The organism is Rhizobium sp. UFLA01-1127 (assembly GCF_059803845.1).
In genome coordinates this window covers 1-57,095 of the sequence record NZ_JAUQTZ010000018.1, presented here as the reverse complement: position 1 = coordinate 57,095, position 57,095 = coordinate 1, and the positions used below count along the sequence as shown (strand labels likewise).

General features: G+C 59.7%; 51 protein-coding genes and 1 pseudogene (1 of these 52 running past the window's edge). 12 read left to right on the top strand and 40 right to left on the bottom strand.

Annotation, left to right across the window (positions count from 1 at the left end):
- The 8 genes from Q4Q11_RS06895 to Q4Q11_RS06860 form a co-directional block, all read right to left on the bottom strand.
- A protein-coding gene (locus Q4Q11_RS06895; RefSeq protein WP_498569033.1) for a D-tagatose-bisphosphate aldolase, class II, non-catalytic subunit crosses the window boundary here: on the bottom strand, positions 1-223 show its 5' portion. 1,076 nt of this gene lie to the left of the window's left edge; 223 of the gene's 1,299 nt are visible here — the first part of the coding sequence; it begins with the start codon at positions 221-223; the stop codon falls past the left edge of the window.
- Positions 220-1,173 (bottom strand): SIS domain-containing protein, encoded by a 954-nt coding sequence (locus Q4Q11_RS06890; protein WP_498569032.1) that lies wholly within the window; start codon positions 1,171-1,173, stop codon positions 220-222. Before Q4Q11_RS06890 ends, Q4Q11_RS06895 begins: the two co-directional genes overlap by 4 nt.
- 12 nt (positions 1,174-1,185) lie before the next feature.
- The gene (locus Q4Q11_RS06885; protein ID WP_498569031.1) at positions 1,186-2,043 is read right to left on the bottom strand and encodes a carbohydrate ABC transporter permease; all 858 of its coding nucleotides are present in this window, start codon (positions 2,041-2,043) and stop codon (positions 1,186-1,188) included.
- A complete protein-coding gene (locus tag Q4Q11_RS06880) occupies positions 2,043-2,960 on the bottom strand; it encodes a carbohydrate ABC transporter permease (RefSeq protein WP_498569030.1) in 918 nt (305 codons plus the stop codon). The genes Q4Q11_RS06885 and Q4Q11_RS06880 overlap by 1 nt, the downstream gene beginning before the upstream one ends.
- Entirely contained in the window at positions 2,957-4,213 is a 1,257-nt protein-coding gene (locus tag Q4Q11_RS06875; RefSeq protein ID WP_498569029.1) for an ABC transporter substrate-binding protein, read from the bottom strand. The genes Q4Q11_RS06880 and Q4Q11_RS06875 overlap by 4 nt, the downstream gene beginning before the upstream one ends.
- On the bottom strand, positions 4,206-5,204 hold the full coding sequence (locus Q4Q11_RS06870; RefSeq protein ID WP_498569028.1) for an N-acetylglucosamine kinase: 999 nt from the start codon (positions 5,202-5,204) through the stop codon (positions 4,206-4,208). Before Q4Q11_RS06870 ends, Q4Q11_RS06875 begins: the two co-directional genes overlap by 8 nt.
- Positions 5,201-5,995 (bottom strand): DeoR/GlpR family DNA-binding transcription regulator, encoded by a 795-nt coding sequence (locus tag Q4Q11_RS06865; RefSeq protein ID WP_498569027.1) that lies wholly within the window; start codon positions 5,993-5,995, stop codon positions 5,201-5,203. The genes Q4Q11_RS06870 and Q4Q11_RS06865 overlap by 4 nt, the downstream gene beginning before the upstream one ends.
- Before the next feature lie 185 nt (positions 5,996-6,180).
- The gene (locus Q4Q11_RS06860) at positions 6,181-7,497 is read right to left on the bottom strand and encodes an alpha-glucosidase/alpha-galactosidase (protein ID WP_113215620.1); all 1,317 of its coding nucleotides are present in this window, start codon (positions 7,495-7,497) and stop codon (positions 6,181-6,183) included.
- A 171-nt stretch (positions 7,498-7,668) separates the two neighbouring features.
- Here Q4Q11_RS06860 and Q4Q11_RS06855 point away from each other — a divergent pair, with 171 nt between their 5' ends.
- Positions 7,669-8,484 carry a helix-turn-helix domain-containing protein gene (locus Q4Q11_RS06855; RefSeq protein WP_498569038.1) on the top strand — a complete coding sequence of 272 codons (816 nt, stop codon included), beginning with the start codon at positions 7,669-7,671 and terminating at the stop codon, positions 8,482-8,484.
- Positions 8,485-9,072: 588 nt separating this feature from the next.
- On the opposite strand, the gene Q4Q11_RS06850 is transcribed toward Q4Q11_RS06855, so the two are convergent.
- Together Q4Q11_RS06850 and Q4Q11_RS06845 are read right to left on the bottom strand one after the other, a co-directional pair.
- On the bottom strand, positions 9,073-10,074 hold the full coding sequence (locus Q4Q11_RS06850; RefSeq protein WP_498569026.1) for a glycosyltransferase family 2 protein: 1,002 nt from the start codon (positions 10,072-10,074) through the stop codon (positions 9,073-9,075).
- A 542-nt stretch (positions 10,075-10,616) separates the two neighbouring features.
- Entirely contained in the window at positions 10,617-11,498 is an 882-nt protein-coding gene (locus Q4Q11_RS06845) for an AraC family transcriptional regulator (protein WP_498569025.1), read from the bottom strand.
- 105 nt (positions 11,499-11,603) lie between these two features.
- On the opposite strand from Q4Q11_RS06845, the pseudogene Q4Q11_RS06840 reads away from it, so the two are divergent.
- Positions 11,604-11,779 (top strand): annotated as a pseudogene (locus Q4Q11_RS06840) (transposase); the annotation flags it as partial.
- A gap of 80 nt (positions 11,780-11,859) precedes the next feature.
- Here Q4Q11_RS06840 and Q4Q11_RS06835 read toward each other — a convergent pair.
- Positions 11,860-13,419 (bottom strand): hypothetical protein, encoded by a 1,560-nt coding sequence (locus Q4Q11_RS06835; RefSeq protein WP_498569024.1) that lies wholly within the window; start codon positions 13,417-13,419, stop codon positions 11,860-11,862.
- Between the two features lie 707 nt (positions 13,420-14,126).
- On the opposite strand from Q4Q11_RS06835, the gene Q4Q11_RS06830 reads away from it, so the two are divergent.
- The 3 genes from Q4Q11_RS06830 to Q4Q11_RS06820 are packed head-to-tail and all read left to right on the top strand — an operon-like array spanning position 14,127 to position 16,656.
- Positions 14,127-14,636 carry a PepSY domain-containing protein gene (locus tag Q4Q11_RS06830; RefSeq protein WP_112511660.1) on the top strand — a complete coding sequence of 170 codons (510 nt, stop codon included), beginning with the start codon at positions 14,127-14,129 and terminating at the stop codon, positions 14,634-14,636.
- A gap of 2 nt (positions 14,637-14,638) precedes the next feature.
- Positions 14,639-15,304 carry a response regulator transcription factor gene (locus Q4Q11_RS06825; protein WP_112511663.1) on the top strand — a complete coding sequence of 222 codons (666 nt, stop codon included), beginning with the start codon at positions 14,639-14,641 and terminating at the stop codon, positions 15,302-15,304.
- Positions 15,305-15,333: 29 nt separating this feature from the next.
- Complete coding sequence (locus Q4Q11_RS06820) at positions 15,334-16,656, top strand: sensor histidine kinase (protein ID WP_498569023.1); 1,323 nt, start codon at positions 15,334-15,336, stop codon at positions 16,654-16,656.
- A gap of 412 nt (positions 16,657-17,068) precedes the next feature.
- Here Q4Q11_RS06820 and atzF read toward each other — a convergent pair whose 3' ends face one another.
- From atzF to Q4Q11_RS06780, 8 genes are read right to left on the bottom strand one after another with little or no spacing between them, the layout of a single operon-like run.
- The gene (gene atzF, locus Q4Q11_RS06815) at positions 17,069-18,886 is read right to left on the bottom strand and encodes an allophanate hydrolase (protein ID WP_498569022.1); all 1,818 of its coding nucleotides are present in this window, start codon (positions 18,884-18,886) and stop codon (positions 17,069-17,071) included.
- The gene (locus Q4Q11_RS06810) at positions 18,883-19,236 is read right to left on the bottom strand and encodes a cupin domain-containing protein (protein WP_112511672.1); all 354 of its coding nucleotides are present in this window, start codon (positions 19,234-19,236) and stop codon (positions 18,883-18,885) included. Before Q4Q11_RS06810 ends, atzF begins: the two co-directional genes overlap by 4 nt.
- Positions 19,229-19,894: a cysteine hydrolase family protein gene (locus Q4Q11_RS06805; protein ID WP_498569021.1), complete on the bottom strand. Its 666-nt coding sequence runs from the start codon at positions 19,892-19,894 to the stop codon at positions 19,229-19,231. The genes Q4Q11_RS06810 and Q4Q11_RS06805 overlap by 8 nt, the downstream gene beginning before the upstream one ends.
- A complete protein-coding gene (locus Q4Q11_RS06800) occupies positions 19,894-21,444 on the bottom strand; it encodes an ABC transporter ATP-binding protein (RefSeq protein ID WP_498569020.1) in 1,551 nt (516 codons plus the stop codon). The genes Q4Q11_RS06805 and Q4Q11_RS06800 overlap by 1 nt, the downstream gene beginning before the upstream one ends.
- Entirely contained in the window at positions 21,441-22,157 is a 717-nt protein-coding gene (gene biuH / locus Q4Q11_RS06795) for a biuret amidohydrolase (RefSeq protein WP_498569019.1), read from the bottom strand. The genes Q4Q11_RS06800 and biuH overlap by 4 nt, the downstream gene beginning before the upstream one ends.
- Positions 22,158-22,167: 10 nt before the next feature.
- Positions 22,168-23,094: an ABC transporter permease gene (locus Q4Q11_RS06790; RefSeq protein WP_498569018.1), complete on the bottom strand. Its 927-nt coding sequence runs from the start codon at positions 23,092-23,094 to the stop codon at positions 22,168-22,170.
- Positions 23,094-24,245, bottom strand: a complete 1,152-nt coding sequence (locus Q4Q11_RS06785) for an ABC transporter permease (RefSeq protein ID WP_498569017.1) — start codon at positions 24,243-24,245, stop codon at positions 23,094-23,096. Before Q4Q11_RS06785 ends, Q4Q11_RS06790 begins: the two co-directional genes overlap by 1 nt.
- Positions 24,246-24,266: 21 nt before the next feature.
- Positions 24,267-25,394, bottom strand: a complete 1,128-nt coding sequence (locus tag Q4Q11_RS06780; RefSeq protein WP_498569016.1) for a BMP family ABC transporter substrate-binding protein — start codon at positions 25,392-25,394, stop codon at positions 24,267-24,269.
- A 390-nt stretch (positions 25,395-25,784) separates the two neighbouring features.
- Between Q4Q11_RS06780 and Q4Q11_RS06775 the strand changes: the two genes are divergently transcribed.
- A complete protein-coding gene (locus Q4Q11_RS06775) occupies positions 25,785-26,408 on the top strand; it encodes a GntR family transcriptional regulator (RefSeq protein ID WP_498569037.1) in 624 nt (207 codons plus the stop codon).
- Positions 26,409-26,580: 172 nt separating this feature from the next.
- Here the strand turns inward: Q4Q11_RS06775 and Q4Q11_RS06770 are convergent, their stop codons facing one another.
- The 7 genes from Q4Q11_RS06770 to Q4Q11_RS06740 form a co-directional block, all read right to left on the bottom strand.
- Positions 26,581-27,705: a M24 family metallopeptidase gene (locus Q4Q11_RS06770; protein ID WP_498569015.1), complete on the bottom strand. Its 1,125-nt coding sequence runs from the start codon at positions 27,703-27,705 to the stop codon at positions 26,581-26,583.
- A 6-nt stretch (positions 27,706-27,711) separates the two neighbouring features.
- Entirely contained in the window at positions 27,712-28,932 is a 1,221-nt protein-coding gene (locus Q4Q11_RS06765; protein ID WP_498569014.1) for a M20 family metallopeptidase, read from the bottom strand.
- A gap of 1 nt (position 28,933) precedes the next feature.
- Complete coding sequence (locus Q4Q11_RS06760) at positions 28,934-30,595, bottom strand: dipeptide ABC transporter ATP-binding protein (RefSeq protein WP_498569013.1); 1,662 nt, start codon at positions 30,593-30,595, stop codon at positions 28,934-28,936.
- Between the two features lies 1 nt (position 30,596).
- Entirely contained in the window at positions 30,597-31,427 is an 831-nt protein-coding gene (locus Q4Q11_RS06755; protein ID WP_498569012.1) for an ABC transporter permease, read from the bottom strand.
- Complete coding sequence (locus Q4Q11_RS06750) at positions 31,420-32,367, bottom strand: ABC transporter permease (protein WP_498569011.1); 948 nt, start codon at positions 32,365-32,367, stop codon at positions 31,420-31,422. Before Q4Q11_RS06750 ends, Q4Q11_RS06755 begins: the two co-directional genes overlap by 8 nt.
- Positions 32,368-32,479: 112 nt before the next feature.
- Positions 32,480-34,030, bottom strand: a complete 1,551-nt coding sequence (locus Q4Q11_RS06745) for an ABC transporter substrate-binding protein (RefSeq protein ID WP_498569010.1) — start codon at positions 34,028-34,030, stop codon at positions 32,480-32,482.
- 12 nt (positions 34,031-34,042) lie between these two features.
- The gene (locus Q4Q11_RS06740) at positions 34,043-35,365 is read right to left on the bottom strand and encodes a M20 family metallopeptidase (protein ID WP_498569009.1); all 1,323 of its coding nucleotides are present in this window, start codon (positions 35,363-35,365) and stop codon (positions 34,043-34,045) included.
- Between the two features lie 133 nt (positions 35,366-35,498).
- Between Q4Q11_RS06740 and Q4Q11_RS06735 the strand changes: the two genes are divergently transcribed.
- On the top strand, positions 35,499-36,254 hold the full coding sequence (locus Q4Q11_RS06735; protein ID WP_498569008.1) for a GntR family transcriptional regulator: 756 nt from the start codon (positions 35,499-35,501) through the stop codon (positions 36,252-36,254).
- 320 nt (positions 36,255-36,574) lie between these two features.
- On the opposite strand, the gene Q4Q11_RS06730 is transcribed toward Q4Q11_RS06735, so the two are convergent.
- From Q4Q11_RS06730 to Q4Q11_RS06695, 8 genes are all read right to left on the bottom strand, one after another.
- Entirely contained in the window at positions 36,575-38,020 is a 1,446-nt protein-coding gene (locus tag Q4Q11_RS06730; protein WP_498569007.1) for an aldehyde dehydrogenase, read from the bottom strand.
- A gap of 27 nt (positions 38,021-38,047) precedes the next feature.
- Positions 38,048-38,833 (bottom strand): coniferyl-alcohol dehydrogenase, encoded by a 786-nt coding sequence (locus Q4Q11_RS06725; RefSeq protein WP_498569006.1) that lies wholly within the window; start codon positions 38,831-38,833, stop codon positions 38,048-38,050.
- Between the two features lie 40 nt (positions 38,834-38,873).
- Positions 38,874-39,893 carry a branched-chain amino acid ABC transporter permease gene (locus Q4Q11_RS06720; protein ID WP_498569005.1) on the bottom strand — a complete coding sequence of 340 codons (1,020 nt, stop codon included), beginning with the start codon at positions 39,891-39,893 and terminating at the stop codon, positions 38,874-38,876.
- Complete coding sequence (locus Q4Q11_RS06715) at positions 39,890-40,786, bottom strand: branched-chain amino acid ABC transporter permease (RefSeq protein ID WP_498569004.1); 897 nt, start codon at positions 40,784-40,786, stop codon at positions 39,890-39,892. The genes Q4Q11_RS06720 and Q4Q11_RS06715 overlap by 4 nt, the downstream gene beginning before the upstream one ends.
- Positions 40,783-41,511, bottom strand: a complete 729-nt coding sequence (locus Q4Q11_RS06710) for a branched-chain amino acid ABC transporter ATP-binding protein (RefSeq protein ID WP_112511719.1) — start codon at positions 41,509-41,511, stop codon at positions 40,783-40,785. The genes Q4Q11_RS06715 and Q4Q11_RS06710 overlap by 4 nt, the downstream gene beginning before the upstream one ends.
- A complete protein-coding gene (locus Q4Q11_RS06705; RefSeq protein WP_498569003.1) occupies positions 41,508-42,260 on the bottom strand; it encodes an ABC transporter ATP-binding protein in 753 nt (250 codons plus the stop codon). The genes Q4Q11_RS06710 and Q4Q11_RS06705 overlap by 4 nt, the downstream gene beginning before the upstream one ends.
- 7 nt (positions 42,261-42,267) lie before the next feature.
- A complete protein-coding gene (locus Q4Q11_RS06700) occupies positions 42,268-43,584 on the bottom strand; it encodes an ABC transporter substrate-binding protein (RefSeq protein ID WP_498569002.1) in 1,317 nt (438 codons plus the stop codon).
- Between the two features lie 82 nt (positions 43,585-43,666).
- A complete protein-coding gene (locus Q4Q11_RS06695) occupies positions 43,667-45,118 on the bottom strand; it encodes an aldehyde dehydrogenase (protein ID WP_498569001.1) in 1,452 nt (483 codons plus the stop codon).
- A gap of 244 nt (positions 45,119-45,362) precedes the next feature.
- On the opposite strand from Q4Q11_RS06695, the gene Q4Q11_RS06690 reads away from it, so the two are divergent.
- Entirely contained in the window at positions 45,363-46,262 is a 900-nt protein-coding gene (locus tag Q4Q11_RS06690) for a helix-turn-helix transcriptional regulator (RefSeq protein ID WP_498569000.1), read from the top strand.
- Between the two features lie 29 nt (positions 46,263-46,291).
- Here Q4Q11_RS06690 and Q4Q11_RS06685 read toward each other — a convergent pair whose 3' ends face one another.
- Positions 46,292-48,448: an acetate--CoA ligase family protein gene (locus Q4Q11_RS06685; protein WP_498568999.1), complete on the bottom strand. Its 2,157-nt coding sequence runs from the start codon at positions 48,446-48,448 to the stop codon at positions 46,292-46,294.
- 12 nt (positions 48,449-48,460) lie between these two features.
- Positions 48,461-49,300, bottom strand: a complete 840-nt coding sequence (locus Q4Q11_RS06680; protein ID WP_112511737.1) for a p-hydroxycinnamoyl CoA hydratase/lyase — start codon at positions 49,298-49,300, stop codon at positions 48,461-48,463.
- 308 nt (positions 49,301-49,608) lie between these two features.
- Between Q4Q11_RS06680 and Q4Q11_RS06675 the strand changes: the two genes are divergently transcribed.
- Positions 49,609-50,097: a MarR family winged helix-turn-helix transcriptional regulator gene (locus Q4Q11_RS06675; protein ID WP_498568998.1), complete on the top strand. Its 489-nt coding sequence runs from the start codon at positions 49,609-49,611 to the stop codon at positions 50,095-50,097.
- 281 nt (positions 50,098-50,378) lie between these two features.
- Here the strand turns inward: Q4Q11_RS06675 and Q4Q11_RS06670 are convergent, their stop codons facing one another.
- Positions 50,379-50,969 (bottom strand): TetR/AcrR family transcriptional regulator, encoded by a 591-nt coding sequence (locus Q4Q11_RS06670; RefSeq protein WP_498568997.1) that lies wholly within the window; start codon positions 50,967-50,969, stop codon positions 50,379-50,381.
- 322 nt (positions 50,970-51,291) lie between these two features.
- Between Q4Q11_RS06670 and Q4Q11_RS06665 the strand changes: the two genes are divergently transcribed.
- Together Q4Q11_RS06665 and Q4Q11_RS06660 are read left to right on the top strand one after the other, a co-directional pair.
- Positions 51,292-52,089 (top strand): alpha/beta fold hydrolase, encoded by a 798-nt coding sequence (locus tag Q4Q11_RS06665; RefSeq protein WP_498568996.1) that lies wholly within the window; start codon positions 51,292-51,294, stop codon positions 52,087-52,089.
- 946 nt (positions 52,090-53,035) lie between these two features.
- Entirely contained in the window at positions 53,036-53,359 is a 324-nt protein-coding gene (locus Q4Q11_RS06660; RefSeq protein ID WP_498568995.1) for a DUF736 domain-containing protein, read from the top strand.
- Positions 53,360-54,040: 681 nt separating this feature from the next.
- On the opposite strand, the gene Q4Q11_RS06655 is transcribed toward Q4Q11_RS06660, so the two are convergent.
- Positions 54,041-55,237, bottom strand: coding sequence for a DUF1173 domain-containing protein (locus tag Q4Q11_RS06655; protein ID WP_498568994.1), 1,197 nt, complete (start codon positions 55,235-55,237; stop codon positions 54,041-54,043).
- 273 nt (positions 55,238-55,510) lie between these two features.
- Here Q4Q11_RS06655 and Q4Q11_RS06650 point away from each other — a divergent pair, with 273 nt between their 5' ends.
- Complete coding sequence (locus tag Q4Q11_RS06650; protein WP_498568993.1) at positions 55,511-55,786, top strand: hypothetical protein; 276 nt, start codon at positions 55,511-55,513, stop codon at positions 55,784-55,786.
- Here the strand turns inward: Q4Q11_RS06650 and Q4Q11_RS06645 are convergent.
- Together Q4Q11_RS06645 and Q4Q11_RS06640 are read right to left on the bottom strand one after the other, a co-directional pair.
- Positions 55,740-56,153 (bottom strand): hypothetical protein, encoded by a 414-nt coding sequence (locus Q4Q11_RS06645; protein WP_498568992.1) that lies wholly within the window; start codon positions 56,151-56,153, stop codon positions 55,740-55,742. The two genes, Q4Q11_RS06650 and Q4Q11_RS06645, sit on opposite strands and share 47 nt — an antisense overlap.
- Positions 56,150-56,863, bottom strand: coding sequence for a ParA family protein (locus Q4Q11_RS06640; RefSeq protein ID WP_498568991.1), 714 nt, complete (start codon positions 56,861-56,863; stop codon positions 56,150-56,152). The genes Q4Q11_RS06645 and Q4Q11_RS06640 overlap by 4 nt, the downstream gene beginning before the upstream one ends.
- Between the last annotated feature and the right edge of the window lie 232 nt (positions 56,864-57,095).

The following is a 57,095-nucleotide window of genomic DNA, read 5'->3' as shown; positions in this document are numbered from 1 at the left end:
CACGGGGCGTCATCCCGGTGTAACCGCCGTCCTGATTGACCTGATTGCAGGTCGCCTCGATCAGCGCGACCGTGTCATCGCAGGCTGCACGCCTGAGCGCCGCCTCGATGACCAGCGGATGCGCCGAGCAGACCGACGTGATTCCGCGCGGCAATGTCTTGACGCGATTACCGAGAAGCTTCTTCAGCGCAACGCTACGATTGTGTTCGACTGAGGCATTCATCCGAGCATCACGACCTTGGTCAGATGACGGGGCGATACCGTATCGACACCCTTCGACTGCGCTGCCCGTTCGCCAAGAACTTGTAGGGCCGGTAGCACGCAGAGACCGGCAAGTGCCGGATCGCAATCAACGGCCAGTTCCAGGTCACCCGGGCCACCAAGGCCGATAACGGTCGCTCCCTTTTTTCGCAGTTCCTCGACCAGCAGCGCTTCAGCCGCCTTCTGATCGGCGCTGTAGAGCATGACGACTGTGGTGTGTTCATCGACCAGGCTGATCGGTCCATGCCGGTATTCCAGCGGATGGAAGCCCTGGGTGATAATCTGGCTCATTTCCATCAGCTTTAAGGCACCTTCGAGGGCAATGCCGTAGAGCGATCCGCTGCCAAGGAAAACGAAATGCGTGCGACCTTCGATGATCTTCGGAAGAGCAGCATCGATCTGGTCCGCTAAACTGCGTGCGGACTGGACGACCGATGGTGGGATTTTTACGCCGACCATCTGCATGCCCAGAAGCAGCATCAGGCTCGCCGAGACCGTCATGACGATGCCCTCATCGCCATGGGTCGCCGCGTCGATCAGCCGGTCGCAGTTCTTGGCAAGCGCGCTTTCAGGCTCGACCGTGATGGCGGTGACGAAAATGCCGGCTTTGCGGCTAGCCTTGGCGGCAGCAACCGTTTCCGTCGTTTCACCGCTGCGCGAAAGGGCCACGAGATGGACCTTCTGCCAGCGCGGCCAGAAGGCGGCCGACCGGTTCAGCCATTCCGCGCCCGGTGCGGCAATCGCCGGATAGCCGGCGAGATTGGCATGTGCCGCAAGCGATAAGGCAAGATTGTAGGACGTGCCGCAGCCCAAAAAAACCGTCAGTTCGGCTTCATGCGGGGCGGGGACTGGTCCGATCGCCCTTTCCCAATAAGGAAATTGCTCGAAAATCACCTTTTCCGTCGTATTCATGCTAGCTCCGATTTACTTGACCGATCCAGCCAGCAGACCGCTGACGAGGTATCGATTGAGAAAGATGACGACCAGGGCGGGAATAATGATGGCAATTGCTCCGCTTGCCGTGATCAGCCCATAGTCGATGAAGTTCTTGGTGACGAATTCGGGGATCAGCACTGTCAACGGCTTCGTCGCCTGCGGCGAGAAGATGAGCGGGACGAGATATTGGCCCCAAGCGCCAAGAAAGCTCAGGATTGCCGCTGCCGTCAGACCGGGACCGGCGAGCGGCAGGACGATGTTGAAGAAAATGTAGAGTCGGCCGGCGCCATCGAGCTGCGCCGCCTCCTCAAGCGCGATTGGCAATGCCTCGAAGACGCTCCGCAACAGCCAAAGTGACAGGGGCAGGTAGGCAGAGACATAGATCAGCGCCACGCCGACATAGGTATCGACCAGATGCAGGCTGATCATGATCCGATAAAGCGGAATGAGCACAGCATAACCGGGAATTGCGAGCGTCGCGACGACGGCGGCAAACAGAAAGCCACGGCCAGGAAACTGGATCCGCGTGAAGGCATAGCCACCGAGTGCCGATATCGCCACGCAAAGGACCGTTGCAGCTACTGACGTCACGATGCTGTTGATCAGCGCGGCACGGAACTGCGACCAGACCTGCACCCCGCCGATCCTGGCAATATCGATGCCGAAGAGACGCGAAAAATGATCCAGTGTGAAATGCCGCGGGAAGAAGTGGATTGGTCTAGCCGAGAAATCCTCGGTCGGGGTGATGGAGCTTGCAAGCGTCCAGTAGATCGGTCCGAGCGACCAGATCAGGAGAGCCGCCACACCGGTCCAGATCAGCAAACGATAGGAAAGGCTTTGTTTCATCAGTCAAACCTGGTGTTGCGATAGACGCGCAGCACATAGACGAGCGACACGAGCAGCGAGACAAGTGTGATCACGAGAGACAAGGCCATGCCGTAGGAGAAGCGCAGATTCTGGAAGGTCTCGAGATAGATCTGCACGAGAACCGGGCGCGTCTCGAGGCTGGAGCCCGACAAGACCCAGGCCTCATCGAAGAGGTTGAATGCGTTGACGGTCGCGTTGGTCATGGCAACGGCAATGGCGCTGCGCACCAGCGGAAGCGTAACGAGGGTAAACATCTGCATGCGCGTGGCACCATCGATGCGTGCGGCCTCATAAAGATGAGCGGGAATGCTCTGCATGGCGGCCAGCACGATGACGACGGTCAGCGGCATCATGCGCCAGACATGAACAACGGTGACTGCGATGATCGCGCTGGTCCGATCATTGAACCAAACATGGTTTTCGAAAGGCAAACCGACCGAAGACAGAATGCCGTTCAACAATCCGGCGCCGGGCTGATAGATCCAGAGCCAGATCACCGCATTGACGACACCGGGCAGCGCCCAGGGCAGGACGACAGCCGCAAGCAACCACTGTCGGCCGATCTTGACCTGATTGATGAGGGCGGCGGCAAGCACGCCGAACACCGTCTCGGCCGCAACTGCGAGCACGACATAGATGAACGTATTGATCCAGGTCGTGCCAAGCGGCGCGTCGGAAAGCATGCGGGTGTAGTTTTCCAGCCCGATAAAGGGAGTGCCCGCCTGCATCGGATTGACCCTATGCAGGCTGTCCCAGACCGTTCTTGCGATCGGGTAGAAGACGAGGGCTGCCATCGTGATCAGGATCGGCGAAACAAGCAGGATCCCCAGCATGGTGTCGGTCTTGACGCCGGCACCACGCTTTGTCCTGCCACCGGCAGAGACTACGATTGTCATTGCGCTGATGCCTGCTTTGCCGCTTCGGCGATGTTCTGCATGGCTTGATCGACGGTGATCTGGCTCTTCGCCGCACTATTGATGGCGGTATTCACGGCGCTCGAGAATTCCGGGTACCAAGGGGGTGTGCCCTGCGGAAACAGCGGTTCGACGGTCTTCGATTGTGCCACAAGCGCGTCACCGCTCAAAAGTTGGCCGGCCGAATTGAGTTCGGACAGCGCCGAGGTGCGGGTCGGCAATGCGCCATTGGCCGCGTTCTTCTTCTGGAACTCCTTGCTGGTGAACCATTTGACGAAGGCGATGGCGGCTTGCCTGTTCTGCGAGACGCGCGGGATGGCGAGCGCTTCGGGCAGGCCGAAGCTGCGGGTTTCACCGCTTGCGGTCGGCACCAGGATCGCCTCGATCTGGCCGGCGACCTTCGATTGCTTCGGATCGTTCATCTGGCCGATTCTGCCCGGTTCACCGGAAATCATGATGCTGGTCACGCCTTGGGCGAACATGCTCTCATTGATCTGGCTGTCCTTGAGGCCGGTGGAGGCAGGATCGACCAGGCCTTCCTTCAGCAGCATCAATTCGAAGGCGAGCGCCTTGTAGCCTGCCGAATCCTTCGAAACGAAAAGCGGCTTGAAATCCTTGTCGAACAGCTCGCCGCCAAAGGCCTTCGTCAGCAGATACCAGCTGGTCGATGCGCCCTCGGTCGCAGAAAGCGGCAGGCCGATCGGATAGGCCGCAATCTTCTTTTCCTTGATCTGCTTGGCAGCAGCGACCAATTCATCGAGCGTCTTCGGCATCTTGGTGATACCCGCATCGGCAAAATGTTTCTTGTTGATCAGCATGACGCGGAAGTCGTTGGTATAGGGCACGCCCAAGAGACTGCCGTTGACCGTGAAGATCTTGGAGACGCCGATATCCTTGACAGTGTCCGCATCCATCACATCGTTGAGCGGCAGATACCAGTCGGCGGCGCTGAATTGGCCGGTCCAGGACCAGTCGAACTCGGTGACATCGGCAGGTGCTGTGCCTGCGATCAGCGAGGTGACGAGCTTGGGGCGAATATCGTCCCAGGATAGCGTCTGCATGTTGACGTGGATGCCGGTCTCGGCTTCGAAGTCGCCGGGAATGTTCGGCGCCTGCGGCGAGGGCATCAGCACCGTGATTGATTGTCCGGCAAGCGGTTTCGCATCCTGAGCGAAGGCCGGAACGGCGGCAACGAGCGCCGCAAGAGCGACGAATGGCAAAGCATATTTACGCATGTTCCCTTCTTTCCTTGTTATTGAGGTCTGCTTCACTGGAATGCACCGCTGCGGTCTTTGCAGTTGCGGCAATTTGCGTGATCCAGCCGTCTTCGACCGGCCAATCGAGAAGACTGGCGGCCGCCAACAGAGCGCCACCAATGGGAGGAAGTTTCGGGCTCACAGCTGCGTGGCCGATGCGCCGCTCCAAAGCGGAAAGCAGCGCGTGGCTTGCAAATGTTCCACCCGCATATGTCCAATCAGCGCCCGGATCGCAATGCGGCGCTATGGCCTCCATGTGCTTTGCGAGCTCGGATGCAGCCTGGTCGATCAGCTTCCTCGCCACGCCATCGCCGGCGCGAGCAACACGATCGACGAGAACCGAGAGGGCTGCGATCTCGGCACGGGGGTTTTTAAGTTCGCTCACCCATCCTGCGAGAGCGTTGACCGGGTCGATGCTGTCGAGGCTCAGGAATTCGAACATGGCCTTCGCCAACGCGGTCGGGCCTGCCCGCCCGTCGAGGCTCTGGCTGACAAGGCTGAGCGCTGCCCGCCCGATCCAGTAGCTGCTGCCTTCGTCGCCGATGATATCGCCCCAGCCGCCGACGCGTGCCGATACGCCGGCACTATTGCGCGCCCATGCCATAGAACCTGTACCTGATAGGATGAGAATGCCGGGTTTTCCGGCAAAGGCGCCGAGATGCGCTGCATCGACATCGTTGAGAATATGCCGCTTCGCCTTCGGGAAGCTGACCTCGATCGCCTCGCGCTGCTGTTCCGACAGGCGCGCTACTTCGCCATAGGCGGGCAGCGCAGCCGCCACGGCCGCCGGCTTCTCCCGCTCCAGGAAGGGACGCAGCGCAAGATGCAGCTCGCGTCGCCAGTTTGGATTGTCCATCGGATTGATGCCGCTGCCACGCGACATGAGCAGCACGCAGCCGGCTCGGTCGGCGAGCGCGACCAACACCTTGCTGCCACCGCCATCGATGCCGAGGATCACGTCGTCGCTCATTCCGGCGCTCCAAGATCCGCGATCGTCGTCTCGACGCCGAAATTGACGAGTTCGCTGCGCCAATGCGCGGAAAGACCCGCATCGGTAATCACCTTCGCCGCACTCAAGGGGGCGACCTTATAGGTCGCCATCGTGCCGAACTTCGAAGAATCGGCGAGCACGAAACGATGGGCCGAGCGGCTGAGCATGCATTTATTGAGGCTCGCTTCTGCGCTGTCGACGCTGTAAATGGCGCCGTCGGGGCTGATGGCACTGGCGCCGAGAAAGAGCTGATCGAACCAGATGTTTTCGAGCATCGCTTCCGCCTGTGGCCCGACGAGCGAAGCGTTCTCGCTGCGAAGCTGTCCGCCGAGCAGGACCACCTCCAGATTCGGGATATTGAGAAACTCCTGCGCCACCGTCAAACCATTGGTGAAGATCCGAAGCGGTATCGGGTTTAGGCGGATGAGGCGTGCAAGCTGTAACACCGTAGTGCCGGCATCGAGGAAGATGGCGGTGCGCGGCGTCAGCACATCATAGGCTGCCGTTGCGATCGCGCGCTTGGCCGACAGATGCCGCTTGGCCCGTTCCTGAAAGGCAAGCTCCACCGACGATCCCTCAGCGATCCGGGCGCCGCCATGCACACGGTCAATCGCGCCGTCGCGCTCGAGGACCTGCAAGTCCCTGCGTACCGTTGCCAAGGAAGCGCCGATGGCGTCTGCAAGTGCCTGGATCGTCGAAAATCCATTCGCATACAAATGGCTACGAATGGCGTCGAGACGATCAACTTTCACTCCCCCAGCTTGGCTCAACGAAGGTTCCTCTTCCGCGATTACTTCTATTTCGCTCAGATTTCCATTCAAGAAGATCAATGTCAATCATAATTCTGATTGTTTGTGATCTAATTTATGATCGCTGCAAACCATAAAATGTGAGTGCGCAGCATCCTCTTGCGAGGACACCGGGCGCTCAGATGATAGCTAGGTGTCTAAATCGCCTAGTGATAAGCGGGCAAAAGATCGCCGTGCCGCTCGATCATATCGTCAACAAGCGCCCATATTTGATCGGGTGACAGCTCCGCCGATGTATGAGGATCGAGCAGGGCGGCCTGATAGATACGATCCCGTTTCTTCGTCAGTGCCGCCTCGACCGTCAGTTCCTGCACGGAAGCGCTCAAGCGCATGACGGCCGCAAGCTGCGAGGGTATGCGTCCGATGCGGATCGGCTGAATGCCGTTGTAGTCGACATGGCATGGCACTTCCACGATGCACTCGTGCGGCAGATTCTGGATCAAGCCGTCGTTCGGGACATTTCCATAGATCAGCGCCGGCTGGCCGGTGACCGCAGCATGAATGATACCGGCCGCGTATTCGTTGCTGCGGCAAACATCGATCGGCTTGCCGCCTTCAAGGTCGCGGCGCAACTCATGCCATTCGGCAATCTGGACCTCACAGCGGCGAATATATTCATCCAGGGGAATGTTGAGCCGCTCGATCAGATCGCTACGGCCATCCTTGATGTACCAGGATGTATACTCCGAAAAATGCTCACTCGATTCCGTCACAAAATGGCCGAGCCGCTTGAGGACATCGAAACGAACTCGATCGCCCGAAGGGATACGTCCTTTCTCGGCGAGGGCGTGCAGGCGCGGATAGAGATCCTCGCGGCTGCCATCAGCTCGCAGCTTTTCGTATTTGAGAAAGAAGGCGACATGGTTGATGCCGGCCGAAAGATAGTTGATATCGGTGATATCCTCACCGAGGCAATCGGCAAGATGGGCGGCGGTATGCTGTACGCTGTGACATAGTCCGACGGTGCGGATGTGAGGCGCAATCTCCTTGATCGCCCAGCAATTGATCGCCATCGGATTGACATATTGCATCAAGAGCGCGTCGGGGCACACCTCTTCCATGTCGCGGCAGATTTCTTCAAGAACGGGAATGGTGCGAAGCCCACGGAAGATGCCGCCGATCCCGAGCGTATCGGCGATGGTCTGCCTCAGTCCATGCTTCTTCGGGACATCGAAATCCGTCACGGTGGCCGGCTTGTAGCCGCCAACCTGCATCATCAGGATGACGAAGTCCGAGCCTTGCAGCGCTTGCCGGCGATCAAGCGTCGCCTCTATGCGCACCTTATCGAGATGAAGCGCCTCGCAGATGCGCCGTGCAACGATTTCGGAGGTCCTCAGACGCTCCGGATCGATGTCGAAAAGACTGATGACATAGTCGCCACCGCTTTGGCTGGAAAGGACGTCGCCCAGGATGTTCTGGGCAAAGACGGTGCTGCCGGCACCGATCAGGCAGATCTTTGGCATGGAAAAGTCTCCGCAAGAGATGTCTGCGAAGCCAATTGCATCTTTCAAATCAGAATTTCCTCTCCATAATAACGAGATTATTCCCGGATTCACGCCCTGGAGCGCATTGCAGTGTCAAAATTTCCCATATCTGCCGTGCAGGACGCTCTTTTCGCATCCCGGGGCGACTTCATGATCGAGTGTCACATTGCCAACGCCATGAATGCGGCGCATTGGCACGATCATGTCGAGCTGAACTATCTGCTTGACGGTCAAATGACCTACATTTTCAACGGGAGGCAGGAAAAGGTCGAAGCGGGGCGGCTGGTGCTATTTTGGGCAGCCATTCCCCATAGAACGATCGCGGTGACGCCCAATGCGCCGCTTGTCTGTATCTATCTTCCGCTCGTCGATTTCCTGGGTTTGCCGATCGACCGAGTTGCGCGCGGTCGTATCATGCAAGGTCAGATCTTATCTGAGGCTTGCCAAAACCTCATCGATGGTGCTGTTTCCCAGCGCTGGCTCAAGGAATGGACCGTTGGTGATGCCACACGCCGCGAACTGGTCTTCGAAGAGGTCAAGTTAAGGGTACGCCGCCTTTTCATTGACAATGGCGGCGAAAAAGAAGGTGCTTTACGTCATTCTAATAGGACGAATTCCGCGACCGCCGTTCGTCACACCGAGGCTCTTACTGATCTCATCAACAGACATTTCGACGAGCCGCTCACAGTTCCACAATTGGCCAAGCTCGCAGGGGTGCACCCAACCACTGCCAACAAGGCTTTTCAGAAAGTCCTTGGTATGTCTCCGAACGAATATTTAATTCGATATCGGATAGCTCGAGCGATGAAGTTGCTTGCTGACACTGACGATCCGGTATTGAAGATCGCTTTTGATTGCGGTTTCGGCTCCAGCAGTCGATTTTACGAGCTGTTCAAGCAGCGAACAGGCGACACGCCCCTGGTCTTCCGTAAATCGATCAATAGGGGGACTTCTGAAAGGCCATGATCACTACGCAGGGTCGGCATCGTTGACGCGATCCTCCTGAGTTGACGGAGATTGGCTGCCGCGGTCCGAAATGTTCACTCCCGCCATATGGCGCGATTGGATCAAAGCCTGCGTGGATGATCATCGGGATTGCAGCAGTCGAACAGCCGAGTACAGAGCGTCTTCGCCCTATCTCCGTTTGCCGCGCCACGCGGCGCAAATTCCTTATGTCGCCAGCTATTATGGGGGGACCGCGATCATGCTCGATTTTAAGGCCAACCGCCTTCAACGCTGCATGAAGCGCCTAATGCCGGTTAAGACTCTTCCTAGCCGTCATTGCCGACGGTCAAGGCAGCCGACGGGTCTTTGCCGACAATGCGCGGCTACCGCATGCAGGGGCATCTGCAACAGGGCGTAGTCGAAGCAGCGCGGCTCCCCAAGGGTTCCTCACCCCGCAATTTTCATCTCGTCGGCATGATATTGGGGCACCGATCGGCTCGCCCATAGCCCTTCTTGCCGCCGTCGCGTAAGCACAGTCGCATCCAAGGATCAGAGGCTGGGACCTGCCTGCGCGCGGCTCGGACGCCAATTTTGCAGAGCCTGTGATGGCTAAGAACCGCTGGTCGTTCGATAATGGGGCGATACAAACCCGAGACGCCCCCGCAACAATCCAACTATGCTGCCCAAGCACGACGCTGCGCGCACCAATGTCGAGCCCCTCGTCAAGGGAGCCGCGAGAATACAATAAAATAGCGTCCACACTCGACCCAAAATCGAAACCAATATTTGCAGCGAGATAGTCTTCGAGCCCTTGCATTTTCGTCTCTCGATCAGAACGCTGCTGTGATCCCTTGAACGCTTGTATTGGTAGCGGAGTGTCAAGCGCTCGACAGGAACCGTCTCGCTGGCGATTGCATACGGAGTCCAAGTCGTGCGGGCGCCGAGTTTCAAAGCATCGCTCCACAATTGCCAATCCTCGCCGCCTGCCAAGCCGAGCGAATTGTCGAAACGAAGACCAGTGCGACGAAAGAACTCAAGCTTTCCCATCCAGCTGCCGGTGGCCAGTTTAATGCGCCTAGCGTCGCCCCTCTTAAGGAGACGAACAGACTTCGCTTCACTATTGCGGTTCATTCTGTCCATCCCTGACCAAACCATCCTGTTCCACCGGGATGCGGCGGCCGGTGGCGGTGCGAATCTGACCGGCGAAGCGACAATATCGAAGTCCTGAGCCTCTCGCGCGGCGAGCAGCCGCTCAAGCCAATCTTCTGCGACGATTTCGTCGTCGTCAGCAAAGGTCAGCAAGTCTCCATCCGACGCAAGAGCGGCCTCAAGAGCACGATTGCGAGCAAAGGCGATACCGAGCTGCGTCTCGAGCTCGTATTGAACGCTCGACCTTGGTACTTGCTCGCGGAAATCTTCGATAGCTTGGCCTAACGAGGCCGTTTCATTATTCTCAATGATGATGAAATGAAGACGAACTCTATCAGGCACGTTTAGCCTGCTATAGGACTTCAGAAGATTCGAAAGCATTTGCGGTCGTCCGCGCGTGACGGTCCCTATGCAGATGGTTCTCTCGTAATCATCTGCTGAAAAAACTGGAGACAACTGCATGAGGGTCTAACCGACCGCACATTTGCACAATATGTTCAACCGTGTGTCGACTCGACGGATCGTTTGCCGCGGTAACCACAACATATCAACCTCCAAGGCACCTAAATGGAGAGGAGAAGCTAAGTTGAGAATTTTCCCGATCGGTATGGGGAACTAGCCCTACAGCGGCGGGTTGCTTGCTGGCAGGGCAGGCGTTGCCGTGCTTCACGATCTTTCCTTCCTCATTCGATGGTGACCTGTGGAGAAAGGTAGAGCACCGTAATGTCCAGATTGTGCGGAGAGTCGGTGGAGAGTTGGTGCAAATATTGACCGTGCTGCCGGCTCAGCAAAACTGGCTTTGGACTACCTTCACGCGTCGGCGCATGCGTCGGTTAGCCTGAATATGGGGCTTTGCTTGAGGATGATTAGAACCACATCTTGGGTCTGGGACATGTGCACGACATGCCGACTATCCCGACACCGCGAACCAGAAAGACTTGACAGGTGGATAGCAGCCTGTCCCCTCCTTACGATCAGTAGGGACAGGCCGCCGTCAGAGGGCGCTACTTCAGCGGCAAAAACAGCTCCGCGACCGCTTCATGTTCAGGCACCTCCGGAAAGAATGAAAGCCGCTGGCAATAGATCGGGAAATCGCGTGCTTCCTCGCCGCTGGCCGGAAGCCAGTCGCGATAAAGGTAGAGCGCGGCGGGCTCCAGATGGTCGGTGTTGCCAACGAAACGCAGCACCGCGCAGCGTCCGCCAGGGATCTTGCCGGCTTTGACCGGTTCGCCGTTCGGCTCGATCGGTTGCTCAGTACCGACACAGAGATCGATGCTATAATCGGCAAGCGACGCAGGATGCCGCTCGGAACGCCAGACATTAAAGGTTGGACTGGTCTTGGGGTGCAGGCCAGCGGCCTTGCGCCACGCGATGAAGCGTTGGATGGTGGCGCCGAGCGTCGCTGGATCGCCCCGATGCTCCATGATCGCCACCGGCGTGGGAGGCACATCGCGGATCGTCACGTCGTCAGGGGTAAAAGTCTTCTGCATGAGCTTGTTCCTCGCGTTGTCGAGAGGCCCGAAGGCCGCAAGCCACGGCTCCCAGTCGGGAGACTTCCGGAACGACGAAGGCGATTGCCCGAACCGTTGCCGAAAAGCGCGGGCAAAGGCATCCGGTGCATCGTAACCGGCATCCATCGCTATGTCTGTGACGCTTTGGGCGTCGGTGTAGGCCAGCCGGTACGAAGCGTGCTTCATACGGGCAAGCTGGACATAACGATGCACGGACAACCCGAAGACCGCCGTAAACTGCCGGTGGAAATGAAATTTCGAGAAGGCCGCAACACCGCTTACCGTTTCCAGGTCCAGATCGCTGTCAAGATGCCGGTCGATATAGTCCAGCACCCGCCGCATCCGGGCCTGATAGTTTTGAAGTGCCGCCTTCATCGTCGCCCTCCGTGGCCACACCAGTTAGGCGCCTACAGACATGACACGCTCGACCGATCTTGCGGTTTTGTCACGGGTCGCAGAATATCGCCAGAAACTATTTGCGTGCACTTCCGATTTTGGGATGAACGGCGAAAAGGGGGCGTTTTCGAATGGCGGGTGATCGAGCCGCCGCTGCCCAACGAGCCAATAGACGTGCCCCTGTGGATGATCGGCACGCGCTAAACGGTATATTCTGCCTGCTTCGATCGGGAGTACTATGGCGCGATTTGCCAGAACGCTAGGGGCGGCGCCGCCACCGTCACCTCCATGAGACTGCTGTCACATCCCGCTCGTTCTCGACCTCCAAAATTCATCGACATCAGCAGTTGTCAGAGCTGACCGAGCATGTCGCGGAGCTCTTGGTGTCGACTGGCGTCTCTATCTGCTGCGGAGAGCCTTGGCCGGTATTTTGGAGCCGATCTGTGTCGCTGTCATTTTCCTTGGATGAGACATCCCTTTTCTGAAGCTCATCTCCCGATTGGTCTGCCGCGTCATCTTGATCATTGCCGGGAATGACGTCCTCAGCGTTTTGCCTATGCTGTTGCGGTTCGGCACTATCCGGAAGCTTCTCGCTACTCTGCAGCATGTGACTATCCGATGTCTGATCATGCCGCGGATCAATTTCTTCATTTTGTTTTGTTGAATTGTCATTCAGTTCAACGTCCATAGATGTAGTTTCATCAAATTTTTCTATGGCAGCGTCATTTTCTAGTCCCGCCAAATCATGGATAGTTAGGACAGTATCATCGGCCGGGGCGGGAATTTGACGATCGGCCAAAACCTCCAGCGGTAAAGCCTCATATTCGATGCGCGTCTCGCTTGTTATGTTATAAATCGTCTGGTAGCTAATATCCTGTCTAATTTCGAGCTTATCTATTTCAATCAATGGACCATCCACAATGGCTGGTTCAGCGTACCATATAGCGTTGCGATCTCCATAATAACCATCATAATATCCATCCCAATAGGACTGCCAGGTTTCAAATTCCATATTGATTGACTGGAAATGAACATGATAATTCGGATAATAAGCTCTGGTCGTGTCGCTGAACGCATCGAACGATCCGGACACTATTGCAAGCGTCAGCAATATGCTCTGATGCGTCTGATAATCGTTGGGACGGTCATCATAGTAGGCAAGGTGTTGCCTAAGCCGCGCGACCTCTCGTTGAAGGCTCGCATTGCTGGCAATCTGGTCCTCCAGTGACGCTACGCGTCTTTCGAGAAGCCTCACCCTTTCACGCAAAGCTTGAAATTCACCCTTGCTCACGGTTCTGGTTTCATTTGCCGGCTTTGAAAGAATATATCGGGCGGCGTAGCTCTTCCATGCCGCATTCAGATAGCGCATGCCTTGTGCTGACTGCTTATTTTGCGAAGCTGTCAGAGCATATCGTGTTTGCAATTCACCCATCGCCTTCGACAGGCTGCCGGTAGCGTCGGCGATCGCTTTGCTATTGGGGGTCACAAGTGCGCCCTCCAGTTGCTCTGCTGCCCGTGCAACGAGGCTAACGGCTTCAAGAACACTGGCAGTGCTTCGATGCCGCGCGCCCGAGGCGTCCTTATAACTCCTCGCGATCATGTCAAGCGAGACGCGCATGTCATATAGCAGCCCCTGGGCATTTCGTTTGGTCTGCAAAGCGGCGGCTGTGGGAGATGCGAAGGCCACCTCAGCAGCACAAACCGTCGCGACCATTAGAACTGAACTTGCTGCATACCCAAGAACCACAAGCGTCAAACTGCCTGACATCATTTTTTTCAACATAGCGTTTATGAACCTATCAAGGCATGCATGTTTTGCCTTCTCAAAGCGCGCGGATGTGGATGCTAACGAACACATACGGGTGAACCATCTATTTAAGCTGGTTTCTCCATGCTCCATGTTTCAATCTCGCCTTGCGAGCCTGCAATCTGAGTATTTCGCATATTGGCAATGCACCTCAAAAGGACCGTTTGCATAGGTCCGCCGAACGGTCGATATCGACAAGATAATCGCAAGTAGCGCAGCTACATATATGAGGGCAGGCGCGAGGCGGAATAGGATTTGCATTTTGCTTTCTCAAGATCAATCGAATGTCGAAGAAACACCGGTCTGGAACTGGGATGAGCCCAGTCGAGGACTGCAGCCCATCGGTCAGGCTGTCAGGAATTCATCGAGCAGATGCGGATTGGTGGTTCATTGCCCACCTCTTTGTTCTCGCATGGCGACGTATGGCAGGTTCGAGGGTGTCTGAACATCCCCAAGGGTCCACATGTATGCGTGGATCGAATGATCAGCATCAAGAAGATGATAGCAAATAGCGCACCTAGATAGATGATAAATGGCATAAAGCGAAACACGACTTGCATGGCACATTCCTTCCGTTGCGATCGAATGTCAAAAGGACGTATCTTCGCGCGCGGTCACCGCAGGGCAGAAGCCGTTGCAGGCATTAGGTTTCTGCTCCCATTCGTCTTGCACTGTCTCGATTGGGGATTGGTATATTCCATGACGCCTGAAAAAGCCGTGAGGGCGTTGTCAGCGAATTGTCAGCTTCGCTCATCTAAGCTATTTGCAGGAGCGGCTTTGACGACTTGGGGAGAAAAGGTGTGCTTTTTCGGTCCGCAAGAGCCCTCGCTTGGTTTGCGACAGTTGCTTTGGCATTGCAACTGCCGGCGCTGGCGCGCGCCCAGGAAGCCATCAATGGCTCGCCAGATGCCGGCTACATCGAAATCGCCGATGCTGGTGAATCCGACAACTCTTCGGATCAAGGGACCGGTTCAACCGCATCAAACGCGGATGCGAATGATGGAGATGCGGGTTCAGATGATTCTGCAGACGATCAGCCCTCTGCTCCGGAGGGCTCCGGGCGAAACGATGCCGACGTGGAGCTCGGCGGACCGAACGGCGCTTTGAAAGCCGTCCAAGGCGATCAGGCCCTTCCGCTGGACGGTATCGTTGCAATCGCCCGGCATCTGACCAACGGACAGATCATTGACGCGCGGCTGCGCCCTGTGAAGGGTGTTCTCCAGTATGAGTTGAAGGTGCTTGAGAGCAATAATGAAGTTCGGCGCTATTCTTTTAATGCCCGCACAGGCAAATTCATAAGGGTAAGGTAAACATGCGGATACTCGTTGCTGAAGATGATCGCCGCATCGCCGATTCGCTTGGGGCGGCGCTATCGAGCGCCGGCTTCATCACGGAATATGCCAGAGACGGAGAAGATGCCTGGTTTCGAGGAGACACCGAAACATTCGACGCCGTGATCCTTGATCTCGGCCTTCCGATGCTTGACGGTTTGACGATCCTCAAGCGATGGCGCCGCGCCGGACGCACGGTTCCCGTGCTGATTCTCACCGCGCGCGGGCAATGGGACGAGCGGGTCGAGGGAATTGAGTCTGGAGCCGACGACTACGTAGTAAAGCCTTTCCGCATGGAAGAAGTCGTGGCGCGTATCCGGGCGATTGTGCGTAGAGCAGGTGGTTTTGCGTCGTCACAGATCGAAATCGGCGAGCTTGTCCTCGACACGCGGTTGAGACAGCTATCGCGCGCGGGCGTTCCGATCGTACTTACGCCACAGGAATATCGGCTTCTCGCCTTCATGGCACATCAGGGCGGCCGAGTCGTTTCTCAACTTGAGATAGCCGAGCATCTTTACACTCAGGACTTCGAAGGCGGTTCGAACGCCGTCGAGGTGCTCATCGGCCGTCTTCGGAAACGACTGGGCGCCGAGATCATCGAGACACGCCGTGGTTTTGGGTACATTCTCGGTGGGAATGATCGTTGAGAATTCGGTCCCTACGGATTCGGCTGATATTGGGAGCCGGCATCTGGATTGCCGTAGCCCTCGTGTTGGCTGGCGTCGCTATTGGCTACTTGTTCACGGAGAACGTCGAACGCGGCGCGTCCGCTGATCTGTCAGCAGCGATGTCGCGTCTCGTCGCTTTGATCAATGCAGACGCACGCGATGGGACGCCAGTGCTGACGGGTTCGTTGCCTGATCCGCGCTATGATACGCCGATAAGCGGTCTCTATTGGCAGATCACGGATCTGGGGTCGCAGCAGATGATCCGCTCCCGCTCGCTTTGGGACCATGTCCTCAAGCTCGCGACGCCAAATGACGACGGGCAGCTTTCCACCGTTCAAGGACCTGTGGGTCAATCATTGCTTGCTCTTTCCTTGACGGCTCGCTTTGCGAAAGGCAAAAGCGAGCGCCGCTTCCAGGTCATCGTAGCCCAGGATCGATCAATCCTTGATGAGGCGATCACCCGCTTTGGGCGGGAATTGGCCATGGCCCTATTGATCCTTGGTATCATCCTGGTTCTTGCTGCCATTCTGCAGGTACAGTTCGGCCTGTCGCCATTCAGGACCCTGCGTCAGGATATTGAGGGGATCCGCAAGGGCGCCGCTTCTTCGATCGATTCCAGCTATCCTCTGGAAGTGGTTCCGGTTGTCAGCGAGGTAAACGCGCTGCTGGCTCTGCAGCAGAAATCAATGGACTTTGCACGATCGCGTGCATCAGATCTTGCGCACGGGTTGAAAACGCCGCTTGCGGTGCTTGGAACGATTGCTTACGAACTCGAGGACGCAGGTGACACGCGCAGCGCAGCCACGATTATTGAGCTGGCGAACGAGATGCGTGGGCGCATAGATTATCAGTTGCGACTGGTACGCCTACGTCAGCGCATTCGGATGCACTCTCTCAGCGCGTCCTTGAGCAATATCGTCCCACGCGCCATCACAGTATTGAAGAAAACGCGTACGAGTGAGCACCTAGACTGGGTGGTCGACGTTGCCAACGGTCTAAACGTCGATATCGACGCAAATGATCTAGTCGAGCTTGTCGGCGTGATATTGGAGAACGCGGCGCAATGGGCAGACTCAATGATTAACGTCCAGGCCAAGAAGGACGCGACAGTCGTCGAACTGCGAATATGCGACGACGGACCGGGCATTCCATCGACTGATCTTCGTTCGATCGGACGACGTGGTGGACGCCTCGACGAGACGAGCCCAGGAACCGGCCTCGGCCTAGCGATCGCCTTGGAGATTGTCTCGCTGAACAACGGAACGATTGCTTTTGAACGATCCCAACATGGTGGCCTAGAGGTGACAATTCGCTTGCCTGCAGCTGGTTGACAGACTTGGGCATCTGAACGAAAAAACGGGAGAGATCGATAGCTCGCGATGTCACTTCGATGGTGGGCGATGCTGTTGACCCGGGCGCGCACATGCTTGGATGTCGAGCGGCCTTGAGGTGATCCATGCAGCGTCTTCACTGCGAGCGCAAATGTTACGAGTTCCTTGATTTTCGTGGTTCATCGTGAAGCTCCCATTGCGTTCGCCGTGCACCTATAGATTGACGTCGCCGCGCTCATCATAAGAATATCACGACCTTAGTCACCGAACGTTAGATTGGCGGCGCGCTCAGGCCGCAGCGCTCGGCAGATCTCCCCGTCACATCTGCCCATGCAGCTGTGACCTGAATTACTCAGTTGGCGATCCAACCCTTGACGATCTGTCGATGGCCTGGCGAGATGACCTCGCTCCATCATTCCGGCTGCCGTTTTGTCGTCATGGCAATGTAGTTGCGCCATCCACCATAATGCGTGATCTCCAGCGCTTCAAAGAGTGCTGCCGGTTCGACGAGAAATCCCTTGGCCGAGGTGCCGTCCGCCAGCACGACGGTGCCGATACCAAGCGGCGCTGGTATGGCCGCGACGAATTGACCGAAGGCGGACGGAGTTAGTTGCCAGACTTCGACATCGATCGAGCTGCCGGAACGAGCCGCAACGCGAATGAGGCCAGGCTTTGGCGGGATCTGATCCTTTAGCGCATAGAGCCGATAGCAATCAGATGTTTGCGTTTCGCGCAGCAGCCGGCCGTTAAGGTCGAGCAATTGGCCGTTCAATGGCATGCCCGACAGATGCGCGCCGACGACGACGATATTGATCATGCCGCTGACCTCCACCGTGGCGGGTGCGGTCGAGGCTGGCAGAGCGTGGCCTGTGGCGCCGAGCGTCAGGCCGCTTGCGCGGTGGATGTCGCGGGCAAGCGATGCGGTCAGTCCGTCGCGCGCGGCCGCCGCGAGCAAGGTGACGCTGGCTGGCAATCCGTCGCTGCGGGCTCCCGTCGGCACGGCAATGCCGCACATGTCGAGCAAGTTGACGAAATTCGTGTAGGTGCCAAGCCGCGAATTCTCGCGGATCGGTTCGGCTTCCAGCTCCACGCGGGTATAATGGCGCGGCGCGGTGGGCACGCAGAAGAGATCGACGGAGGCGATGACAGGCGCAAGCTTCCGCTTCAGCGCCTGCAGGGCATAGAAGCCGTTGAAGGCATCGGCCGCCGAAAGCGTCTTCGCAGCGCCATAGATCTTGCGTGTGACGGGATAAAAGCTGGCCTCCCTGTTGTCGAAAAACTCTTTCACGGCCGCGTAGCGCTCCGCGACCCATGCGCCTTCATAGAGCAGATCCGCCGTCTTGTAGAAATCGCCGAAGGGTATTTCCACCAGGCGGTGGCCAAGGTCTAAAAGAATGGCAAGTGCGGCCTCGTAAGACGCCCGCATCGCGTCGTCGCCGAAGAAGCGGAGATCGCCCTTGGCGGGTACGCCGATCGTCAAGATCGGTGTGGTCGCGCCGAAGCCAATAGCTGGGATCGTTCGCGAATAGTCGTCGCTTGGGTCCGGCTGGGAGGCGATGGAAAAGACTTTCCAGGCATCATCAACCGTGAGCGCGAAGATCGAGACGCAATCGAGCGTACGGCAAGCAGGTATGACACCCGTGGTCGAAATTGCACCTAATGACGGCTTCAGCCCAACGATATTGTTGAGCCCGGCCGGGATGCGCCCGGATCCAGCCGTATCCGTGCCAAGCGCGAAGCTGACGATGCCCTGCGCGGTCGCAACCGCCGAGCCGGAGGAGGAGCCGCCAGGCACCAGATCCGGATCGATCGCATTGCGCGGGATCGGGTAGGGCGAGCGCACGCCGACAAGGCCGGTCGCGAACTGGTCGAGATTGGTCTTGCCGATGACGAGCGCACCGGCCGCCTTCAACAACCGGACAACGGTCGCGTCGACTTTTGGCACGTAGCTGTAGTCGGGGCAGGCGGCTGTGGTCGGCATGCCAGCGACGTCGATATTGTCCTTGACTGCAAAGGGAATGCCCCAAAGCGGTTTGGCCGCGGGGTCGAAGACGCCCAGTGCTTCAGCCTCAACCCGCAGATCGCTGATGCCGGCAAGATGGATGAAGATGCCGGGATCGTTCACCTCGGCAATGCGCGCAAACACCGTGTCGATCATATCGGCGGCCGTCAGACCGTTGCGGTAGGCTGCGTGCAGGGAGGCGATATCGAAAGCTGGTTCCGCTTTCATGCTGTTTCCCCTTCAAGTATTTTGACGGGCCGGTCCCACTGGATGAGCACGACGCAGCCGGTGTCGCTCCACACCGAATGTTCTGTGCCGGCAGCATTCACCACATAGCTGCCCCTGCCGTAATCGCCAGCCTCGTCGGATTGGGTGCCTTCGAGCACCAGGATGGTTTCGAGCCCCTCGTGGCGATGGCGCGGCACCGAGGCTCCGGCCTCGTATTTCAGCAGCGCCACGCCCGGCTGGTCGCCTTCGAAGGGGCGTACCCAGTGGATCGTCACGTCCGTTCGAAAGGGGCCGAATTCAAGGTCCTTCCAGCCGCCTGACGTCAAGAGTTCGCGGGTCGTTTCAGGCATTTATCGCCTCCAATATGTCGTCCACATGCGCCGTCCAGCCGACGATCGCGCCCTGGGCGCGGATCATGGCGATGGCGGCTGTCTTGAATTCGGGGAAGTAGCTCTCGGTCGCCTCCTCGGCCAGCAGGCATTCGTAGCCGCGATCATTGGCCTCGCGCATGGTCGTCTGGACGCAGACTTCCGTCGTGACGCCCGCGAAGACGAGTTGAGTTATACCGCGCTTTTGCAGTATCTCGCCAAGATCGGTGGCATAGAACGCTCCCTTGCCAGGCTTCTCGATCACCACCTCGTCGTTAATGGGCGCAAGCTCCGGCAGGATCGCCGTTCCAGATTCGCCGGCTATCAAGATGCGGCCCATCGGGCCTTCGTCGCCGATGCGCAGCGAAGGATTGCCGCGGTCCCGCTTGGCGGGTGGCAGGTCGGAAAGATCGGGCCGATGGCATTCCATCGTGTGGATGACCGGCAGGCCGGCCTTGCGGAAGCCTTCGATCAGCCGCTTCACGTCGGGCACGATTTTCGTGATGCGGCTGACATCGTTGCCGAGGCTTTCGCCGAAGCCGCCAGGCTCGGCGAAGTCACGCTGCATGTCGATCACGATCAAGGCGATGTGATCGATCTTCGCGGTAAAGGCGAAGGGTTCTGCGTTGATATCGATCATCAATGATGCCCCGCCATGTGAGCGCCAATCACGCCGATATCGGCGGAAAGTGCCGGTGTTTCGTAGACGAGCTTGCCTTGCGAAATCACGATGATACGGTCGGACATCTCGAGCAGTTCGTCGAGATCCTCCGAGAGCAGCAGCACGGCGGCGCCGGCATTGCGGGCGCGCATGATACGGGCGCGGATCTCGGCGACGGCGGAGAAGTCGAGGCCGAAGCAGGGGTTTGAGACGATCAGAAGATCGACTTTGCCTGTCAGCTCGCGTGCGAGCACGGCGCGCTGGACGTTTCCGCCTGAAAGCGCCGCGATCGGTGACGAAGAGGAGACGGTCTTCACCTTGAAATCGGCGATCAATTCGGCGGCGCGCCTCTTCATCTTCGTCGAGTTCAGCCAGATCGCATCCTTGCCGTCCGATTTGACATCGAAGGTGCGGAAGGCGAGGTTTTCGCTGACCGTCATGTTCGGCGCGCAAGCATTCTGCAAAGGCTCCTCGGGAATGAAGCGGACATTGTTCCGGCGTGTCTGCGGCCTGGTCGCGCCGTAGACCTCGCCATTGACCATGACCCTCCCGGTATCCGCCGGGCGCTGGCCGGCAAGGATTTCCGTCAGTTCCTTCTGGCCATTGCCGGAAATGCCGGCGATGCCCACAATCTCGCCGGAGCGCACGGTCAGCCTTTCGATCTCGATGGTCTTTAGCCCGGAACGATCCGGCGCCTTTACCTGCTCGACATGAAGGACCGCTTTTGTCGTATCCGCGACGGGGACGCGCGTGTCGAGCTCAGCGAGCTTGACGTCGCCGATCATCATCGCCGCCATATCCGAGGTCGATAGCTCGCCGACCTTGCCGCTGCCCACCAGCTTGCCACGTCGCAGGATCGAGACCGCGTCGGCGAATTTCGTCACCTCATGGAACTTGTGGCTGATCATCAGCACGGTGAGTTCGCCGCGCTTAGTCATTTCGCGCACGAGGCCGAGCATCTCATCGGCCTCGGCCGGCGTCAGCACCGATGTCGGCTCGTCGAGTACGAGAAAGGAGCGGCCGAGATAGAGCTGCTTGACGATTTCCAGCTTCTGCTTTTCGCCGGCGGCAAGCTCGCTGACCGGACGGTCGAGCGGGATCTTGAAGGGCATGCGCTCCATGAAGGCGGTGAGATCTCGGTGCTCCCTAGCCCAGTTGATGACAGCGGGCACTTCAGCCCGGCTGATGACGAGGTTTTCGGCGCCCGTCAGTGACGGCACCAGCGTGAAATGCTGGTAGACCATGCCAAGACCATAGGTCGCGGCGTCTTTCGGCGAGGCGATCGCCACTTCCCGGCCATCGACGGAAAGCGAACCGGAGGTCGCGTGGTAGAAGCCCATGATGCATTTGACGAGAGTCGATTTGCCGGCGCCGTTCTCGCCGAGCAGCGCATGGAAGCTGCCCGCCGGAATGCTAACGGAAACATTGTCGAGGGCGGTAAAGCTGCCGAAGCGCATCGTCATGGCGAGCGTGTCGATGCCGACGGCCCTGCCCGTTTGCGGAAGGGGGGTGTCACGGATGGTATTCATGGCAGCGCCTCGATCAGCGCCTTGGAATTGGAGACTGAGCCGAAGACGCCGCCCTGCATTTTCACCATCTTGATGGCGGCGAGATGATTGCCGTAATCGGTCGCGCCGCAGCAATCCTCAAGCAGCAGACATTCGAAGCCGCGGTCGTTCGCCTCACGCATGGTGCTCGAGACGCAGACGTCGGTCGTGATCCCGGTCAGGATAATGTTTTCGATGCGCTTTTGGTTGAGGATCAGTTCGAGATCGGTCGCGCAGAAGGAGCCCTTGCCCGGTTTGTCGATGATTGCCTCGCCTTCGATCGGATAGAGTTCGGGAATGATATCCCAGCCGGGCTCTCCACGCACGAGGATACGGCCGCATGGTCCGCTGTCGCCAATGCCGGCGCCGATGCGCTGCGAGCGCCAGCGCTTGTTGGCCGGCAGGTCGGCGAGGTCAGGCCGATGGCCCTCCCGCGTGTGAATGATGTGATAGCCCTTGGCTCGCATGGCAGACAGGACGGCCTTGATCGGCTCGATCGGCGCCTGGACCAGCGACAGGTCGTAGCCCATGTGATCGACATAGCCGCCTTTGCCGCAGAAATCCGTCTGCATGTCGATGATGATGAGCGCCGTATTGTCTGGCCGCAGATCGCCGTTATAGGGCCAGGGATAGGGATCGGCATCGATGTGGCTCAGCGTCTGGCCGGCCAGTTCCGCTTTCGGAAGGCTGTTCATGGCAGATCTCCTATTTGGTCAAAGACAATGCCCCGGGAGCACCCGCGAGCGAGCGAGTTGGTGAGGATGTGGCAATCAGGATGACGAGCGTCAGCACGTAGGGTGCGGCGTAGAAGAGATAATAACCTTCGCTCACGCCGACCGATTGCAGGGCGGGACCAAGCGCGCCCGCGCCGCCGAAGAGCAGGGCAGCGAGGAAGCAGCCGATCGGGTTCCAGCGCGCGAAGATGACGAGGGCAACCGCCATGAGGCCCTGGCCGGACGAGATGCGTTCGTTCCACGAGCCGGGATAATAGAGTGACAGGTAGGCGCCGCCGACGGCTGCCAGTGATCCACCGACAATCGTGGCGATCAGGCGTATGCGATCGGGATGAATGCCCATGGCACGCGCCGCATCGGTGCTGTCGCCGATGACGCGCAGGATGAGGCCGATCCTGGTATTGCGCAACGCCCACCAGAGTAGGATCGCAAGCGCAATACCGATCAGGAAGAGCGAGTTGATATCGAGCGCCGCGCGCACCGGCGCTGATGTGGACCAGACGCCGAAGGGGATGGAGGGCAGGTGCGGTGCGGCCGGCTGGATGAAGGGCTTGCCGAGGAAGAAGGCAAGACCAAGCCCGAATTGCATCATGGCGATGCCGATCGCGATGTCATTGACCTTCGGCCATTTGCAGATCCAGCCGTGCACGGCGCCGAAAATGGCACCCGTTGCCATGGCGGCGAGAACACCAAGCCACGGCGAACCGGTCATGACATCGATGGCATAGGCGGTCATGGCGGCGAACACCAGCGTGCCTTCGAGGCCGAGGTTGATGCGACCAGAGCGCTCGGTGATGGTCTCGCCGAGGCTGACGAAAATGAAGGGCGTCGAAACTCTAATCGCGCCGGCGAGGATAGCAAGGGGCACGCCCCAGATGCCGATGGCTGCGTCGCCCATCATGCTTCTCCCATTTTGAAGTCCCTGGTGTCCCAGAGATCGGGATTGAAAATCCTGAACCGGCCGTAGAAGGTCTCGCAAAACAGGATGACGATGAAGAGGGTGCCCTGCAGAACGAGGACGGTCGCATCGGGCAGGCCCATCCGCCGCTGGATCAGGCCGCCAGCGGCGGCGATGCCGCCGAGAAAGAAGGCGACCGGAATGATTGCCAGCGGATTGTGGCGCGCCAAGAAGGCGACGAGGATGCCGGTATAGCCGTACCCGGCGGCGAGCGAAGCGTTGGCACTGCCCTGGACGGCGGCGACCTCTACCATGCCTGCAAGACCCGCGAAACCGCCGGCGATTGCGGTCAGCCCGCCAATCAGCTTGCCGACCGGCAGGCCCTGGATCTGCGCGGCGCGTACATTGCCGCCGGCAATGCGCGCTGCAAAGCCGAAGCTTGTCATCTCGATCAGTACCCATGAGAGGATGCAAGCAACAATTCCGATCACCAATCCCCAATGCACCTCCATGCCGGGAATGTTGCCAAGCATATAGCCCGCGGGAAGCGGCCTGGTCGAAGGCTTGTTCAGGCTGGCAGGATCGCGCAGCAGCCCTTCGACGAACTGGTTCATCAAGGCGATGGCGATATAGGCGAGCAAAAGCGAGGAAATGGTCTCGTTGACGCCGCGATAATGGCGCAGCAGACCCGCAAGACTGATCCAGATACCGCCGACGACAAAGCCGGCAACGGCCATGAGGACCAAAACGATGAGAACCGGCGCCGTGCCGACGAGCGGCAGGGCGATCGCAGCCGCTGCCACGCCACCGAGAACGACCGCGCCTTCGCCGCCGATGATGACCAGCCCGAGGCGGGCCGGCAACGCGACGCAAAGCGCGGTCAGAAGCAGCGGCGCGGCGCGGCTCAGGCTGTTCTGGATGGAAAACCAGCTGCCGAAGCCGCCAGTATACATCAGCTGATAGAGCACGAGCGGCGACTTGCCGAGCGCGAGCAGGAAGAGGGAGAAAAGCGCCAGGCCGGCGAAAATGCCGCCAAGCGTGATGGCGACAGGTTCGGCCCGCCGCGCCAGCCATCCCAGGAGAGGGCGCAGCGACGTCCGCCTCCTGGTGGCGGAAAGAGAGATTGCCGGATCATCGACCTTGACCGTCATGACGCTTCCCTCCCTTTGGGATCAGGCCGTGGACCCGACCACGCCTTCGACCAGATAATCCATGCTTTCCAGTTCGATCGCGTCTTCGGTATAGGCCTTGCCACTATCGATGACCTGCTTGCCCTTGTTGTCCTTCAGCGGCCCCTTGAAGACGGAGAAGCCGCCGGCCATCATCTCTGCCTTCGTCGCCTCGAACGCCTTGCGGGCCGCGTCGGAAACACCCGGGCCAAGCGCGCTCATCTTGACGAAGCCATCCTTCAGGCCGCCGCGAACGAAATTCGGCAGGGCCTGGCCGGCTTGCGCCTTCTTGATGAAGGTGCCGTAGACATTGCCCCAGGCCCATTCGGCACCGGTCAGGTATTTTTCGGCTGCAAGTGGGCTCTGGTTGGCGTGGTAGCCGCAGACGAAGGCACCGCGGCCCGCCGCCGTTTGCACGACGACCTTGGGGCTGTCGACATGGCAGGTGATGACGTCGGCGCCCTGGTCGACGAGCGCGTTGGTTGCCTCCGCCTCCTTGACCGCAAGCGACCACTCGCCGGTGAAGATCACTTGACAGGTGATGGCCGGATCCACAGAGCGGGCGCCGAGCAGGAAGGCATTGATGTTCTGAAGAACTTGTGGGATCGGCTTTGCCGCGACGAAACCGATCTTCTTGCTTTTCGTCGCGTAGGCCGCCGTGATGCCATTCAGATACTGGCCCTGAAAGATGTAGCCGAAGTAGGAACCCGTGTTCGTCGGGTGCTTGTCCTTCTGCCAGAGCCCGCCGCAATGGCGAAATTGAATGTCGGGATATTTCGCGGCCATGGCCAGCATATGCGGATCGAAATAGCCGAAGGAGGTCGGGAAAATGAGCTTGGCGCCGTCAAGATTGATCATCGATTCCATGGTCTTTTGCACGTCGACCGTCTCTGGAACATTTTCTTCCTCGACAACGGTGACGCCCGCCATCGCCTTGAGGGCGGCAGCACCTTCCGCGTGCGCCTGGTTATAGCCGTAATCATCCTTGGGGCCGACATAGATGAAGCCGACGGTCAATGCCGCCTGCGCGAAGGCGCGATTTGCCACAAGCCCGGGCGCAAGGCCGGCAAGCGCGCCGGCGGCGGATGTCTGAAGGAAATTGCGGCGGTTCATGGAAAGGAGTTTGGTCATCACGATGCTCCTTGCGGCGAGGGGCCGGTTAGTGTGGGTGCATCAAACTGCATGCAATGCGCATGCCAGACTGTAAGCTATGGATTTTGCGTAATTATATTCAATTCAGGCCAAAGCTCTTGTGAAAAGTGCATACACTTTAAGTCCTGAAGTGATTAAAATATATGCGAAGCCTATAAATGGATCATCGCGCCCAACCGGATATGCGGGGCCTCCGTCATAATCCCTCGGCGGGGAAGAGTTTTATTTCCGAGAAATCAACGGTTTGACGGAATGTTTGACTTTCATCCGCGGCAAATGCATGTGTATGCAGAACGTGAAAAGGCAGAATCAGTGTTGGGACAAGTCGGGCGCAAAAGGGTCGTTCGGGCAGGAAAGACCGTCGAACAGATGGTCCGGGCGATCGCCGACATGATCGTCACAGGGCAAATGCTGCCGGGTGAGAAGCTTGACGAAATCTCGCTGGCGACGCGCTTCGAGGTATCGCGCACACCCGTACGCGAGGCGCTGCGCGAACTTGGAGCGATGGGTCTTGTCGGTCGCGAGCCGAACCGCAGCGCGGTGGTGACCAACGTCACCGAAGACTATCTCCATTCGATGTTCGAGGCGATGGCGGAGCTTGAGGCGATGTGCGCGCGGCTTTCGGCGGAGCGCATGACCGTGGACGAGCGGCGTCTGCTGGAAATCGAGCATCGGGCTTCAGCCCGGCTTGTTCACCAGGGGGCCGAAGAGGATTATGCCGCCTATAATGTCGAATTTCATACACGGCTTTATCGAGGTGCGCACAATGAGCATATTTTTGAGCTGGTGACTCAGAGCCGCGCGCGGCTTGCGCCTTTCCGTCGAGCGCAGTTCCGGCTACCTGGCCGGTTGACGAAATCATATGCCGAGCATGAAGAGATCGTGACGGCCATCATGCGGGCTGACGGGACGGCTGCTGCGCAGGCCGCCTATTTGCATGTTGAAATTGTGAGCGGCGTCAGCGCCATTTTTGCCAGCGCTGGCGGCCAATAACGCTTGCTCGAGCCTCGCGTCGGATCGCCCAACCCGTCCTTTGAATTCAGCAGCGAGAACTGGTTGGGAAAGGTCGGCGGCCCCGATCTCGTCACAACCAATTGGCCACTGAAATTGCCTGCTCGAACGAAGGCAACTTTAGAAAGTCACTAGTCTTGGGTGTTCGAACCCGTTAAGTCCCGGACACGAAAAGCCGCCGCCCGGTCGTCGTCAGTCGCCTTCCGCCCTGCGCAGTCACCACCACCGTTTCGCTGAATCCAAGGCTGGCGGCTGTCGCATACACATGGAAAACCATGCCGTCTTCTAGCGGCCATGTCGCATTCGGCAGAAAAACCCGGGAGAAATCGCTGGTGCGCGGCGTGCGGGTATAAAGACCAAGCGTATAGGCCGTCACGTTGTCGTAGCGCTGCCTCAAACCAGACGAGATAAGACCCTGGCGAACGATGGCATCTACCTCGCAAGCGCAGACGCCCGGCTTCATGGCTTCGATTTGCCGGTCCTGCAATGCGGTGATGCGCGAGGCGATATCCTGAAGGCGTGCCGACGCCCTGCCGATGACGATCGGCCGCATGAGGCGGGCGCCATAACCGCCCACACGTGGAATAAGTTCCACATGCAGGATATCGCCTGCGTCGAGCAATTCGCTCTTGAAGGAGCCATGCAGGAATTGGTGGTCGCCGCTGGCCTTGACGATCGGACCGGTCTCGCCGCTATCAGCACCTTCAAGCAGGAAGGTTGCAGCCGCAGTTGCGGCGGCCGTACGGGTCGACGAGCCGGCGCGGGCACTCTGCGCCATTGCCAGCATCGCCTTGTCGGCGATGCCGGATGCCTGCGTCAGAACGGCGATCTCGCGGGCCGATTTGACCCATCGCAGACTGTCGCTAATACCGGGAAGTGCAACGAATTGCGCCTCGGGCAGGTGCGCGCGAAGCCTGGAGGCCGTATCGGCACTGAAGCCGTACGAGCCGAAATCGGCACCGATACGGGCATTGGTGAAGCCTCGATCGCGGATGCTGTCCGCGATGGCCTTGTGCGGATTGGTGGTGTCGGCAAAGCCGATGATGTCGCAAATCCAGGTCTTTTCCCGGCATGGAACTTCGTCGAGCTCGCGCAGGACGAACCAGGGTGCGCCGTGTCGCGGCAGAAAAGCGGCACGATACATGGTCTGCGAGACTGTGTAGCCAGTAAGCCACGCAAGGAGCTCGCCGCTGTCGATCAGCAGCAGATCGACGGCGGCGGCGTCCATCTCGGCGTGTGCCTTGGCGATACGCCAATCATATTCGCAACGAGGAAACATGCGGTCTCAGGCAACCTCGCAAATGTCGAGGATGGCGAGCATGTAGACACGGATCATGTCGAGATAGTCGACGATGTCGACGCGTTCGTCCGGCATCGTGTTGTACCGGCCACCCGGCCCACAGACGATGCCTTCCATGCCGAGTTCATGATAGAGATGGCCGGCATCCGTTCCGTAAAAGCGCGTGGGCGTGATTGCGCCCGTCGGCTGCTTTTCGCCGCGGACAGCCTCATAGGCGGCGTTGATCGCGGTTACGATGCGTGACGTCGGCGAGACTTCGAACGGTGGCATCAGAGGACGACCCTCGATCATCTCGGGCACCAGCTTGGCCTTCAGCCCGGGGAAGCGCTTTTCGAGTTTGGTCAATTCCGCGGCGAGATCGGCAAGGACGCCTTCCTGTGTTTGGCCGGGCGCATAGCGGGCCGAACCTCGGATGCGGACAAAGTCAGAAACCTGCGGTGGCCGCCATTCCTCCAGCTCACGCCCGAGCGCACCATGGACGACGCCGACATGGCCGCGATTGATCGAGCGATGCACGTCGCTTCTGGCCTCGCTGAAGGTCATGGCATTGATACGCGGTATGAGATCGCAGGCAGCGGCGATGGCGTCGACCGATTGCTCGCGTTTGGAGAGATGCCGCGTGTCGCCGGTAAGCTCGATCACGAAGCTCAGCGCGGCGGCGTGCATGGTCACCGCGGCAAGATCGCTTGGCTCGCTGTTGATGAAATAGTCGGCTTTGACACCGTTGCGGATGGCGGCAAGCGTGCCGACACCGCCTTGAAGTTCACCGACGACATAGGTCAGGATCACGTCTCCCTTGAGCCTGACGCCGGTATCAAGCAAGGTCTTGACCGCGCAGAAATAGGCGGCATCCCCCGCCTTCATGTTGGATACGCCGATACCATAGATGAATTTGTCGTCGACGATGCCGCCCCAGGGATCGACGGTCCAGCCCTCGGTGACCGGGTTGGTGTCGAGATGGCCGTTGAAGAGCAGGCTTTTGCCGCCGCCGGTGCCCTTCAGACGCCCGATGGCGTTGAAGCGCTGTCCATCATCAAAAGGCTGCAGCTCCGCCTGGACGCCGATCGCTTCCATCTCGCGTGCCATGACGCGCGCCAATTCCCGCTCACCCTCTGTCTGCGAGTGGCTCTTGTGGCGAACCATCATCGACAGGAAGTCGAGGCAGCTCTTCTCATCGATTTTGCCGATGAGGGATTTCGGATCCATTTTAATGCTCCTTGGAAGTCTGGTTCTGACGTGGGGCGCCGGCCGGGGTCGGCACGGCCGCAAGCAGCCGGCGCGTATAGTCGGCGCGTTCGAGGCTGGTGATCTCTTCCGCCGGCATGATTTCAAGAAGATCGCCGCGATACATCACCGCGATGCGGTGGGCGATCTGGCGAATGAGGTTGAGATCGTGGGTGATGAAGAGGAAGGCGGTGGAATGCTCGCGGTGCAGCTCCAAGAGCAGCTCGATGATGGAGGCCTGCACCGAAACGTCGAGCGCGGAGGTGATCTCGTCGCAGATCACCAGCTTCGGTCTCGATGCGAAGGCGCGGGCGATGGCAACACGCTGTTTTTCGCCGCCGGAGAGCTGATGCGGATAGCGATCGGCATGGGTGCGTGGCAGGCGCACCTGTTCGAGCATGTCGCCGATCCGTTGCGCGATGGCGCTTCGGTCACCCTCGCCGTAGAGTTTGAGCGGCCGCGCCAGAATTTCCCGGATCTTCTGGCGCGGATTGAGCGAGGCGTCCGGATGCTGGAAGATCATCTGGACGTTCTTGCGATAGGCCCCGTCCATGTCGGCAAGGCCCGCAATCGTCCGCCCTGCAAAGGTTATTTGGCCCTCGAACGGATTGAGCCCGGTCATCGCCTTGGCGAGCGTCGATTTGCCGGAGCCGGATTCCCCGACGATGCCAAGGATTTCTCCCGGCTGGACGCTCAGACTGACGGCGCGATTGCCGGCGAAGCGTTCGAAGGACCGGCCAGTCAGTGCCGACAGGAACGGCTTGCGGCCGTAATGCACGCTGACATTTTCGACCGTCATCAGCGGCTGGTCCTGATAGGACGGGCGCGTCTGCGTCAAGCGATCGCTCGGCCGAGGCACCGCTGCGATCAGCTGGCGCGTATAGTCGTGTTGCGGTGCGTTGAAGATGGCATCGATGGCGCCCTGTTCGACGATTTCGCCGCGCCGGATGACAGCAACTCGCTTCGCAGTGCGCGACAGCAAGGCAAGGTCATGCGAGATATAGAGCGAGGCGACACCCGTTTCGGCCTGCAGGTCGAGGAAGAGATCCAGGATCTGACGGGACGTGATGACATCGAGCGCCGTCGTCGGTTCGTCGAAGATGATGCATTCCGGATTGCAGGCGAAGGCAGTGGCGATGACCACGCGCTGCTTTTCGCCGCCCGATGCTTCGTGCGGCATGCGCTTCATCATTTCCGCCGGGCTTTTGAGGCCGACGCGATCCAGCATTGCTTCGCCCTCGCTCCACGCTTGCCTTGCGGTCAGGCCGCGATGACGCCTCAGCGTTTCCGTAAGCTGCGTGCCGAGCGAAAGCGTCGGGTTGAGCGAGGTGCCGGGGTCCTGGAACACCATGCTGATCCGCTTGCCCCTTATGCGATTGACCTCGGCCGGCGATTTTGCCGTCAGATTTTCGCCGCGAAGCCGGATTTCGCCACCGGTCTCGCGGGCGTTTGCCGGCAGATAGCGCATGATCGACCAGGCCATCGAGGTCTTGCCGGAACCGGACTCGCCAACGAGGCCGAGAATTTCTCCGGCACCGACTTCGAGATTGATGTTCTTCAGCGCATGGAAGGTGCCGCCCGCCGTCAGATAGTCGAGCGAATAGTTGCGGACCTGAAGGACTGTGTTGTTCGCAGTTTCCGTCATCTCAGCCTCCGGTGCGCGGGTTGAGCGCGTCGCGCAGACCATCGCCAAGAAGATTGAAGCCGATGGCGACGATGGCGATTGCAAGGCTCGGCCAGATCAGGATGCCGGCGCTGATGTGCATATATTGTCTCGCTTCCGAGACCATCAGGCCCCATTCGGTCGCGGGCGGCTGGGCGCCGAGACCGAGGAAGCTCAGCGTCGCAAACAGCATGACGGCGAAGGAAACGCGGATCGTCGTTTCCACCACGATGGGGGCGACGACATTCGGCAGCATCTCGCGCAGGATGATGTAGCTTGAGCTTTCGCCGCGGGCGAGCGCCGCGCTCACATAGTCCTGCTTGCGCACGGCAAGCGCAACGCTGCGGGTAATGCGCGCCATGCCTGGCGCGAAGGCGACGGCAACCGCGACCAGCGCATTGATGCTGCTGGACCCGAGCAGATTGACGATCAAAAGCGCGAACAGGAGGTTCGGGATCGCCATGATCGCATCGATGGTGCGCATGATGATCTCGTCGGCACGCCCGCCCAGGAAGGCGGATACCGTGCCGATAAAGGCTCCGGCAAAGGTGCCGGCAAGCGTGGCGAAGACTGCCATCGTCACGGTAGAACGCGCGCCGATCAGCAGGCGGCTCAGGATGTCGCGGCCATACTGGTCCGTGCCGAGGAGGAAATTCGCGCTCGGTCCCTTGTAGCGGGCAAGTATCGACATGGCTTCCGGATCGCGCGGGGCAAGAAGGGGACCGAAGACGACGACGATGAAGACGAGGATGACCAGGACAAGGCCGACGGCGCCCTGCGGCGTGCGCAGCAGCCGTTTGAGAAGCTCAATCATACTGGATCCTCTTGTCGAGCCATGCGTAGAGAATGTCGGCGACGAAATTGACGATGGAATAGGTGGCCGCCATGAGCAGCACGCCGGCCTGGATTGCCGGCAGATCGCGCGTCTGGATCGCGACGATCAACTGCCTGCCAATGCCGGGAAGGGCGAAGATTTCTTCGACGACGATGATGCCGCCCAAGAGATAGCCGACATCGAGCGCGACGACGGTGATGGTTGGTAAGAGCGCGTTGCGCAAGGCGTGACCGAACAGCACCCTTGACGTGGAAAGACCTTTCAGCCGCGCCGCACGGATGTAGTCGGTATGCAGCACGTCGACGAGTTCGGAACGCACCATGCGGGAGACATGCGCGATGAGGATGATCGACACCACGCAGACCGGCAGTACCAGGTGGGCGAGGCCATCGGGAAAATTCTCGGTCAGCGGCACATAACCGGTCGGCGGCAAAAGCTTCGCCCAATCGGCGAGGAAGAGCACCGCAAGCGTCGCCGTCACGAATTCCGGCAGCGATACGCCCGTATAGGAGATGAGACTGACGATCATGTCGGCGAGCTTGCCGCGGCGGCACGCGGCAAGCACACCGAGTGGGATGGCGAGCACGAGCATCAAGGCGATGGACAGGACAGCGATGAGAAGCGAACGGGTAAGCGCCTGGAGCATGGCCGGGCCGACAGGCTGGCCGGTACGCAGCGACTGGCCGAAATCGCCATGCAGGACACCGCCCAGCCAATGCAGATATTGCAGCCAGACGGGATCGTTGAGCCCCATCTGCTGGCGCAGCGCCTCGAGCGCTTGGTCGGTGGCGTTCTCCCCAAGCATCATCACGGCGGCATCCGCCGGCAGGACCTGGGTGATCGCGAAGACGACGAGCGACACGATGAAGAGCGTGTAGACGATCATCAAAAGCCGCTTCAGAAGATAATTTGGTGACAAGGCCGTTCCCTGGCGTTGGAGGGACCGGCCTCGAAATAGGCCGGTCTTCTTGCTACGGGATACGTCGCGAACTTCGTATCGTGCCGCGGCGCTTATTCAGCGGTCGGCGCCATCAGCTCCGTTTCGGCGCCTTGTCCGTCAGGGAGACATAGTCGAGGCGGAAGACGGAAGCGCGGGGATGAACCTCGAAGCCGGCGACCCAATCCCGCTTGGCGGCGAGAACGTCGAAGAACACCGGTATGATGGAGGGTACTTCCTCGTTCATCAGCTTTTGCGCCTCGGCATAAAGCTCCTTGCGCTTGGCCTCGTCGGTGATGCCACGTGCCTCGTTGACGACCTTGTCGAAGGCGGCGTTGTTCCAGCGCGTTTCGTTCCAGGCGGCATCGGAGGTGTAGAGCAGCTTGAAGATCGCGTCGGCCGTCGGCTGCATATTGTAGAAACCGACATAGAAGCTGCCCTTCTTCCACACCTGCTCCAGATAAGTCGCGTGCGGCATCGTCTGGACGTTGATGTTGATGCCGGCTTCCTTTGCCATCTCGCGCAAGGCGACAGCGAGCTGAGTGCGCTGGCTCGGCTTGTCCGATGCAATAAGCGTTGCCTCGAAGCCATTCGGGTAACCTGCCTCGGCAAGAAGCTTCTTGGCCTCGGCGATATTGGCCTGGCGCAGCGGCAGATCGGCATAGAAGCGATAGGAGGAGTTAAGGGCGGTATCGTTGCCCGGCGTGCCGAAACCCTCGGTGACAAAATCGACCATCGCCTGTCGGTCGACGGTCAGCGCCAGCGCGCGGCGCACGCGCACATCGTTGAAGGGCTTGGTGTCGCAGCCGAAATTGATGTTGCAGAACTGGCCTGACGGCACCCGGAGCGGATTGACGCCTTGGGCGTCCTTCATCCGCAGATATTCGGTTGGCTGTACGGTCGAAATGATGTCGATGTCGCCGGCAAGCAAAGCCGAGGTCTGCGCCGAAGTATCTGGGAAAACCTGGATTTCGACGCGATCGAGATAGGGACGCTTCGCATCGTAATAATCGGGATTGCGTTCGACGACGATCAGCCGGTCGGGTTCGTAGGAGACAAGCTTGAACGGGCCGGTGCCGACAGCCGTCGTCGACAGCGTCTTGAAGTCGCCGGTGGCGATGGAGGCCGGGATGATGCGCGCGACCGTGTAGGCTGTTGCCACGGGGAAGTCGGCGTAAGGGGTCGAAAGCTTGAAGACGGCCGTCAGCGGATCGGCCGCGATCACATCAGCGATCGGGCCGACATTGTTGCGTGCCGGCGAAGCGTTCTTTGGATCGAGGATCGCCTTGAAGCTTTGGACGACATCGTTGGCGGTCAGCGGCGAGCCGTCATGGAACTTGACGCCGCTGCGAAGCTTGAACGTCCATTCCGTCAGCGCATCGTTGGCGCTCCAGCTTTCGGCAAGATCCGGCTCGACCGACATATCGACCTTCAGCCGGGTCAGATTGCTGTAGAGCAGCTCGGTGACCATGTATTCCGGATTGACGCGCGTCAGCAGCGGATGGATCACGCTTGCGGCCTGATCGACGGAGATACGCAATGTGCCGCCCTTGGCCGGAACGGCGCCTTGAGCAAAGCCGATGGCGGGCGTTGCGAGGAGGGCGGCGGTACTTGCCAGGAAATGACGTCGATTGAGCTTCAGCATCGTAGTGTTCCCTTATTTTGCCGGTGCGTGTTCTGGAATGAGGTCGGTTGCAAAGTCGCGGGCGAGGTAGGCGAGGATGCTTTGCGCCAGCGCGATGATGTCCGAGGTCGTCGTATGTTCGTCAGCGCTATGGATGCAGCTCTCCGGACGTCCAAGGCCGCCGAGCAGGATTTCCTGCATGATGCCTGTCTGCTGCACGTAACCGAAGTCCGAGCAGCTTGCGGCGCCCCATTTGCTAAAATCGGAATCCTGATAGCCGAAGCCGAGACTGAGAGCTTTCTGCCAGCGCGGCCAATGCGGACCATCCGGGTCGGCGGTCGGGATCAGGTGGCCGACGAGATCGATTTCGACCTGCAACTCCGGCGATTTCGCCATGACGGCGCGTACAAGCGCTTCGATCTCAGCCCTTGCCGTTTCGTAATTCTCCTCAGGCGCGTAACGACGACTGACGAGGATTTTCAGCTCGGCGGGAACCTGGCCACCGGACGTGCCGCCATTGACGGCGGCGATGGAAAGCTGCGGCCGCAGCGGGCCGCTTGCATGCGGCGGCGGCGGCAAGGCGGATGCGAAGGCGGCCACCTGCGGCTTCAAGGCGCAAAGAGCGTTGAGAAGAGGAAGGGCGCCGTCGATGGCATTGATGCCGGAACCGGTTCGATTGCCTTCGCCTGCGTGAACGGCCTGGCCACGAACAGTGACCTGGAGATTGAAGACGCCAAAGCAGCCGGCCCAGATGCGCGGCGCTGCCGAGCCGTTGAAATTGACGATATGTCCCTTAAGCATGCCCTGTTCGGCGAGATATCGGATCCCGGGATAGAGGCCGCCTTCTTCATCGGTGCAAAGAAGCAGCATCGGATCGTAGGCGAGCTCGACGCCGCAGGTCTCGGCAGCACGCAGCGCAAGCAGCGTTGCCGCAATGGTGCCTTTCATGTCCGCGGCACCAAGCCCGAAGAGGCGCTCGCCGTCGCGCCGCAGACAGAGCGGATCCTGTTGCCAGCCGGGAGCCGCTGGAACCGTATCGACATGGTAGTATAGCCCGCAGACCGGTTTAGTGCCGGATCGCTCGGCGATGAGGTTGACCCGCGGCCCCCTGGCCGGACCATTGCCAACTCGCCACAATTCCTCCGGCAAGATCACCTGGCGGCAATCGAAACCGATAGGTTCGAGCAGGCTCGCCATCAGCTCCGCAAATGCCGGATAGCCGTCTCCGGGCGGAAAAGAAGTGTCGATCGCAATCATTCGCGCGAGATCGCCAATGGCGCTTTCGACGTTCTCTTCGATGATCTTCAAGGCGCTTGCAAATGGCGCCTCGAAAGATGACAAGACTTGATCGCGCATGCTCGAATTTCCGAAAAAGACGGGCAGAAACATTTGGAGGTTCTGCACTCATATTTATATAAACTATATAGTAATGATGCGGCCGCCCAGGCTTCGAGTCAACTCCAAATAAGAGGCAAATAAGTTGCGCGAAATGGCCAAATTTTCAGCAGATGTGCCGCGTGCATCCGAGCTATCCGTTCCGCTCTATGAGATTGTGAAGCGTCAGATCACGGAAGCGATCATGATGGGCAAATGGCCAGCCGGCACGGTCTTGCCGAGCGAGATCGCGCTGTCGCAAATGTTTGGGGTTGCTGTCGGCACCATCAGGCGCGCCCTGCAGGACCTGACCAATGAGGGCCTGCTCAGCCGCAGGCGCAAGACGGGGACCGTGGTCACCGGTCGCACGCCGCAGCACAGCCTGCGTTTTTTCTTCCAGTATTTTCGTCTGCATGGGCTCGATGGTTCGCTGCAAAACTCGACATCCGACATTCTTTCGTTGAAACGCCGTGAGGCGAACGAAGAGGAGCGGTTGGGATTGCGGCTTGAGGATGCGTCCGAAGTCATCTCAATCCACCGGCTGCGCAGCGTCGGCGGCCATCCGGTCATGCATGAAGTCATGGCGCTTCCGGCACGGATGCTGCCGGAATTTCCAGACAAGAAGGAGGAGATTCCCTCCCTTCTTTATCTCTTCCTTCTCGATCGCTATGGGATTCGCATCTCCGCCGTGCGAGAGCAGATTGCCGCCGATATGGCGACGGAGGAGGATTGCCGACTATTGCAGCTGGGCATGCCAAGCGCCGTGCTGACGATCGACGAAGTGGCCTATGATCAGTCGGCGCTTCCGGTTCTCGTCGCAAAGCATCGCGCAACGACCAGAAGCCATCGCTATGTGCACGAGGTCCAGTAATGTATCAAGGATGCTGGAAGCGGCTTGTCCCGCAGGGGCGTTCTTACAATTAGACGACGTGCTCCCGTTGAAATAGGTCATTCACGACTGCCTGTTCGCGAGATGGCGCCTGAGTTCGGGCATACGGATGATCAGGGTCAACGTGGTGCGGGGACCGATGCCTTGAGTGGATGGAACCAGATCGAGACGTCGGGCAAGATCCGCATGGGCGGTCCATGCGGAAAGCAGGGTTTTGAGGCGCTGATTGCGCCTCCTGCGACCCTAGACCGTCTTGACCAACGCCTCATCTATGTCAGCGATCGGGGGCGTTGCCGTGCCCCTCAGAAAGGATAGTGCTGGTTCGGATCCTCGATCGTGATCCACCGAAGGTCGGTGAACTCGGCGATCGCCGCCTTGCCGCCGAAGCGGCCGTAGCCGCTGCCCTTGACGCCGCCGAAGGGCATTTGCGCCTCGTCATGCAGGGTCGGACCGTTGATGTGGCAAATGCCGGACTGGATGCGGCCAGCCACGGCAAGCGCCCGCTGCACGTCGCGGCTGAAGACGGCGGATGACAGGCCATATTCCGTATCGTTGGCGACACGCACCGCGTCGTCCTCATCCGCCACGCGGATAATCGGCTTCACCGGACCGAAGGATTCTTCCGAATAGACGCGCATGTTAGGCGTGACGAAATCGAGCAGTGTGGCTTCGACCACGGTGCCGTTACGCTTGCCGCCGGCCACGAGCTTGGCACCCTTCGCCTCAGCATCGGCAATCAGCTCCTCCATCTTCTTGGCAGCGTCCAGGCTGATCAGCGAGCCGAGGACAACATGGCCGCGCGGATCGCCGGCGGGCAGAACAGCGGCACGCGCCGCAAGCTTGGCGACGAAAGCATCCGCGATCGCCTGATGGACGACGATGCGTTCGGTAGACATGCAGATCTGGCCCTGGTGCATGAAGGCACCGAAGATCGCCGCGTTGACCGCGCCGTCGATATCCGCATCCTCAAGTACGACAAGCGGCGCCTTGCCGCCGAGCTCCAGAAGAGCGGGCTTCAGGTGCTTGCCGCTCAGCTCCGCGATGATCTTGCCGACCTTCGTCGAGCCGGTGAAATTGACACGGCGGACGGCGGGATGGGCAATCAGCGCCTCGACGATACCGGGCGCGTCTTCAGGCGCATTGGTGATCACGTTGATGACGCCGGCCGGCAGGCCTGCCTCTGTCAGCGCCGTCGCGATCAGTCGCTGTGTGCCGGGGCATTGTTCGGAAGCCTTGAGGATCACGGTGTTGCCGCAGGCGATCGGCATGGCAACGGCGCGTGTTGCCAGGATCACAGGCGCATTCCACGGAGCGATGGCAAGGCAGACGCCGGCTGCCTGACGCACGCCCATGGCAAGCGTACCGGGCTTGTCGGACGGGATGATCTCGCCGCCGATCTGCGTCGTCATGGCGGCAGCCTCACGCAGGATATTGGCCGCGAGCATGACGTTGAAACCGGCCCACGGCGCCGTCGCCCCCGTCTCTTCCATCATCAGCTTGGTAAACTCGCCGACCTTGGCATCCATGATGTCGGCAGCCTTGGCGAGGATCGTGCGGCGCTGTCCGGGGCCTGTGCTCGACCATGCGGAAAAGGCACTGGAGGCAGCCTCGATCGCGGCGGCGACATCCTCAGGTCCTGCCGCCGGCGCCGTGCTTGCCAGCTCTCCGGTGAAAGGATCGCGGCGGTCGTAGGTGCGGCCGCTCGCCGCCGGCCTGTCGGCGCCGTTGATAAGAAGGGAAATGTTCATCTCGTGTCTCCTGATGAGGATCGTATTTCAAAAGCCAAGCACGTCGGCATTGATGGAGGCTTCCAATCCGCCATCAACAGGCAGATTGGCACCGTTGATCCAGCGCGCGCCGTCCGAGCACAGGAAAAGGATGGCAGGCGCGATATCGGCCGATGTGCCGGCCCGGCCGACCCGCGTGATATCGCTATCGACGCGCGCATCGCCGAGTACGGCACGGAATTGTTTCAAAATCGGCGTCTCGACCGGACCGGGGCTGACGGCATTGACGCGAATGCTGCGCGCCTTGAAGAGAGGCTGGTGTGCGGCGCGCATCGTCCAGAGCAGCAGCAGTTCCTTGGAGAGCGGATAGCCTTCCTCGTTCTTCAGTCCGTGTTCGCTGACTAGCGCGGCCACATCCGGAAAGCCCTCGATGGCGGTCAACGTCTTTGCCCGTTCCAGATTGGCGCGCCAGCCATAGCCGGCGATCGAGGCGACGTTGACGATCGCTCCACCCTCGCGCAGCCGAGGTGCGACAGTTTCCGAAAGAGCGCGCAGACCATAGAAGTTGACGGCCAGTGTCGCCGCGATGCCGGTGCTTCCGGAGAGGCCGGCGACGTTGGCCAGCGCATCGATGCGGTTGGGCAGTTGCTTGACGATGTCCTCGACGCCGGCGGCGGTCGAAAGATCCCCTTTGATGAAGGAACTGATGCCCGACGACGGTTCCCGGACATCAACGCCGATGACGTCGGCCCCCATTTGCCCTGCAAGTTCCGCGGCACGCGCGCCGATGCCCGAGGCGACGCCGGTAATGAGGATGGTCTTGCCGAAAAGCATGATTTCACCTTTCCAATGAAATGCGAGCGAACGCCCACCGCTATTGTCTATCCTTGAGGAGATCAGAAAACGTCAGCCGATAGCCCACGGGCAGAAGCTGCAGTTCAAAGCGGCGTTCGATTTCGCCCCAGAGGCCGCGCGGCAGATAGAGGGAAAAGAGCACCGCTGTCGCGCCGAGGCCGACCAGATACCAGACCCCCGTTCCGCCGAAGACGGTCTCGACGACGAAGAAGAGAATGGCGCCGAGGATCGCGCCCTCGAACTTGCCGATCCCGCCAACCAGCACCATGAAAATCATGTAGGCGGTCCACTGCACGCTGAAATAGGTCTTGGGCTGGAAGGTGACGGCCGTTGCCAGCCACAGGCCGCCGGCAACACCGATGCCGAAGGCGGCAAGAACAAAGAGCAGGCGTTTTGTCGCCGCGACACGGACGCCGACGGAGGTTGCCGCATCCTCATTGTCGCGGATTGCCTGCATGGCGGCGCCAGCTCTGCTCCGCATCAGAGCGAAGAGCGCCCCGAGAAGAGCGACCATGGCCGCCAGCGCCAGCCAATAGATCGCCACGCGCCGCGTGGAGCTGTCATAGGCGTTCAAGGAAATCAGCGAGGTCCCGGTTTCGCCCTGAATGAGGCGATCGAGATTGACGAGCAAATGCGCAAGCTCGGCTAGTACCCACATGCCGATGGCAAACTCGCCTCCCTTCAGCCGCAGCATCAGCCACGAGAGTGGTAGCGATATGGCACCGGTGACGACTGCTGCGGCGATGAGCGAAACGAAGGGATCGAGCCCTGCATCTGCCAGACGAATGGTGAAATAGGCGCCAAGGCCGAAGAAGACCTGCTGGCCGACGGAGACGAGGCCGCCGAAGCCTGCGAGCGCATTCCACATGGCCGCCAGGATCACGTAGATGAAGAGGGCGGTCATGCGATCGGTGACGCCGGCGCTGGCGATGGTAGGCATTGCGGCGAGAAGGCCGACCGCCACCATCATCGCAGCAAGTGTCATTCGCGAGGACGCGGTCCAGCGCTCGACGGAAATTCCAGGCGCGATCGTACTCATGACGGGCTCCGAAGACGCGTGCGGATTTTACCGAAGCTCAGGAAGCCGAACTGGTGCAGCCGCACGAAAAGAACGATGAGGAAGGCAATATGGCCGCCGATCAGAAAGCCCTGTGGATGGATCTGGGCACCAATCGACTGCGCCAGCCCAAGCACGATGCCGCCGAGCAAGGTTCCCCAGAGCGAACCGGCACCGCCGATGACGGCCGCCTCGAAGGCAAACAATAGCTGCGGCCCGCCCGAATAAGGATTAAAGGTCGCCCGCATGGCCAGAAACGCACCGGCAATGCCGACCGTGACCATGGTGATCGCAGTCGCGACAGCGTTGACGCGGCGCGCATCGATGCCGACGAGACCGGCTGTATCCGGATCCTCCGCCGCGGCGCGGATCGAACGGCCGAGTGCAAAGCGGCTCAAGAACAACTGCAGCCCGCCGATGACGGCGATTGCCGTCACCATCATCAGCACGGCAAGCTTGCCGACGAAGACGTGACCGGGCAGTTGCCAGGACGCATAGGAGAGATTGCCGATGAAGGGCGCCAGCGAGCGCGTATCCGCCCCGAATTGTTCGAACAGCAGATTGTCGATGACGATCGACAGACCGAAGGTCGTCAGGATCGGCAAAAGCGTACCGCCGCGCGCGCTGCGCTCGAGGATGAAGCGCTGCAAAATCCAGCCGATGATTGCCATGAAAGGCAACACGACCAGCAGGCCGATGAAGGGCGGAATGCCGAGTTTGGCCGCCAGCAGCCAGAGGCCATAGGCAGCAGCAACGGCAAGGCTGCCATGCGCGAGATTGATGATGCGCATGACGGAGAACATGAAGGACAGGCCGCAGGCGATGACGGCATAGTAACCGCCGAGCAGAATGCCTTGAAGGAGGGTGTTGGTCACGAGACGCTCCTCTTAGCTGTCGCCCGATCCAGACCGAAATAGGCCCGTGTCACCTCCTCACGCGTCACGCCACTTACCGGCCTGTCGAGCACGATACTGCCCTCCAGCATGCAAATGACACGCGTTGCGACGCCCATGGCGCGCGCCAAATCTTGTTCGACGAGCACGATGGTCGTGCCAGAAGACAAGAGCCCTTGCAGTTGCTGATAGACGCGATCGACAACGAGCGGCGACAGGCCGAGAGAGACCTCGTCGAGCAGGAGAATGTCGGGATTGCTCATCAGCGCCCGACCGATCGCCGTTGCCTGCTGCTCACCACCCGACAGATGGCCCGTCTTGGCGTGCTGTCGCGGCTTCAGGTTTGGAAAGGCATCAAAGACGCGCTCGACCGTCCACTCACCCTTGCGGCCGGCGCTGGTGCCGAGCAGCAGATTTTCCACGACCGTCATCTGCGAGAATAGTCGTCTCCCCTCCGGAACGAGTGCAATGCCCCTGGCGATACGCTTGTGCGCGGGAACCGCCGTGACGTCTTCACCGTCGAGCAAGATCTGGCCGGCATTGGGTAGATGCGCACCGGCGATGGACCGCAGCAGCGTCGTCTTGCCTGCTCCATTGGCGCCGACAAGTGCCAGCACCTCTCCCTTGGCGAGATCGAAACTGATGCCGCGCACCGCCTGCAAAAGGCCGTGCCTGACATCGAGATTGCGAACGGAAAGAATGCTCATGCGGGCGTTCCTCCAAGATAGGCGCGCACCACTTCGGCATCGCTCATGACGGCCTTCGGATCGCCATCGGCGATGATCTTGCCGGCATCCATGCAGATCAGCCGTTCGACGACCTGCAAGAGGATGTGAACGATATGCTCGATCCAGACGATGCCGATGCCGCGCCGCCGCAGTTCGAGAATGGTGCCGACGAGTTCTTGTGCCTCGCCATCCGTCAACCCGCCACCGATCTCGTCGAGCAGCAGCAGGCGCGGACCGGTCGCAAGCGCGCGAGCCAGCTCAAGCCGCTTGCGATCGAGCAGGCCGAGCGTGTCGGCGCGGCGATTGGCGACGCCGAGCATGCCGCATAGCCGCAGAGAATCGACAACGCGCTCATAGGCCTCGTCACGGCTCGATACCTTACCGTGCGCGGCTGCGACGAAGACATTCTCGAATGTCGTCATGCCGCTGAACGGTTTTGGAATCTGGTGCGTCCTGACCAGACCCGCCCTGCAGCGATCGGCCGCCGTCAAAGCCGTCACATTCCGGCCATCAAAGGTGATCGTTCCAGTATTCAAAGCAAAGGCGCCGGCCAGTGCGCTCAGCAAGGTCGTCTTGCCGGCTCCGTTCGGGCCGACGATGCCGACGGCATCGCCGTCTCCCATGGAAAAGTCGAGATTTTCGAGGACCACAAGCGCCCCAAAGCGCTTGTGGATCCCCTTGGCCGCGAGAAACTCGCCGCCCGGCCGATGTCCTTCTTGTCCCTGCACGATAGCCTTACCCATTGTAGGCGATGAGTTTGGCGGCAACGGGCACATTCGGATCGGTGGCGTGTTCGGTCACGACATAGTCGAGCGCGAATTTCGAGCCGGCCTTCGCCTTGACCCATTGCGTGCCGATGATCGGTCCGGGAGAGACATTGGCGACAGGACCGCTGGTAAAATCCACCTTGCCGGCGATCGTCGTCGTCTTCAGCGTGCTCAGCGCCTTGGCAACGGCCTGCTTGCTCTTCGCATCCGAGGCGGCTTTGAGCGCATCGAACCCCGCATCGATAAGCGCCAGGCTCGCGCCGAGCTGCTGCGTCCATTGCTTGCCGCTCGCCACCTCGTAGCCGTCGGCAAGCTCAGGACCGGAAACGCCGGTCAGCGACGACTTGTAGGGGAAGGCTTTATGCCAATAGGCGGCACTGGCGATGTTGACACCGAGGTCGCCGAGCGCCTCGATATCGGACGGAAACAGCCCTGTCTTGGCGACCTGGCAGATCTTGATCTGCTGGATGAGGCCCTGCTGCGCCGCCTGACGCCAGAAGGCGGCAAAATCCGGCGGGATCGGGAAGCTGTTGAAGATCTCGACGCCTTCCTGACGGAAGAGCGCGATCTGGGACGAAAAATCCGTAGTTCCCGTCTCATAGGCGCCGGGATCGACGATGGTAAAGCCGGCTTTGGCGAGCGCCGGCGCCAGATTGGCGCGGATCGCGTTGCCATCGGCATCGTTCGGATACATGACGCCGACCTTCTTGTTGGTCTCGATCAGGTTCCATTGCGAGATATAGGTTTTTAGGAACTCACCGACGCCGAAGCCGAAGTGATAGGTCCATTTGAACGGCGACGCCGCGCCGGGCTTGGCGCCGCGCCCGAAATACCAGGCCTCCCATGGCATGACCGTCGACAGGCACGGCACGCCCGCCGCCTCGCAGGCATCTGCGACTGGATTGATGGTTTCAGGCGTCGAGACCGCCAGCATCAGATCGACCGCCTGGTTGTTGATCAGGTCCTTTGCCAACTGGCCGGCGCGCGACGGATCGGACTGCGTGTCGCGGTCGAGAATTTCAACCTTCCAGGTCTTGCCGCCGGCCTGTAATCCATTGGCCAGCGCCTTGCGCGCCAATTCCAGCACATAGCCGTCCGTCTCGCCGAAGCCGCCGAGCGGGCCTGTGCGCGGGCTGATAAAGCCGATCTTGAGCGTATCGTCGGCCGCGAATGCCGCCCGCCCGCCGAAAGCCAGTGCTGCACTCCCTGCAGCCGTTGCCGCCATGAACGAACGTCGGGTCAGCGATGCGGCGTTGATACCCGTTCCGATGAGATTGTTGGTCATGCAATCGTTCCTCCCCATTTTCGAGGCCCTCTCGCCCCGATGCTTCTTCTTCAGTCTTGCCCGTTGAGCGCCTTAATGCGGCTCAGATCGGATAGTGACGCGTGCCGGACGCCAGCGTGATCCAGCGTAGCTCGGTGAACTCGTCGATCGCGGCCCCGCCGCCGAACCGGCCATAACCGCTTGACTTCACCCCGCCGAAAGGCATTTGCGGTTCGTCGGAAACCGTCGCCTCGTTGATGTGGCAGATGCCCGTCTCGATACGTTTGGCAACGGCCAGCGCCTGGTTGATGTCGCGACTGAACACTGCCGAGGACAGTCCGTATTCGTTGTCGTTGGCGATAGTGATGGCCTCCTCGACACTGTCGACGCGGATGATCGCCGCCAGCGGTCCAAAGCTTTCCTCGCGGTAGAGGCGCATGGCCGGCGTCACGTGATCGACAACGGTCGCATCCATCAGCATGCCGTTCGCATGTCCACCGCAGACGACGACCGCTCCCTTTTGCAGGGCATCGTCAACGAGCGCCCTGATCCGCCGCACTGCTTCGGCGTTGATCATGGTTCCAAGCGGCGTGTTTCCTTGACTTGGATCTCCGGCCACGAGCGTTGCGGCCTTCGCTTTGAATTTCTCGACGAATTCATCAGCGATCTCCTCGAGCAGGATGATGCGTTCCGTCGACATGCAGATCTGGCCCTGGTTCATGAAGGCGCCGAAGGCGGCGGCGCGGACCGCTTCGTCGATGTCGGCGTCGGCAAGCACGATGAAGGGGGCCTTTCCGCCGAGTTCGAGCAGGCAGCGCTTCAGATATCTCGCCGACGTTTCGGCAATGATCCGCCCGACGCGCGTCGAGCCGGTGAAGTTGATCCGCCGCACCGCCGGATGGGCGATCAGGGCCTCGACGACGGTGGCGGCATCCTTGGGAGCATTGGTGACGACATTGACGACACCCGGCGGAAAGCCCGCCTCGCGCATGACCTCGCCGATCAGGCAATGGGTCTTCGGGCAGAGTTCGGAAGCCTTGAGCACGACCGTGTTGCCGCAGGCAAGCGGCATGGCGATCGCGCGCACACCAAGGATGATCGGTGCGTTCCAGGGCGCGATGCCGACGCAGACGCCGGCGGGCTGGCGCACCGCCATGGAGACGTTGCCGGGAATGCCCGAGGGGATGATCTCACCTGCGATCTGCGTGGTCATCGAGGCCGCCTCGCGCAATATGTCGGCGGCAAGATCGCAATTGATCCTCGCCCAAAGGGCGGTTGCCCCGGTCTCTGCGATCATCGCTGCCACGAAATCCGCCGTTCGCGCAAGGAGAACATCTGCCGCCCGATTGAGCATGGCCCGGCGTTTACCCGGTCCTAGGTCCGACCATGCGGGAAAGGCAGCGGCCGCGGCATTGGCCGCCCGCGCTGCGTCCGATGTCGAGGCGGCGGGCGCAATGGTCGCGACATCGCCCGTCGCCGGATCAAGACATTCGAAGGTGGATGCATCTGACGCATCCACCGTCTCGTCATTGATCAGAAGCTTTGCCATAAACATCGCGATCGTCCGCTCCTCCGCGGGTCTTTCCCTCAAACGCATCAACGGGAGAAGGCGCGCACAGACACGCGCGGCCAGAATGGGCCTCGAATTCGGCATCTGTTGTTTGGAGTCCTCCTCCCAGAGGCTCATGAGATGAGACTACGCCATTGCAATCGGGAAGGAATGTGTTTTTCTGGGTTAATATTGTAATTATCTGGCATTTCCGGCGGCGGTATCGCGGTGCCGGCAGGAGGAGAGCTTCATGGTTTCCGATGGCGGCATCCATCACCATGCACGCGGCGAGTGGCGGGAGCCATCGCTGTCGCACCGGACGATCCGTTTTCAAAAAGGCATCTATGCCGATTTCCACCATCTGTTTCTGCTGCAGGCCGGAACGGCTGCCCTGTCGTTCGAGCCGGAGGAGCAACGATCGCTGCAAGGGCCGGCGCTCGCCTATCTGCCACCGCAAGCACGGTGCGAGCTGCGTATGGCTGCGGGTGCCGCAGGCTTCCTGATCGGCGCGTCGCCGCAGATCATGGTGGACGCGATCGGCGACCAAGCGGAATCCTATGCGCTGCGGACTTTCAGCGAGCGGCCCTTGCTGACGGACGAACCGACGCCGCATGCCGTCGAAGAGACGCTGCCGCTGGTGACGGGCTTCGTGCGGGAGCTTGGCGACCCCTCGCGTGCCTCTTGGATGGTCATCTCCGCCTATTTGCGGTTGATCCTCATGACGCTGTGGCGCACCGGCGGCAGTGAGGCGGCCGAGCAGCGCGGCCGTGGCGGCGGCGCCTCGACCCTGCAGCGGTATCGGCAATTGGTAGAGATCTGGTTCCGGCAGCACCGGCCGATCAGCGATTATGCGCGGGAACTCGGCGTCACCACCGACCGCCTGCATTCCATCTGCAGCAGCGCGCTTTCGCGCTCTCCCGTACAGCTCCTGCATGAACGCGTCGTCCAGGAGGCGAAACTGAGGCTGGAACGCTCCGCCAGGACCGTCCAGGAGATTTCGGACAGTCTTGGATTTCGCGATCCCACCTATTTCAGTCATTTCTTCAAGAGAAAGACCGGATTTTCACCCGCAAGCTACCGCGATTTTGCCAGGAAGGCGGAAGTCGCGCGCAGCGACATGCTTTCGTCGGGCTATTCGGACTGGCCGTGATCAGATTTCGAAAAGGCAAGCCTTGCAGCTCAAACACGGGTCGGCTCGGATGCCGTCAGCATCAAGGCATCCAGCGCCACCGCACCTTCGCCGTCGGGATAGATCACGACGGGATTGAGGTCTATTTCCCTGATCGCCGGTTCGGCCAGCAGCAGTTGGCCGAGTGTGGCGACGATGCGGGCGGCGGCATTCACGTCGAGCGGCGGCGAGCCGCGGAAACCCCGCAGCAAAGGCGCGTTCTTCAGCCGATGTAGCTCGCGGATGATAGCGTCAGCGGGCAGGTCGGGCGTCAGAATGCGGACGTCCCCGAGAATCTCCGCCGTAATGCCGCCGAAGCCTGCGAGGATCACAGGTCCCCAATCCGGATCGTTGCGGGCGCCGATGATCAGCTCGATGCCGCGTTTGCCCATGGCTTCGATCAGCACGCCGTCCAGGGTGAGGTCCGGGCGATGGCGCGCGACATCGGCATGCAGCTTGGCCCAGCCCTCCTTGAGGCTGGTTGCGTCCACCATTCCGACAACGACGCCACCTGCATCGCTCTTGTGGCTGAGATCGGGCGATTGCGCCTTCAGCACCACCGGATACCCGATCGCGGCAGCGGCCGTCAGGGCTTGCTCAAGGGTTGTCGCCAGGCGACCTTCAGGAAAGGGAATTCCAAGTGGCGCCAGGATTTGCTTGGCTTTATATTCGGGAATGACACCTCCGTGTGAGGGGAGGCCGGTAATCGCGACCGGAGCTGCGGTGCGGGTGGCAATGTCGCGAGCCGCGAATGCGTCAATGCGTTTCAGCGCTCGGAAGGCTCGTTCGGTCGACGGGAAATAGACGATGCCGAGCGCCCGCAACTGCGCGATATAATCGGCCGGGATGGGGGCACCCTCGTCGAGTCCTGCAAAGATCAGCGGTTTTACCGGCTTGCGCTCTTGCACCGCTTTCAGGATCGGCGGCAGCTTGATGGCTGAGGTGACGGGGTCGGTCTGGATGATGCAGGCGACAATGCTGGCGAAACGGGTATCGTCGAAGAGGGCGGTGAGTGTTCGGTGGTAAAGGTCTGGCTCGACGAGGCCCTGCGCGGTTAGATCCAGCGGATTGCTGACGCCGACGAAGGGCGGCAGGACGGCGCGCAGCGCTGGCGCGGTCTGATCGTTAATGGGAGGAAGATCCAGCCCAAGCTCCTCACACAGATCGAGCGTCAGCGCCTTGAACGCGCCGGATTCGCCAAGCACTGCCGGGCCTCCGGCGGAAAGCACCGGGCATCGCAGGGCGATCTCGGCGACGTCACCAAGTTCCTCAAGCGTCTCGACCAGGATAACGCCGGCACGTTCGACCTTGGTGCGCATGACCTCATAGTCACCGGCCATGGCGCCGGTGTGAGTTGCGGCGGATTCACGCGCCGCACTGCTTCGTCCAGGATGAAGAAGGACGATACGCTTTCCTTTCGCATGTGCTTTGTGCGCCGCGGCAAGGAAACGGGCGGGCTTGCGAAACTGTTCGACGATCATCGCGATGACCCTGGTGGAGGTGTCCTCCACCAGAAATTTCACGTAGTCTTCGACGCCACTTGCGGCTTCGTTGCCGGTCGAAATGGAATAGGAGAGGCCGAGATCGCGGCTGGCGAAGGTCACGCCGAGGACGGCAGCCATGGCACCGCTCTGCGACACGATCGCAATGCCCGCCCTGGCGCCTAGTGCCTCTGATGCGGTTTCGATGAAGGTGAGGGGGATGCGGTCAACATGGTTGACCATGCCGAGGCAGTTCGGCCCCTCGATCACCATTCCCACCTCGCTCGCTATGCGGGTGATCTCACCTTGATCGGCCAATCCTTCCTCACCGCCCTCGGCAAAGCCCGCCGAAAAGATCACCGCCGCACCGACACGTCGGCGGGCAAGCGCCTCGATAGAGGGAAGGACGGCAGCGCGCGGCACGGCAAGAACGGCCGCGTCCACCCCTTCCGGCAGGTCATCTATCGAGGCGAGGCAGGGCCGGTTCCCGATCTCGGTCCGTTTGGGGTTGATCAGATGAATGGCACCGGCATAGCCGCTGCGGTCGAGATTGGACAATACCGAAGCGCCAAGCGCGCCGGGCTTGTCGGAGGCGCCGACGATCGCCACCGATCTCGGACGCAGCAGCCGTTCCAACGAACCGCTGGGAAGAGCCGATGGGCGTGCATGAGTGGTCTCGACCGTCATGGTAGGCGCTCCTCAGGCCTGATGCTTGGATTTGTCATAGGCACCAAGCCCAGGCTTGTAGGTCTTGTCGTCGATGAACTGCTTGATACCTTCCTTGCGTCCCTCGTTATCATAACTGTTGGCTGCTTCCTGGGCGCGGACGAGGTAATCCTCGGCATTGTCGTAGGTCATCTCGCGCACGCGGCGTATGGCATCCTTGGTGGCTTTGAGCGCGACCGGGTTCTTCTGCAGCAGGATGTTGGCGACATCGCTCACGCGCGCCTTCAACTGCGCAAGCGGCAGGGATTCGTTGACGAAGCCCCATTCGGCCGCCGTCCTGCCGCCGATGTTCTCGCCGGTCAGCGCGTGGTACATGGCGTTGCGGAAGCATGTGAGTTCGGTCGCAACCTTGGCGGCGCCACCGCCGGGCAGGATGCCCCAGTTGATTTCGCTCAACCCGAATTTGGCTTCATCGGCAGCAAAGGCGAGGTCGCACGCGAAAAGGGGCCCGTAACCCCCGCCGAAGCACCAGCCGTTCACCATGGCGATGGTCGGTTTCTGATACCAGCGCAACCGGCGCCACCAGCCATAGCTCTCACGCTGCGCCTTTCGCGTACCCTGTAGACCGCGAGCCTCGGTCTCGCGGAAATATTCCTTGAGATCCATACCTGCTGACCAGGCCGTACCCTCACCGGACAGAACCAATACGCCGACATCGGTCCGAAATTCAAGTTCGTCCAGAACCTCCATCATGCGCCGATTGAGTGTGGGGCTCATGGCATTGCGTTTCTCCGGCCGGTTGAAGCTGACCCAGGCGATGCCGGCTTCAACGACGAAGGCGACGGTATCTTTTTCGGGATGTTCTGTTGTCATGATGCTGTCCTTCTTGCCGTTTGGTCCTGCCCATCAAAAGTGAACCGGCCGCAAGATCGCGACCCGTGTCGAATTGGGTAAAGCCTCGCCAGAGCCGGGCGAGCCGCGGTGAAATCCAAAATGAGGCGCCTCACGCCAGCTGGCGCGAATGTGCACGAAGCTGTTGCGATCGTTGATCGACGGATCGCGGCGCATCTGCAGATATCTGAAAGAAGCTCCTCCAATACCGGCATGTGACCTCCTTGCCGGTAATGTTATGTCTCATAGCATCATTTGATTGTTATGTGCAATAGCATTATAGCTGCATTATGGATATCGACGCCCGTACATCGAAGTTGAGCGACCCGCTCGAGACCCTGCTTGGCTATCAGTTGAGGAGGGCGTCCAATGTGATGATGGCCGATCTCGGCTCAAGGCTTCAGGCAATCGAGCTCAGGCCGGTCGAAGCTTCCATTCTGACGCTGATCGATGCCAATCCCGGCTGCACCCAGAGCGATCTCGGACGTAGCCTCGGCATCCAGCGCGCCAACATGGCTCCCTTGATGACGGGGCTGACCAAAGCCGGGCTTGTCGACCGGGTCCCCCTCGGTGGCCGGTCGCAGGCTCTTCGCCTCACGAGAACCGGTATGGAGAGGGTAAAGACGGTGCATGCCATCATCGACGCGCACGAGGCGCGGTTTCTGCGCCTTTTCGCGCCCGAGCTGCGGGACGCGGCGCTGGAAGTCCTGAAAAGTATCCGGCAAGAGGGCGAAGGGGCTTTGCGCGAGAATAATCTGGCGCCGGCGACCGGTGGTTGACCGGCTGAAGCCCTAGAGCGGTTCAGTTTTTCACGGAATCTCTGAACCGCTCTATCTCCTTGTTTTCGCGCAATTCCGGACGGAAAACCGCTGCACACTTTTCCTCGAATTGCTCTAACCGCTGGTTCTTGCAGTACTGCTCGTACTATCCATTATTGAATTGTACCGAGAAATCGATCCGCCACTACCAGAGTTCTTTGTCGAGAACGGGCGCAGGCTTCGCATGGTTCTTCCGGTAATCTTCACGGACCGCTGACTTGCACAGTTATGTGCGAAACCGTTCACGTCCTAATCAAGCCTAAACCCCGCAATGTGGTCTCTGTCAGCAGCCACAGGTCGCTTTCGTCCCGCACAACTTTAGAGAGGACATTCAGCCCGACCATGAGATTTTGCAGAGCAAGCGCCAGAGCTTGAACATCTGCGCGACTGTCAATTTCGCCTTGCTCACGCGCGATGGCCAATAGCTCTGCTATGCGCTTCGTTGAACTCTTAGCCAAACTGGTCAGCATTGGCGCCGGACCCTGGTCCGATGGGCAGAGCTCGGCAATCGAATTCACGATGATGCAGCCTTTCCCCTCCGGATCAGCAGCACGAACCCGGCAAAGGTTTCGCAGGACACTATGAAGGAGAGGCAGGATAGGTCCCTCCACTTCGGCATATAGTGGTGCGTCCGGCGCAGTGGCGGCATACCGGGAGATGATTTCGGCAAACAGCTCATCGCGCGAACCGAAGGCATTGTAGAAGCTTGATCGCGGAATGCCCAGTCGCTCGGATAAAGACTTCACGGACGCTTGCTCGTAGCCACCTCGCCGGATGACTTCCGTGGCGACATCCAAAGCTTCATTGCGGTCAAATTTACTTGGTCGTGCCAATTTTCGATCCCACTTTTTAGTTTTGTACACATATGGACAAAACAATCGAAATACAATATTCGTGCGGCAAGACGGACATAGAGCCTTCATTCAGGAGATGAAAGTGACTGCTTTGATGATGGCCCAAACTCGCAAAAAGGTCGTCAGAAGGCAGGCTGGGGTTTTGGAACTTTCTCTCACCTGGAATTGGCATCATTACAAGCCGCGCGAAGCCGTGATCCGGGCGAATGACGCTCGCCGGCAGATGACGTAGCCACCCCACCTTTCCGTCTTTCAAAGGCGCACGCCTCCGCAATATTGATATCGCAATGGAGTATTTTCCGTGTTCAATTTCTTCCTGTCGCGACCAACTGCAGTTCTCGCGCGGCTTTTGGCGTTATCGTTCACCGCGGCCACGACGCTGCTTGCTACTTCGGCATGGGCGGCCGATAGGGCGCCGGGAGCGAAGAGCATCGTCCTCGTGCATGGAGCATTCACCGATGGGGGGATCTGGTCCGATGTCATCCGACTGCTGCAGGCCAGAGGCTACCACGTTACGGCCGTTCAGAATCCTTTGACATCGCTGGCAGACGACGTAGAGGCAACGCGCCGGGTTCTCGCAAGGCAGAAAGGCGATGTTCTGCTGGTGGGTCATTCTTGGGCAGGCGCGGTTGTGAGCGAAGCCGGAAACGCTGCCAATGTGAAGGGTATTGTTTATCTTTCGGCTCTGGCCCCAGATAGCAATGAATCCGTCGCCGAATTACTAAAGAAGCGCGATGCGCCCATGGAAGGTCTCCTGCCGGACGCGAATGGTCTCGTTTGGCTCGATGACCCAACCGCATTTGCTCACGTCATGGCAGGGGATGTGTCTTCCAAACGCGTCGCCGTACTTACTGCGACCCAACAGCCGATGGCGGCGAAAGCATTCGGCGACAAAATCACCCACGCCGCGTGGCTAGACAAGCCCACCTGGTATCTGGTGACGCAGGGAGATAATGCTCTGCCGACCCATGTGCAGGAATGGATTGCTAAACACATCGGTGCCAGGACTGCGACCATCAAGTCGAGCCATATGTCGATGATCACGCATCCTTATTTTGTCGCGGATTTCATTGCTAAGGCGGCCAGGGATGTGAAGTGAATGACGATTTCGGCGACGGACCTATTAAGCGTTCACGCGTCATCAGACTAAGCTTCGTGGTCAATGCTGGTTTTTCGGATCATCTCGAAGCGGCAGAAACCAATGCGATCGCCTTGTCGGCGTCCATGCTTCTGCTCTCCATGTTGCAGATGCGGGTCCATCACGTCAGAAAGCCGAATGCTGCTGTCTGGCTTGCGGTCGCAATAAACCTCGATGCCGACGCGATCCGTGTCGACCTTGCCGGACGGAAGGTCGAGGCCGCAACCGCATCGAGCGTATGTTTGGCGAGTTGGAGATCAACCGGGCCGAGTAACACAGACGTGTCGAGCACGAGGCGGCCCAATCGACAAGGGCCGGGGTCAGGTCAGTGCAGTTCCTCACTTCGTCTTCGGCGGGAGCGTCGCCATCAAGGGAGGACGCAGCGAGGACGAGATTGCATAGACCATCCATCAGGCTGCCAGTGTCGCCGCGTGCGCCTAGGGTGGGCGATCATCGCTCGGATGCCGATGGTGTGCCAGCTTATACCTGTGCCTGCCCTCTTGCTTCGGTGACATTGCGCATCTTTCATGGAGCGGGCACCTCCAATGCCTGGCGATCGAACCGGAACGTTTAGCTGATGACGGTGAGATGACGTCGGATGTGATCGGCGCGCCGGTGTTGAAGGCGGATGGACGAAGCTAGCCTCCTCCAGACGGCGGCGGTATAAAAGATGCGCTCAGCATCTGCGGCAAAGGCCGCGACCGGATCGCCGGGCGCATCACTGTCTTGAACGTTGCAATCAGAGACCATTCCCGTTTTTGCGTCGCCTTTCTAAGGGACCGGCCGCCATCAGCGTCAACCCCTTATCAGGGGTTCCCCTGCGCTTAAGCTCCGGTGACGCCTGCGGCTCAGCCCCTTCATCGGGCGCCATCGGGAATGGTCCCGATGCAACGAAGGAGTAATGCACATGGCTACCACGATCGCAACTCTCACCGCAAAGTCCGACGGCAGCTTCGAAGGCGTCTTCGCAACCATCAGGGTCAATGCCCCGATCGCCATCATCCCCAACACCAAAAAGGCAAGCGAAGACGCCCCGGACTTCCGCGTCATCCATCGCAAGACCGGTTTCGAAATCGGCGCCGCGTGGAACCGCATTGCCCGCCAGACCGGCGAGGAATACGTCTCCGTCAAGCTCGAAGCACCCGAGATCGGCGTCATCTTTGGCAATGTCGCGCCGGCTCCGGGCGGCGAAGCCAATCGTAGGGTCATCCTCTGGAATAACCCGGCCTGATCGAGGTGGCCGATCCCAGCAGGGATCGGCCACTTCCTCCAGCCAATCGAAGACAAGCATAATGGGCAGCTATTGCCGCGTCCAAGGCTGCCTTTTGCCATTTCCTGACTGCGGCGAGCCGATGTGCATCGGTGCCGGGCCAAACGCCTGTCTTTGCAAGACCGCTATGCTTTCAGATCGACGCTATAAGCCTCGTTTCATCCTGCTCAATTTCGAAGACGATCGATGCTTGATGAAGCAGTCGGATCGTGGCGCCGTTGAAACCGTCGAATGATATCCGATGATCCGGCGGCCGACTTCCAAAACGCCGCAACCGCCCCTGCCGTCGACAAGGAACAGGGCCATTTACGAACTGCCAACTGATCGCGGCGTCCAGCCTCGCTCGCAGCGCAATCCATGGGCGCAGGGGCGTGTTGAGATGCAACAGCGCAGGGAACGGCTTGCCGTCGGCGCCGGAATGTCATGGCCGCACGGCGATCTGGGTCCCTTCTTCCTCATCGCCATCGAGCAGCCGAAGGTCTCACGCTTTGTCGCAGACCTGCCGGCAATCGAAAAAGTCTTGCGCGCGTCTCCACCCCGATCGCAGGCTTCGGATCGACTTCGATGAATTGAAGACAGATATCGACGCGCTGTTGCAGGTCTATGACGAACCGCTCGAAGGCGACGCCGAGAATTGACCACTTAGGCCGTCAACGGCGGCATTTCTTCCTCACCAGCGCGCCAAATCCAGGCAGACATATCCGATCGCGCGGTGATCATCGCGTGCAAGTCTGTTTCGAAACTTTCATCGGCGCTCGGCGGTACGATATAAAGGGCGCGGGCCGACGGCCGACGGTCCGGCAGAACCACATTTGCAAGAGGGCGCGTGCGCGCAAGGTCAAAACGCAGACCCTTGATCATCTTCTCGCGAAGCGGCGTCAATCGCTCCAGCAAGCGCTGCTCAAAGGCATTTTCGATTGGCAGCCATTGTTCCGTCACCACCATCAGCGCGATTTCATTGACGGTCACGACACCGGAAGGATGTCCGGCAATCGTTGCAATGGCGATAAGATGGGAGGATTCGTTGCTTCGCCATAACGTTAGTTCCGTCTCGAAGCGGTGCTGCAATAGCCGCCATGCAGCCTCCTCAAGATGGAGGAGAAAACCCGGCATGTGTTTAATGACCACGATCTGGCCTTCCCTTGCCGGTGAAAACTCCTTTATCTCCGCAACCAAAACCATCAGCTTTCTGGGGCCGGACGACGCTTCAAACAATGCAGACAGCGCCTGCATCCTGCGTTGCTCGATAACGACCTTGTCGTCGGCTCGGAACGGCTCGGGGATAAAGACGCGCTCCGCAAGGCTCTGCTGGCGCACCGACATCATCCCAGCCGCTTCCTGAAGATGATGATAGACCTGCCGCCAATGCCGCTTGCCTACCCAATGCGCCGTCCATTCCGTCAAACCACTTTCATGCCAGAGGAAATGCAGCAAGCCGCGCAAGGACAATTTCCTGCCGTCGTTCTTGACGCTGTCGGCCGCTTCGCAAGCCGCCGTGGCGCCACGAGAAGAGCTGCGTTTCGACAGGGAAAAATCCAGTTTCACGATTGCCGTACCGGCAACCGGATCGAGCTTAATGGCGCCTCCCATCAGCGGGCCAAGACCCGAAAGCTCATAAGGAGGCTCGTAGGACGGACATACCGCGCTATGGTCCGCTCCGGTAAGCGGCATCCTCTTGATTGCCAAATGGTCGCCGATCTTGGCGACATACATCGCAACCCCTTCGTCGTTGCAGAGGCAGAGCGGGCGGGCCTTGTCGCGATAGGCGAGCGTCAGTCTCTGCTGGAAATCATCGGCCTCATCATTGGCTGCCACCCCATTGATCAGGAACCATCTCATCGCACTCGCCACCTTCGCGCAAGCGAGAGGCTTAAAACTTGGTGCCCCAAGCGAGAAAAACCTGTCTGCTCAGACCAATCCATTATGCCGTACGGGCAAAGCCAGTCCAAGGCCGCGCGGCCCCTCCAACTTTCTCGTCTCTCCGTTTCACGGCGTTTCGGCAAAATCGGCGCCTCCACACGCCGGCTCCGCCGGTCGTGTTCACGAGCCTTGACCTGACTTTCCCCGCCCTGCGTGCCGCCTTCACCCTTCACACCAGTCAAGGAGACGAGGATGACCAACGAACTGCACATCGATGAGCTCCGCGCCGAAGCGCGGGCTGCAGCTACGCCGGAAGAACGCCGCCAGTTCGAGGCCGAGCTCGAACTGGCTATGGGCGAGCGCGAGCTAGCTCCTGTCGAACTCGACGGACGCATCAGCGCAAAGCCGCCCTCCCGAGGTGGCTCAACCGATCTCTCTGTCGACGGCAGGGGACTGCATTGCAGGCCTTCACCAAAAGATCTCAATACCCGTTGTCCCGAAGATAGAAATCAATGGCAGCCTTCATGACCACGGCCATCTTGAGATCATTTTCATCGGCAGCGCGCTTCAGGCGCGTTTTCGTCGCCCGGTCGAGCGCGACGTTGACGAAGAACTTCACCTCCCTTTGCTTTGCCCGCTTTAAGCTCCTGAGGCTATGACGGGCCTCTTCCCGGGCAACGGCATTTTGCCTGGCATGCTCCTCCCGTTCCGCCAAAGAGCGCTTTTGCAGCATCGTGCTCTCATTCGAGGCGCCCTCAGCAAGCTGTGCTATCGACTGCCGATCGTCAGCTTCGGCTTCGGCCGAGATGTCATCCAACTTATCCGGATTGCCTCTTGTCGTACTGATCCTGCTCGCAATCGTGAAGTCTCCAAGATCGATATTGGTTTTGCTCATGCAGCATCTCCGGTGATTTTCGCCCGCCGTGTTGCCTCGATCTCCTCCACCAGGTTCAGAACTTCCCGGCGTGCCCTTCTCACCGGATCGCTCAATTCCTGCATCTGCAGGGTTCCAAGTCCGTTCTGGATCGCCCTATAGATGTTGCGCTCGAAGAGTTCAGTACTTAACAGCGCCGTTTGATAGCCGGCCTGCTGGAGGCCAACGACAAACGGACGAACGTAGCGATAGGCTTCGAGATTGCGGCCTGGGACCGTAATACGCGTACGAACGTTCAAATGCAGGATTTGCGATCCATACCGGTCGTTGATCTCGGCGACACTTGCCGCCGCCTGTCCTGCCGCTTCGATTTCCTTGATCCCGGGCTGTACCGGCGAGATCACCAGTTGCGAGGAACCGATGATCGCTTCTTGTATGGTGCTATCGACGCCCGGAGCATCGATGATGACGAGGTCGAACGAATTTTTTTGAAGGCGCGCTATCTCCATCTCAAGCGCTCGGCGCGACGCGGCAATCGTCACGTCGATGTTCTCCGGTACGTTTGCCTTGCTGTGGCAGAGCCTCCACCAGCCAGACAGATTAAGCCTTCCATCCGCATCGATCAAAAGCACCCGCTCCCCTCGCAGCGCATATTCGCCGGCAAGCAGCGTTACCAGCGTCGTCTTTCCTGCTCCGCCTTTGTTGCTGATCGCCGCGTAGACTTTTGTCATGCCTAGCTCCTTTCGCTGACCGAAAATTGCATGCTTGGCGTTGAGGCGAGATCAATCATCGAGTGGAACAAATATTATTCGATAAATGTCGCACGTCAAGCTTGTAAGCAGCGAGGAAATTCGATGTGACACAGCGAAAACTTGCAAGTGATGTAAACCATGACCGTGTTGAGTATTGCCGGAACGTTGGACAGAATGCACACGGAGGTAACGTAGAAGCAATAAGTTAGAC

What these genes read in the sequence shown, in the direction of transcription:
- Q4Q11_RS06890 (WP_498569032.1), bottom strand. Translation starts at nt 1,173, where the DNA reads ATGAATACGACGGAAAAGGTGATTTTCGAGCAATTTCCTTATTGGGAA.
- Q4Q11_RS06885 (WP_498569031.1), bottom strand. Translation starts at nt 2,043, where the DNA reads ATGAAACAAAGCCTTTCCTATCGTTTGCTGATCTGGACCGGTGTGGCG.
- Q4Q11_RS06880 (WP_498569030.1), bottom strand. Translation starts at nt 2,960, where the DNA reads ATGACAATCGTAGTCTCTGCCGGTGGCAGGACAAAGCGTGGTGCCGGC.
- Q4Q11_RS06875 (WP_498569029.1), bottom strand. Translation starts at nt 4,213, where the DNA reads ATGCGTAAATATGCTTTGCCATTCGTCGCTCTTGCGGCGCTCGTTGCC.
- Q4Q11_RS06870 (WP_498569028.1), bottom strand. Translation starts at nt 5,204, where the DNA reads ATGAGCGACGACGTGATCCTCGGCATCGATGGCGGTGGCAGCAAGGTG.
- Q4Q11_RS06860 (WP_113215620.1), bottom strand. Translation starts at nt 7,497, where the DNA reads ATGCCAAAGATCTGCCTGATCGGTGCCGGCAGCACCGTCTTTGCCCAG.
- Q4Q11_RS06855 (WP_498569038.1), top strand. Translation starts at nt 7,669, where the DNA reads ATGATCGAGTGTCACATTGCCAACGCCATGAATGCGGCGCATTGGCAC.
- Q4Q11_RS06850 (WP_498569026.1), bottom strand. Translation starts at nt 10,074, where the DNA reads ATGCAGTTGTCTCCAGTTTTTTCAGCAGATGATTACGAGAGAACCATC.
- Q4Q11_RS06845 (WP_498569025.1), bottom strand. Translation starts at nt 11,498, where the DNA reads ATGAAGGCGGCACTTCAAAACTATCAGGCCCGGATGCGGCGGGTGCTG.
- Q4Q11_RS06835 (WP_498569024.1), bottom strand. Translation starts at nt 13,419, where the DNA reads ATGGAGCATGGAGAAACCAGCTTAAATAGATGGTTCACCCGTATGTGT.
- Q4Q11_RS06825 (WP_112511663.1), top strand. Translation starts at nt 14,639, where the DNA reads ATGCGGATACTCGTTGCTGAAGATGATCGCCGCATCGCCGATTCGCTT.
- atzF (WP_498569022.1), bottom strand. Translation starts at nt 18,886, where the DNA reads ATGAAAGCGGAACCAGCTTTCGATATCGCCTCCCTGCACGCAGCCTAC.
- Q4Q11_RS06810 (WP_112511672.1), bottom strand. Translation starts at nt 19,236, where the DNA reads ATGCCTGAAACGACCCGCGAACTCTTGACGTCAGGCGGCTGGAAGGAC.
- Q4Q11_RS06805 (WP_498569021.1), bottom strand. Translation starts at nt 19,894, where the DNA reads ATGATCGATATCAACGCAGAACCCTTCGCCTTTACCGCGAAGATCGAT.
- Q4Q11_RS06800 (WP_498569020.1), bottom strand. Translation starts at nt 21,444, where the DNA reads ATGAATACCATCCGTGACACCCCCCTTCCGCAAACGGGCAGGGCCGTC.
- biuH (WP_498569019.1), bottom strand. Translation starts at nt 22,157, where the DNA reads ATGAACAGCCTTCCGAAAGCGGAACTGGCCGGCCAGACGCTGAGCCAC.
- Q4Q11_RS06790 (WP_498569018.1), bottom strand. Translation starts at nt 23,094, where the DNA reads ATGGGCGACGCAGCCATCGGCATCTGGGGCGTGCCCCTTGCTATCCTC.
- Q4Q11_RS06785 (WP_498569017.1), bottom strand. Translation starts at nt 24,245, where the DNA reads ATGACGGTCAAGGTCGATGATCCGGCAATCTCTCTTTCCGCCACCAGG.
- Q4Q11_RS06780 (WP_498569016.1), bottom strand. Translation starts at nt 25,394, where the DNA reads ATGACCAAACTCCTTTCCATGAACCGCCGCAATTTCCTTCAGACATCC.
- Q4Q11_RS06775 (WP_498569037.1), top strand. Translation starts at nt 25,785, where the DNA reads ATGGTCCGGGCGATCGCCGACATGATCGTCACAGGGCAAATGCTGCCG.
- Q4Q11_RS06770 (WP_498569015.1), bottom strand. Translation starts at nt 27,705, where the DNA reads ATGTTTCCTCGTTGCGAATATGATTGGCGTATCGCCAAGGCACACGCC.
- Q4Q11_RS06765 (WP_498569014.1), bottom strand. Translation starts at nt 28,932, where the DNA reads ATGGATCCGAAATCCCTCATCGGCAAAATCGATGAGAAGAGCTGCCTC.
- Q4Q11_RS06760 (WP_498569013.1), bottom strand. Translation starts at nt 30,595, where the DNA reads ATGACGGAAACTGCGAACAACACAGTCCTTCAGGTCCGCAACTATTCG.
- Q4Q11_RS06755 (WP_498569012.1), bottom strand. Translation starts at nt 31,427, where the DNA reads ATGATTGAGCTTCTCAAACGGCTGCTGCGCACGCCGCAGGGCGCCGTC.
- Q4Q11_RS06745 (WP_498569010.1), bottom strand. Translation starts at nt 34,030, where the DNA reads ATGCTGAAGCTCAATCGACGTCATTTCCTGGCAAGTACCGCCGCCCTC.
- Q4Q11_RS06740 (WP_498569009.1), bottom strand. Translation starts at nt 35,365, where the DNA reads ATGCGCGATCAAGTCTTGTCATCTTTCGAGGCGCCATTTGCAAGCGCC.
- Q4Q11_RS06735 (WP_498569008.1), top strand. Translation starts at nt 35,499, where the DNA reads ATGGCCAAATTTTCAGCAGATGTGCCGCGTGCATCCGAGCTATCCGTT.
- Q4Q11_RS06730 (WP_498569007.1), bottom strand. Translation starts at nt 38,020, where the DNA reads ATGAACATTTCCCTTCTTATCAACGGCGCCGACAGGCCGGCGGCGAGC.
- Q4Q11_RS06725 (WP_498569006.1), bottom strand. Translation starts at nt 38,833, where the DNA reads ATGCTTTTCGGCAAGACCATCCTCATTACCGGCGTCGCCTCGGGCATC.
- Q4Q11_RS06720 (WP_498569005.1), bottom strand. Translation starts at nt 39,893, where the DNA reads ATGAGTACGATCGCGCCTGGAATTTCCGTCGAGCGCTGGACCGCGTCC.
- Q4Q11_RS06710 (WP_112511719.1), bottom strand. Translation starts at nt 41,511, where the DNA reads ATGAGCATTCTTTCCGTTCGCAATCTCGATGTCAGGCACGGCCTTTTG.
- Q4Q11_RS06700 (WP_498569002.1), bottom strand. Translation starts at nt 43,584, where the DNA reads ATGACCAACAATCTCATCGGAACGGGTATCAACGCCGCATCGCTGACC.
- Q4Q11_RS06695 (WP_498569001.1), bottom strand. Translation starts at nt 45,118, where the DNA reads ATGTTTATGGCAAAGCTTCTGATCAATGACGAGACGGTGGATGCGTCA.
- Q4Q11_RS06690 (WP_498569000.1), top strand. Translation starts at nt 45,363, where the DNA reads ATGGTTTCCGATGGCGGCATCCATCACCATGCACGCGGCGAGTGGCGG.
- Q4Q11_RS06685 (WP_498568999.1), bottom strand. Translation starts at nt 48,448, where the DNA reads ATGACGGTCGAGACCACTCATGCACGCCCATCGGCTCTTCCCAGCGGT.
- Q4Q11_RS06680 (WP_112511737.1), bottom strand. Translation starts at nt 49,300, where the DNA reads ATGACAACAGAACATCCCGAAAAAGATACCGTCGCCTTCGTCGTTGAA.
- Q4Q11_RS06675 (WP_498568998.1), top strand. Translation starts at nt 49,609, where the DNA reads ATGGATATCGACGCCCGTACATCGAAGTTGAGCGACCCGCTCGAGACC.
- Q4Q11_RS06660 (WP_498568995.1), top strand. Translation starts at nt 53,036, where the DNA reads ATGGCTACCACGATCGCAACTCTCACCGCAAAGTCCGACGGCAGCTTC.
- Q4Q11_RS06655 (WP_498568994.1), bottom strand. Translation starts at nt 55,237, where the DNA reads ATGAGATGGTTCCTGATCAATGGGGTGGCAGCCAATGATGAGGCCGAT.
- Q4Q11_RS06650 (WP_498568993.1), top strand. Translation starts at nt 55,511, where the DNA reads ATGACCAACGAACTGCACATCGATGAGCTCCGCGCCGAAGCGCGGGCT.
- Q4Q11_RS06645 (WP_498568992.1), bottom strand. Translation starts at nt 56,153, where the DNA reads ATGAGCAAAACCAATATCGATCTTGGAGACTTCACGATTGCGAGCAGG.
- Q4Q11_RS06640 (WP_498568991.1), bottom strand. Translation starts at nt 56,863, where the DNA reads ATGACAAAAGTCTACGCGGCGATCAGCAACAAAGGCGGAGCAGGAAAG.